The sequence below is a fragment of the Mycobacterium sp. genome, from assembly GCF_052143115.1.
Lineage (GTDB): Bacteria > Actinomycetota > Actinomycetes > Mycobacteriales > Mycobacteriaceae > Mycobacterium.
This window is the reverse complement of the sequence record NZ_JBKQTQ010000235.1, coordinates 1-46,991: the sequence shown is the minus strand read 5'-3', so window position 1 is coordinate 46,991 and position 46,991 is coordinate 1. Positions and strand designations below refer to the sequence as shown.

At 66.0% G+C, this 46,991-nt stretch carries 33 protein-coding genes and 2 pseudogenes; 22 read left to right on the top strand and 13 right to left on the bottom strand.

What is annotated here, in order from left to right:
* On the top strand, nt 1–1,136 hold a 1,136-nt coding region (locus ACLQI9_RS23385), incomplete at its 5' end, for an acyl-CoA dehydrogenase (RefSeq protein WP_442392266.1).
* Nucleotides 1,137–1,401: 265 nt separating this feature from the next.
* Here the strand turns inward: ACLQI9_RS23385 and ACLQI9_RS23380 are convergent.
* Nucleotides 1,402–2,730, bottom strand: a complete 1,329-nt coding sequence (locus ACLQI9_RS23380; protein ID WP_442376312.1) for an acetyl-CoA C-acetyltransferase — start codon at nt 2,728–2,730, stop codon at nt 1,402–1,404.
* Nucleotides 2,731–2,858: 128 nt separating this feature from the next.
* Between ACLQI9_RS23380 and ACLQI9_RS23375 the strand changes: the two genes are divergently transcribed.
* Nucleotides 2,859–4,223 carry a 3-oxoacyl-ACP reductase gene (locus ACLQI9_RS23375; RefSeq protein ID WP_442392265.1) on the top strand — a complete coding sequence of 455 codons (1,365 nt, stop codon included), beginning with the start codon at nt 2,859–2,861 and terminating at the stop codon, nt 4,221–4,223.
* Nucleotides 4,224–4,239: 16 nt separating this feature from the next.
* On the top strand, nt 4,240–5,082 hold the full coding sequence (locus tag ACLQI9_RS23370; RefSeq protein ID WP_442376316.1) for a MaoC/PaaZ C-terminal domain-containing protein: 843 nt from the start codon (nt 4,240–4,242) through the stop codon (nt 5,080–5,082).
* Here the strand turns inward: ACLQI9_RS23370 and ACLQI9_RS23365 are convergent.
* The 3 genes from ACLQI9_RS23365 to ACLQI9_RS23355 all read right to left on the bottom strand — a co-directional run bounded on the left by ACLQI9_RS23365 (nt 5,079) and on the right by ACLQI9_RS23355 (nt 8,194).
* Nucleotides 5,079–6,305: a chloride channel protein gene (locus ACLQI9_RS23365; protein ID WP_442376318.1), complete on the bottom strand. Its 1,227-nt coding sequence runs from the start codon at nt 6,303–6,305 to the stop codon at nt 5,079–5,081. The two genes, ACLQI9_RS23370 and ACLQI9_RS23365, sit on opposite strands and share 4 nt — an antisense overlap.
* A 23-nt stretch (nt 6,306–6,328) precedes the next feature.
* Nucleotides 6,329–6,958 carry a TetR/AcrR family transcriptional regulator gene (locus ACLQI9_RS23360; protein WP_442376320.1) on the bottom strand — a complete coding sequence of 210 codons (630 nt, stop codon included), beginning with the start codon at nt 6,956–6,958 and terminating at the stop codon, nt 6,329–6,331.
* Nucleotides 6,959–7,036: 78 nt separating this feature from the next.
* Complete coding sequence (locus ACLQI9_RS23355) at nt 7,037–8,194, bottom strand: glycoside hydrolase family 3 N-terminal domain-containing protein (RefSeq protein WP_442376322.1); 1,158 nt, start codon at nt 8,192–8,194, stop codon at nt 7,037–7,039.
* A gap of 152 nt (nt 8,195–8,346) precedes the next feature.
* Here ACLQI9_RS23355 and ACLQI9_RS23350 point away from each other — a divergent pair, with 152 nt between their 5' ends.
* The 5 genes from ACLQI9_RS23350 to ACLQI9_RS23330 all read left to right on the top strand — a co-directional run bounded on the left by ACLQI9_RS23350 (nt 8,347) and on the right by ACLQI9_RS23330 (nt 16,736).
* A complete protein-coding gene (locus tag ACLQI9_RS23350; RefSeq protein WP_067342410.1) occupies nt 8,347–8,520 on the top strand; it encodes a DUF2613 domain-containing protein in 174 nt (57 codons plus the stop codon).
* A gap of 109 nt (nt 8,521–8,629) precedes the next feature.
* On the top strand, nt 8,630–12,856 hold the full coding sequence (locus ACLQI9_RS23345) for an alpha-(1->3)-arabinofuranosyltransferase domain-containing protein (protein WP_442376362.1): 4,227 nt from the start codon (nt 8,630–8,632) through the stop codon (nt 12,854–12,856).
* Nucleotides 12,857–13,022: 166 nt separating this feature from the next.
* The gene (locus ACLQI9_RS23340; RefSeq protein ID WP_442376324.1) at nt 13,023–14,633 is read left to right on the top strand and encodes an alpha/beta hydrolase; all 1,611 of its coding nucleotides are present in this window, start codon (nt 13,023–13,025) and stop codon (nt 14,631–14,633) included.
* Nucleotides 14,634–14,731: 98 nt separating this feature from the next.
* The gene (locus ACLQI9_RS23335) at nt 14,732–15,217 is read left to right on the top strand and encodes a hypothetical protein (protein ID WP_442392264.1); all 486 of its coding nucleotides are present in this window, start codon (nt 14,732–14,734) and stop codon (nt 15,215–15,217) included.
* A 76-nt stretch (nt 15,218–15,293) separates the two neighbouring features.
* Complete coding sequence (locus tag ACLQI9_RS23330) at nt 15,294–16,736, top strand: lipase maturation factor family protein (RefSeq protein ID WP_442392263.1); 1,443 nt, start codon at nt 15,294–15,296, stop codon at nt 16,734–16,736.
* 13 nt (nt 16,737–16,749) lie between these two features.
* On the opposite strand, the gene ACLQI9_RS23325 is transcribed toward ACLQI9_RS23330, so the two are convergent.
* Nucleotides 16,750–18,408, bottom strand: a complete 1,659-nt coding sequence (locus ACLQI9_RS23325) for an acetolactate synthase large subunit (protein WP_442392262.1) — start codon at nt 18,406–18,408, stop codon at nt 16,750–16,752.
* 77 nt (nt 18,409–18,485) lie between these two features.
* Between ACLQI9_RS23325 and ACLQI9_RS23320 the strand changes: the two genes are divergently transcribed.
* Entirely contained in the window at nt 18,486–19,862 is a 1,377-nt protein-coding gene (locus ACLQI9_RS23320; protein WP_442376331.1) for an NADP-dependent succinic semialdehyde dehydrogenase, read from the top strand.
* Nucleotides 19,863–19,923: 61 nt separating this feature from the next.
* On the opposite strand, the gene ACLQI9_RS23315 is transcribed toward ACLQI9_RS23320, so the two are convergent.
* On the bottom strand, nt 19,924–20,865 hold the full coding sequence (locus tag ACLQI9_RS23315; protein WP_442376333.1) for a R2-like ligand-binding oxidase: 942 nt from the start codon (nt 20,863–20,865) through the stop codon (nt 19,924–19,926).
* On the bottom strand, nt 20,862–21,545 hold the full coding sequence (locus ACLQI9_RS23310) for a TetR/AcrR family transcriptional regulator (protein WP_442376335.1): 684 nt from the start codon (nt 21,543–21,545) through the stop codon (nt 20,862–20,864). The genes ACLQI9_RS23315 and ACLQI9_RS23310 overlap by 4 nt, the downstream gene beginning before the upstream one ends.
* A gap of 306 nt (nt 21,546–21,851) precedes the next feature.
* On the opposite strand from ACLQI9_RS23310, the gene ACLQI9_RS23305 reads away from it, so the two are divergent.
* The 5 genes from ACLQI9_RS23305 (at nt 21,852) to ACLQI9_RS23285 (ending at nt 28,047) form a co-directional block, all read left to right on the top strand.
* Nucleotides 21,852–23,687, top strand: coding sequence for an acyl-CoA dehydrogenase (locus tag ACLQI9_RS23305; protein WP_442392261.1), 1,836 nt, complete (start codon nt 21,852–21,854; stop codon nt 23,685–23,687).
* 13 nt (nt 23,688–23,700) lie between these two features.
* The gene (locus ACLQI9_RS23300) at nt 23,701–24,471 is read left to right on the top strand and encodes a class I SAM-dependent methyltransferase (protein ID WP_442376364.1); all 771 of its coding nucleotides are present in this window, start codon (nt 23,701–23,703) and stop codon (nt 24,469–24,471) included.
* Between the two features lie 10 nt (nt 24,472–24,481).
* Nucleotides 24,482–25,534, top strand: a complete 1,053-nt coding sequence (locus ACLQI9_RS23295; RefSeq protein WP_442392260.1) for a Gfo/Idh/MocA family protein — start codon at nt 24,482–24,484, stop codon at nt 25,532–25,534.
* A 63-nt stretch (nt 25,535–25,597) separates the two neighbouring features.
* Nucleotides 25,598–26,578, top strand: coding sequence for a phosphotriesterase-related protein (locus tag ACLQI9_RS23290; RefSeq protein WP_442376340.1), 981 nt, complete (start codon nt 25,598–25,600; stop codon nt 26,576–26,578).
* Nucleotides 26,575–28,047, top strand: a complete 1,473-nt coding sequence (locus tag ACLQI9_RS23285; protein WP_442376342.1) for an AMP-binding protein — start codon at nt 26,575–26,577, stop codon at nt 28,045–28,047. The genes ACLQI9_RS23290 and ACLQI9_RS23285 overlap by 4 nt, the downstream gene beginning before the upstream one ends.
* Here ACLQI9_RS23285 and ACLQI9_RS23280 read toward each other — a convergent pair.
* Nucleotides 28,013–29,197: an acyltransferase family protein gene (locus tag ACLQI9_RS23280; protein ID WP_442376344.1), complete on the bottom strand. Its 1,185-nt coding sequence runs from the start codon at nt 29,195–29,197 to the stop codon at nt 28,013–28,015. The two genes, ACLQI9_RS23285 and ACLQI9_RS23280, sit on opposite strands and share 35 nt — an antisense overlap.
* A gap of 252 nt (nt 29,198–29,449) precedes the next feature.
* Here ACLQI9_RS23280 and ACLQI9_RS23275 point away from each other — a divergent pair, with 252 nt between their 5' ends.
* Together ACLQI9_RS23275 and ACLQI9_RS23270 are read left to right on the top strand one after the other, a co-directional pair.
* Nucleotides 29,450–30,712, top strand: a complete 1,263-nt coding sequence (locus ACLQI9_RS23275) for a DUF3068 domain-containing protein (RefSeq protein WP_442376346.1) — start codon at nt 29,450–29,452, stop codon at nt 30,710–30,712.
* Between the two features lie 195 nt (nt 30,713–30,907).
* A pseudogene (locus ACLQI9_RS23270) lies at nt 30,908–32,563 on the top strand (hypothetical protein); the annotation flags it as partial.
* A gap of 436 nt (nt 32,564–32,999) precedes the next feature.
* On the opposite strand, the pseudogene ACLQI9_RS23265 reads toward ACLQI9_RS23270, so the two are convergent.
* Nucleotides 33,000–33,335 (bottom strand): annotated as a pseudogene (locus ACLQI9_RS23265) (acetyl-coenzyme A synthetase N-terminal domain-containing protein); the annotation flags it as partial.
* A 154-nt stretch (nt 33,336–33,489) separates the two neighbouring features.
* Between ACLQI9_RS23265 and ACLQI9_RS23260 the strand changes: the two are divergent.
* The 3 genes from ACLQI9_RS23260 to mmsB are packed head-to-tail and all read left to right on the top strand — an operon-like array spanning nt 33,490 to nt 37,104.
* Nucleotides 33,490–35,010 carry a CoA-acylating methylmalonate-semialdehyde dehydrogenase gene (locus ACLQI9_RS23260; RefSeq protein WP_442376348.1) on the top strand — a complete coding sequence of 507 codons (1,521 nt, stop codon included), beginning with the start codon at nt 33,490–33,492 and terminating at the stop codon, nt 35,008–35,010.
* A 12-nt stretch (nt 35,011–35,022) separates the two neighbouring features.
* Nucleotides 35,023–36,198 carry an acyl-CoA dehydrogenase family protein gene (locus tag ACLQI9_RS23255; RefSeq protein ID WP_442376350.1) on the top strand — a complete coding sequence of 392 codons (1,176 nt, stop codon included), beginning with the start codon at nt 35,023–35,025 and terminating at the stop codon, nt 36,196–36,198.
* Between the two features lie 21 nt (nt 36,199–36,219).
* Complete coding sequence (gene mmsB, locus ACLQI9_RS23250; RefSeq protein WP_442392259.1) at nt 36,220–37,104, top strand: 3-hydroxyisobutyrate dehydrogenase; 885 nt, start codon at nt 36,220–36,222, stop codon at nt 37,102–37,104.
* A 1-nt stretch (nt 37,105) separates the two neighbouring features.
* Here mmsB and ACLQI9_RS23245 read toward each other — a convergent pair whose 3' ends face one another.
* Together ACLQI9_RS23245 and ACLQI9_RS23240 are read right to left on the bottom strand one after the other, a co-directional pair.
* Complete coding sequence (locus ACLQI9_RS23245; RefSeq protein WP_442376354.1) at nt 37,106–37,636, bottom strand: MarR family transcriptional regulator; 531 nt, start codon at nt 37,634–37,636, stop codon at nt 37,106–37,108.
* Between the two features lie 272 nt (nt 37,637–37,908).
* Complete coding sequence (locus ACLQI9_RS23240) at nt 37,909–39,063, bottom strand: glycosyltransferase family 4 protein (RefSeq protein WP_442376356.1); 1,155 nt, start codon at nt 39,061–39,063, stop codon at nt 37,909–37,911.
* Between the two features lie 34 nt (nt 39,064–39,097).
* On the opposite strand from ACLQI9_RS23240, the gene ACLQI9_RS23235 reads away from it, so the two are divergent.
* From ACLQI9_RS23235 to ACLQI9_RS23225, 3 genes are all read left to right on the top strand, one after another.
* Nucleotides 39,098–39,865, top strand: coding sequence for a class I SAM-dependent methyltransferase (locus ACLQI9_RS23235; protein WP_442392258.1), 768 nt, complete (start codon nt 39,098–39,100; stop codon nt 39,863–39,865).
* A 114-nt stretch (nt 39,866–39,979) separates the two neighbouring features.
* The gene (locus tag ACLQI9_RS23230) at nt 39,980–41,449 is read left to right on the top strand and encodes an aldehyde dehydrogenase (protein WP_442392257.1); all 1,470 of its coding nucleotides are present in this window, start codon (nt 39,980–39,982) and stop codon (nt 41,447–41,449) included.
* 104 nt (nt 41,450–41,553) lie between these two features.
* On the top strand, nt 41,554–43,818 hold the full coding sequence (locus tag ACLQI9_RS23225) for an MMPL family transporter (protein WP_442392256.1): 2,265 nt from the start codon (nt 41,554–41,556) through the stop codon (nt 43,816–43,818).
* A 73-nt stretch (nt 43,819–43,891) separates the two neighbouring features.
* On the opposite strand, the gene ACLQI9_RS23220 is transcribed toward ACLQI9_RS23225, so the two are convergent.
* Nucleotides 43,892–46,588 carry an NAD-dependent epimerase/dehydratase family protein gene (locus ACLQI9_RS23220; RefSeq protein WP_442379816.1) on the bottom strand — a complete coding sequence of 899 codons (2,697 nt, stop codon included), beginning with the start codon at nt 46,586–46,588 and terminating at the stop codon, nt 43,892–43,894.
* Nucleotides 46,589–46,603: 15 nt separating this feature from the next.
* Nucleotides 46,604–46,991, bottom strand: a 388-nt coding sequence (locus tag ACLQI9_RS23215) for an acyl carrier protein (protein ID WP_442379814.1), incomplete at its 5' end; no start/stop codon positions are given.

The window sequence follows — 46,991 nt, the reverse complement described above, 5'->3', positions numbered from 1 at the left end:
AGGTGTTGTTCGACTTCGAGACCGGCGAGCTGGGCGAGCGCAACGGCGTCTTCGTCACCAACGTCGAGCACAAAATGGGCCTGAAGGCCTCGGCGACCTGCGAGCTGACCTTCGGCCAGCACGGCGTCCCCGCCAAGGGCTGGCTGGTCGGCGAGGTGCACAACGGCATCGCGCAGATGTTCGAGGTGATTGAGCAGGCCCGCATGATGGTCGGCACCAAGGCCATCGCGACGCTGTCCACCGGCTACCTCAACGCCCTGGACTACGCGAAGAACCGGGTGCAGGGCGCCGACCTGACCCAGATGACCGACAAGACCGCGCCGCGGGTGACCATCACCCACCACCCGGACGTGCGTCGCAGCCTGATGACCCAGAAGTCCTACGCCGAGGGTCTGCGTGCGCTGTACACCTACACCGCGACCTACCAGGACCCGGCGGTGGCCAAGGCCGTGCACGATGTGGACGCCGATTTGGCGGTCAAGGTCAACGACTTGATGCTGCCGGTGGTCAAGGGTGTCGGCTCCGAGCAGGCCTACGCCAAGCTCACCGAGAGCCTGCAGACCTTCGGAGGGTCGGGCTTTTTGCAGGACTACCCGATCGAGCAGTACATCCGCGACGCCAAGATCGACTCGCTCTACGAGGGCACCACGGCCATCCAGGCGCAGGACTTCTTCTTCCGGAAGATCGTCCGCGACAAGGGTGTGGCGCTGGCCCACGTGTCGGGGCAGATCGAGGAATTCGTCAAGAGCGAGTCCGGCAACGGCCGGCTGAAGGCCGAGCGTGCGCTGCTGGCCACCGCCCTGGCCGATGTGCAGGCGATGGCAGCGACGCTGACCGGCTACTTGATGGCCGCGCAGGAAGACATTTCCAGCATCTACAAGGTGGGACTGGGTTCGGTGCGCTTCCTGATGAGCGTCGGCGACCTGGTGATCGGCTGGCTGCTGCAGCGTCAGGCCGCGGTGGCGCTGGAGGCGCTCGACGCCGGTGTCAGCGATGCCGACCGGGCCTTCTACGAAGGCAAGATCGCGGTGGCGTCGTTCTTCGCCAAGAGCTTCCTGCCGTTGTTGACCAGCACCCGCCAGGTGCTGGAGACGATCGACAACGACATCATGGAGCTCGACGAAGCCGCCTTCTGATCTCAGGCACTAGCAAAAGCCCCCGTTCTCAGTGCGAGACGGGGGCTTTTGCTTTGGTGTGACGCTGACGAGTTGGAGGGGCCGCCGCGGATCCCCTCATTCCGTCGGCGGCCCCGGCTCAAGGACGCTCCGCATTGCCATCGGGTCGGGGGGTCGGACGACAACACGGAGCTATCCGAGCCATCGGCTACCCGAGGGGTCTCGTTACTAAACGGCGCGGACCCATACCTGAGCCATATCCGGATCGGGCGTCCGGATGGTTGGATCAGGCTTCCAGAATGGCGGCAACGCCCTGGCCGCCGGCGGCACAGATCGAGATCAGCCCCCGCAACGGCTTGTCTGTCGCCCCTTGCTTCGCCCTGGCCTCGGAGAGCTGCTTGGCCAGCTGCGCGAGGATCCGCCCGCCGGTGGCCGCGAACGGGTGACCCGCGGCCAGCGACGAGCCGTTCACGTTGAGCTTGGCCCGGTCGATGGACCCCAACGCGGAGTCCAGGCCCAGCCGCTCCTTGCAGTACTCCTCGGACTCCCAGGCCTGCAGGTGCGCCAGCACCACCGAGGCGAACGCTTCATGGATCTCGTAGAAGTCGAAGTCCTGCAGGCTGAGCCCATTGCGCGCCAGCAGGCGTGGCACCGCGTAGGTCGGCGCCATCAGCAGGCCATCGGCGCCGGTGACGTAATCCACCGACGCCGTCTCGGCGTCGACGAAGTAAGCCAACGGCGTCAGCGAGTGCTCGGCGGCCCAATCCTCGCTGGCCAGCAACGCCACCGAAGCGCCGTCAGTCAGCGGTGTCGAGTTGCCGGCCGTCATGGTGGCGTCGCCGGCCTTCGCCCCGAACACCGGCTTCAGCTTGGCCAGCTTCTCCACCGACGAATCCGGCCGTAGGTTGTCGTCCCGGTAGAGACCCAGGAACGGTGTCACCAGGTCGTCGAAGAAGCCGCGGTCGTAGGCCGCCGCCATGTTGCGGTGGCTGGCGGCGGCCAGCTCGTCCTGGTCGACGCGCTTGATCCCCATCTGCTTGGCGGTGATGGCGGCGTGCTCACCCATCGACAGCCCGGTGCGCGGCTCGCTGTTCACCGGAATCTCCACCCCGAGGCTGGCCGGAAGCTTGCCGACCAGCTTCAGCCGCTGGACGTTGGACTTTGACCGGCGCAGTTCCAGCAACGTGCGACGCAGGTTGTCGCCCAAGCCAATCGGCGCATCCGAGGTGGTGTCCACCCCGCCGGCGGCGGCGACCTCGTAGCGGCCGGAGGCGATGCCGTCAGCCGCGGCAATCGCCGCCTGCAGGCCGGTCCCGCAGGCCTGCTGCAGGTCGAACGCCGGGGTGTAGGACGACAGCGCGGAGCCGAGCACGCATTCGCGCATCAGGTTGAAGTCGCGGCTGTGCTTGAGCACCGCGCCGCCGATCACCGCGCCCAAACGCTCGCCGGCAAGGCCGAACCGGTCGACCAGCCCACCCAGAGCGGCGGTGAACATGTCCTGGTTGGACGCTTCGGCGTAGGCGCGGTCCGAGCGCGCGAACGGGATCCGATTGCCACCGAGCACAGCGACGCGGCGCATGGAGTGGGTCTTCGCCGGGGAACTTGCAGAAGTCACGCTTATCTCCGTCAGTTGGGGGTTATCCACGGTTAGGGGTCATACTACCTACTGTTCTTACTCTGGAGTAAGTTCGGTACTCGATACGCTAGTCGACAGATGACACGCTCGATATGGAAGGCAACTCAGTGGCCCCGAAGGTTTCACCTGATCTATTCTCCCAAGTCGTCAACTCCGGGCCTGGCTCGTTTCTCGCCAAGCAACTCGGCGTTCCACAGCCCGAGAAACTGCGGCGTTACCGGGTCGGTGACCCGCCGCTGGCCGGATCGCTGCTGATCGGCGGTGAGGGCCGGGTTGTCGAGCCGCTGCGTGCGGCGCTGGACAAGGATTACGACGTGGTGGGCGCCAATCTGGGCGGTCGCTGGGCCGATTCGTTCGGCGGGCTGGTTTTCGACGCCACCGGTATCACCACGCCGGCCGGGTTGACGGCGCTGCACGACTTCTTCACTCCGCTGTTGCGCAACGTCGGCCCCTCCGGCCGCATCGTCGTCGTCGGAACGACTCCCGACCGGGCCGGGAGCGTGGGCGAGCGGATCGCGCAGCGCGCGCTGGAAGGATTCACCCGCTCGCTGGGCAAGGAGCTGCGCCGGGGTGCCACGGTCGCGCTGGTCTATCTGTCGCCTGACGCCAAACCAGCCGCTACCGGCGCGGAATCCACCCTGCGGTTCATCCTGTCGGCCAAATCGGCGTACGTGGACGGCCAGGTGTTCTACGTGAGCGCGGCCGACTCGACTCCGCCGGCCGACTGGGACCGGCCGCTGGACGGCAAAGTGGGCATCGTGACCGGTGCCGCACGGGGTATCGGTGCGACGATCGCAGAAGTGTTCGCCCGTGACGGGGCCCGAGTCGTTGTCATCGACGTGGAGGCCGCAGCCGAGGCCCTGGCCGAGACCGCCAGCCGCATCGGTGGGACGGCCCTGACCCTCGACGTCACCGCAGACGACGCCGTCGACCGGATCACCGAGCATCTGCGCGATCACTACAACGGCCGGGCCGACATCTTGGTCAACAACGCCGGCATCACCCGCGACAAGCTGCTGGCCAACATGGATGACGCACGTTGGAACGCGGTGCTTGCGGTCAACCTGCTCGCGCCACAAAGACTTACCGAAGGACTGATCGGCAACGGCAGCATCGGCGACGGTGGTCGGGTGATCGGGCTGTCGTCGATGGCCGGCATCGCGGGCAACCGTGGGCAGACCAACTACGCCACCACCAAGGCGGGCATGATCGGGCTGACCCAGGCACTGGCTCCGGGGCTCGCCGAGAAGGGCATCACGATCAACGCCGTCGCGCCGGGATTCATCGAAACCCAGATGACCGCGGCCATCCCGCTGGCCACCCGCGAGGTAGGCCGTCGATTGAACTCGCTGTATCAGGGCGGGCAACCGGTGGACGTCGCCGAGACCATCGCCTACTTCGCCAGCCCGGCATCAAACGCGGTGACGGGCAACGTCATTCGTGTCTGCGGCCAGGCTATGCTGGGCGCCTAGCGGAGAGGGGAACGCAGTGACGCAACCAAGCGGCCTGAAAAACCTGCTGCGCGCAGCGGCCGGGGCGCTGCCGTTCGTGCCACGCAGTGACCATCTGCCCAGCAGGACGCTGACCGTCAACGACGTACCCATCGACCGCGGGAACGTGGCCGGCTACGCGGCAGTCACCGGACTGCGTTACGGCGATACCGTGCCGTTGACGTACCCGTTCGCGTTGACCTTCCCGACGGTGATGTCACTGGTAACCGGGTTCGACTTCCCGTTCGCCGCAATGGGATCCGTCCATACCGAAAACCACATCACCCAACACCGGCCGATCAAGGTGACCGATACGGTCAATATCGCCGTGCACGCCGAGAACCTGCGTGAACACCGCAAGGGCCTGCTGGTGGACCTGGTGACCGATGTCAGCGTCGGCAACGAGGTGGCGTGGCACCAGGTGACGACCTTCCTGCATCTACAACGCACCAGCCTGTCCGGGGAACCCAAGCCGCCGCCGCAGAAACAACCCAAGCCGCCCCCGCCGAAAGCAATCCTGCGGATAACGCCGGGCCAGATTCGCCGATACGCTGCCATCGGCGGTGATCACAACCCGATCCACACCAACCCCATCGGGGCCAAGTTGTTCGGCTTTCCGAGCGTCATCGCACACGGAATGTTCAGCGCCGCGGCAGTATTGGCAAATTTGGAGGCTGGGCTCCCCGACGCTGTGACATATTCGGTGCGGTTCGGCAAACCGGTGGTGCTGCCCGCCAGTGCCGGACTCTACGTCGATCAGGTTCAGGATGGGTGGGACATCAGCTTGCGCAACATCGCCAAGGGGTATCCGCATCTGACTGGCACGCTGCGGACGCGCTAGCCGGGATCGCGTTCGACGAGTAACCCGACACCGTACGCGCTGAGGGCGGCGACAAGAAAGACCAGCAACAACCAAATCGGAGGTCGGGCCAACTCCCAAACGAAGAACGCGGCCCAAAACGGCGTGCGCTGAGTGACCGCGAGTACACCGGCTGCACCGGCCAACGAGATTGCCTGAACCTGAAAGTGGGTCCCTGCCGCCGCGTTGATGGTCAGCACCAACAGCGTCCCGGCCGCTGCGCCGGTGGCCAGCGCGGGGGTGATCAATCCGCCCGTCGCGCCGGCCCGCAGAAACACTGCCGTCAGGAGCGGTTTCAGAACCAAGACTGCCGCCGCCGTTGCCAAGGTCATCCCGCCGGCGAGCGTCGAGGACAGGATCGATCTGCCGTTGCCGGGCAGTTCGGGCCACCAGTGTGAGCAGACACCGGTCAGCAACCCCGCGCAGGCGATTGCCGGGATCAACAGCCAGGATCGCCTCAGCGCGGCCCGATGTGCCGCCGCCATGGCGCGATTGAACACTAGGCCCACCACAAAGGTCAGCGGGCCCAACACCAGCGCGTAACCGATCAAACGGTAGGAAAAGTGGAGGTTGGGCCAGGTCAGAATCGGCTGATTATGGGTGAGCACTGAGGCAACCGAGACGGCCAGGCTCGAGGTGATCAACGCGGCACCTACTGCTCGGAGCTGCCATGTTCTCAACATGATGCGCAGCGCGAACAGCGCACCACCGAGCGGCACGGCATAAACCGCACCGAGCCCGGCGCCGGCCGCACACCCCAGCAGAATCTCACGGTCGCGGGGCGACAGGCGTTTCAGCCATCCGATGCCCAAATCGCCGAGGGCCGCGGCGAATTGGCGTGGAGCTCCTTCCCGACCCAGCGATGCACCAGAGCCAACCACCAGCACCTGCAGCGCCGCGTCGACGCCGAAAGGCAGCATGCGTATCGGCTCGCCGCGCGCGATGGCCCCAGACAGTTCCGGGACATCAGTTCTGGACCGCAATATCCACCAGCCCAGCCCGGCAAGCGCTCCGCCGACCATCGGCCCCAGGGCTCGACGGAGTGGGCTGCTACCGGTGACCCCCTGTAGCAGCGATCCGAATGTGTAGTGGTAGGTGAGGTGCTGGGTAAATCGCAGCAGCAACGTCGTCGACAACCCGGCAACCCCGGCCAGCAGCCCGACAATGACCACCGCGCACAGAAATTCAACATCGCGGCGGCTCATGGGGTGAATGGCGAGGCCGCCGACTAGCCCGGTTCGGCGGCGACTTCGGCCGCGTCCCGATCGGACGGCACGCCCTTGAGGCCGCGCCAGAACAGGTTGATCATCAGCTTGGCCGCCTCGTCGACGTCGGTATCGCCGGTACTGAGCCGGGTCGCCACCGCCTCGCCGGCCCCCACCAGCGCCACGGCCATCATGTCGAAGTCGGCGTCCGGTTCGGGATTCCGGGTGCCCGCCTGCAGCAGCCGGGCAACCATGGCGATGATCCGCTCGCGTCCCTCGCGCACGGTGTGGGCGAATGCCTGCGAATTGGTGGCCTGGGCGTACATCACGATCCACGATGCGCGGTTGGCGTCGATGTAGCGCATAAACGCCACGATGGTGTTGCGCAACAAGTCTTTCGGGCTCTGCTCGAGATTGATCTCTTCACGTACGCCGTCGATGAATCGCGTCAACTCGCGATCAAGACAAGCGCCGAACAGCTCCTCCTTGGAGCCGTAATACAGGTACAGCATCGGCTTGGAAATCTCCGCCTTGGCTGCGATCACGTCCATCGACGTCTCGTGGTATCCGTTGACGGAGAACATCTGGACAGCAGCATCCAGCATCTGCTGTTCTCGCACAGCACGGGGTAACCGCTTGGTACCACCTGCCATGCTGTCCCCTTCTAGCCAACCTCCGCATGCCTGCGGGTCTGACTTCAGAGTAAGCAATGGATATGGCTGCCGCCGCGATTACGGCCCGCAGTCTGGCTTCGGCCCTTTCATCTTCGCGACCCGCAGTACGGAGGCATCGACCGCAGACATCGTCAACTCCCCTGCGGCCAATGCCTTCTCCAGCCGATCCAGCACGGCGGGCACCTCGTCGGTAGTAACCCACAGCGCGATGTCGGTGCCCGCCTGCAGGGTGCGCAAGACCGCGTCGGGAACGCTGAAGCGCTCGTTGATCGCGGCCATGCTGGACAGGTCGTCGCTGAACACCGGGCCGTCGAAGGCCGGGGCTTTGTACCCGGTGCCGGTGCGCAACAACTGCACGGCGGCGCGGCTGAGGCTGGCCGGCTGATCGCCGGTCAGGCCGGGCACCTGCAGGTGGCCGATCATCACGCCGACTGGGGCGGCGGACACCAGCGTCCGGTACGGCACCAGATCGTCGTTCTGCAACTGGTCGAGCGGCGGCGTGGTGACCCCGCCGGTGTGCGAGTCGCCGGAGCCGTGCCCATGGCCGGGGAAATGCTTGAGCACCGGCAGCAGCCCGGCGTCACGCAGACCTCGGTCGTATGCGCCGGCGTACTGGGTGACGACCGCCGGATCCGAGCTGAACGACCGGTCGCCGATCACGGTGTCATCGGGAGCGTCGGAGACATCGACCACGGGAGCGAAGTCGATGGTGATGCCCAGGCCACGCATCCGATGGCCCCGGTCCAGCGCGATGCCGTAGACCTCGTCGGCGGTGTGCGTCTTGGCCAGCGCCCGTGCCGAGGGTGCCGGCCCGATCAGCGACGACAGCCGCGCGACCCGGCCGCCCTCCTCGTCGACGCTGATCGCCACCGGCAGCGCCGTGCTTGCGGACAGATTCTTCACCGTGCCGTTTATCAGCATCGACAGGTCAGTCCAGCTACCGATGAAGATGCCGCCGACGTGATGGTCTGCCACGACGGCTTTGGCATCGTCGCCATTGCGCACCCCCACCATCAGCAGCTGAGCCAGCTTGTCGCCGGTCGACATTGCCGCCAATATCGCCGCCGGATCCCCACACGCGGGTCGGGCCGGGGGGATCGGCTTGGCCGCAGAGGACGTCGCCGGTGCCGACTTGGGTCGCTCGGAGGTGTGGCCGCACGCGACCACCAGCGCCAGAACCGCGGCGAGCACAGCCAGTGTGCGCGGGAAAGCCATTCGCCCATGCTGTCATGGGATCGATCCGCGGCACCGCCACCCCGCCTCGTCCGAGCCCGGCGAACGGTCCACCGGCCGCGACCTTGCCTTCTGCTAGGTTTGGCGACGAGGCTTGCCGAAAAATCCAGCCCGCACGTCCAAGGAGCTGCCCGATGAACCGGTTTGTTGCGCCCGCCGCCGCCAGCGTCGTGGTCGGTCTGCTGCTGGGCGCAGCCGCGATCTTCGGGATCACGTTGATGGTGCAACAGGACACCAAGCCGCCGCTTCCCGGCGGCGATCCGCAGTCGTCGGTGCTCAACCGGGTCGAGTACGGCAACCGCAGTTAACCGCGCGGCGACGATGCGGGCCGGCGGACGGCCAGTTGAGGAGCCGGGCAATCGGACTCAGTCGGCGACTGCGGTCGCCCGCGCGACAGCCGCTTCTGCTGCGCCGCCGCTGTCGCGACGCTGGTTGTGGTTGGTCGCGACGGTCGCGCTAACGCTGAGCATCGCTGCGTCGCCAGGGCAGATCTCCCCCGATACCAAACTCGACCTCACCGCCAACCCGCTGCGCTTCCTGGCCCGGGCAACCAACTTGTGGAACAGCGAACTGCCGTTCGGACAAGCGCAAAACCAGGCCTACGGCTACCTGTTTCCGCACGGGGCGTTCTTCCTGGCCGGTCATCTGCTGGGACTGCCGGGCTGGGTGACCCAGCGGCTGTGGTGGGCGCTGCTGCTGACCGTCGGCTTCTGGGGGTTACTGCGGGTCGCCGAGGCACTGGGTATCGGCAGCCCGACATCGCGCGTGATCGCCGCGGCGGCGTTCGCGCTTTCACCTCGGGTATTGACCACCTTGGGGTCGATCTCGTCGGAAACTTTGCCGATCATGCTGGCGCCCTGGGTGCTGCTGCCCACCATCGTGGCGCTGCGCGGCGAGGCCGACCGGTCGGTGCGCCGGCTCGCCGGGCAGGCCGGAGTCGCCGTGGCACTGATGGGAGCGGTCAACGCGATCGCGACGCTGGCCGGCTGCCTGCCCGCCGTGATCTGGTGGGCCTGCCACCGGCCCAACCGCCGATGGTTGCGCTATACCGCGTGGTGGTTACTGGCCCTGGCATTGGCGATGTCGTGGTGGTTGGTGGCGCTGATCTTGATGGCTCGGATCAGCCCGCCATTTCTGGACTTCATCGAATCGTCCGGCGTGACCACGCAATGGTCGTCGCTGGTCGAAGTGCTGCGTGGCACCGACATTTGGACCCCGTTCGTGGCGCCCGACGCCACCGCAGGCGCACCTCTGGTCACCGGATCGGTCGCCATCCTGGCCACCTGCCTGGTGGCAGCCGGCGGGTTGGCCGGGCTCGCGTTGGGGGGCATGCCGGCGCGCGGCCGGTTGGTGACCATGCTGCTGATCGGCGTGGTGCTGCTCGGCGCCGGGTACAGCGGCGGGTTGGGCTCACCGCTGGCGCATCACGTGCAAGCTTTCCTGGACGCCCGCGGAGCGCCGCTGCGGAACGTGCACAAGCTGGAGTCGGTGATCCGGATTCCGATCGTGCTGGGCCTGGCGCAGGTGCTGGGCCGGATCCCGCTACCGGGGAGCGCGCCGAAAGCCGTGTGGATTCACGCCTTTGCTCACCCGGAGCGCGACAAGCGGGTCGCGGCCGCGATCGTGATGCTGACCGCCCTGATGGCCAGCACTTCGCTGGCATGGAGCGGTCGGATCACCCCGCCAGGAACGTTCAGCGCGATACCCCGGTATTGGCATGATGCCGCCGACTGGCTATCCGACCACAACACCGGCGCACCTACTCCGGGCCGAGTGCTGGTGGTTCCCGGTGCGCCGTTCGCCACCCAGCTGTGGGGCACCAGCCACGACGAACCACTGCAGGTTCTCGGCAACAGTCCGTGGGGCGTGCGCGACTCCATCCCGTTGACCCCACCGCAAACCATCCGGGCACTCGACTCCGTGCAACGTCTCTTCGCGGCCGGCAGACCCTCCGCGGGCCTGGCCGATACGCTTGCCCGCCAAGGCATTTCGTATGTCGTCTTACGCAACGACCTGGACCCCGACACGTCGCGCTCGGCACGCCCGATTCTGGTGCACCGAGCCATCGCGGGATCCCCGCGACTGCAGAAAGTCGCCGAGTTCGGCGCGCCGGTCGGGCCCGGCCCGGTGTCGGGCTTCGTCACCGACAGCGGATTGCGACCCCGCTATCCCGCCGTGGAGATCTACCGAGTCGCCACAGACGTCGCCGCCACCGCTAATCCCGCCGCGCCCTACCTGACCGACACCGACCAACTGGCCCGCGTCGACGGCGGGCCGGAGGTGCTGTTGCGCCTTGACGAACGCCGGCGGCTGTCAGGTCAGCCTCCGCTGGGTCCGGTGCTGATGACCGCGGACGCCGAGCGCGCAAGCCTGCCAATACCCGGTGGGGTAGGGGTGACCGTCAGCGATACGCCGGTGGCGCGGGAAACCGACTACGGCCGCGTCGACGACCACTCGTCGGCAACCCGGGCTGTCGGCGACGCCCGGTACACCTTCAACCGGGTGCCCGACTACCCGACCCCGGGCGCTGAGACCGTCTACGGCGCCTGGACCGGCGGTCGGCTCACGGTATCCAGCTCGTCATCGGATGCCACCGCGCTGCCCGACGTCGCCCCGGCGACCTCGCCCGTCGCCGCGATTGACGGCGACTCGGCCACCGCATGGGTGTCCAACGGGCTGCAGTCCGCCGTCGGCCAATGGCTGCAGGTGGACTTCGACCATCCGGTGACCAACAGCGTCATCACGATCACACCCAGCGCGACAGCCGTCGGCGCCCAGGTCCGCAGGATCGAGGTGTCCACCGTCAACGGCACCACGACACTGCGGTTCGACGAGGCCGGCAAACCGATCACCGCGGCGCTGCCGGTCGGTGAAACCCCGTGGGTGCGGATCACCGCGATCGCCACCGATAACGGTTCGGCCGGAGTGCAATTCGCGATCACCGACTTGTCGATCACCCAGTACGACGCGTCGGGGTTCGCCCACCCGGTCGGCCTGCGGCACACCGTGCTGGTTCCCGGTCCCCCGCCGAACGCGGCCGTCGCGCGGTGGGACCTGGGTTCCGAGCTGTTCGGCCGACCGGGCTGCGCCATGGGGCCGAAGAACATGCAGTGTGCGGCCTCGATGGCGCTGGCACCCGAAACACCGGTGACGTTCAGCCGCACGCTGAGCGTGCCCCGACCGATGCCGGTGCTTCCCGCGGTCTGGGTGCGCGCGCGGCCGGGACCCATGCTGGCCGATCTGGTCGCCGAACCGGACACCACCCGCGCCCGCGGCGACGCCGATCTGGTCGACGTTCTCGGCTCCGCTTATGCCGCCACCGACGGTGATCCGGCCACCGCATGGACAGCACCGCAGCGGGTGGTGCAGCACAAGACGCCCCCGACGCTCACCCTCACCCTGCCCCGGCCAACCGAGGTGACCGGACTTCGGCTGCTCCCCAGCCGGTCGTCAGTGCCCGCACACCCGACCATGGTCGCCGTCGACCTCGGGGACGGTCCGCAGGTTCGTGAATTGAGATCCTCCGAAGAAGGACCAGCCGGGCCCGCCGCGCCGCAAACCCTGCCCCTGAAATCCCGCGTCACCGACACCGTCACGATCAGCCTGCTCGACTGGGCAGACGTCATCGACCGCACCGCGCTGGGCTTCGACCAGCTGAAGCCCCCAGGGTTGGCCGAGATCGCGGCACTCGGCGCCGACGGCAGACCGATCGCCGCCGCCGACGCCGCCCGCAACCGCGCGCGCGAGGTCACCGTCGACTGCGCGCATGGGCCGGTCATCGCGATCGCCGGCCGATTTGTGCACACCACGATCCAGACCACCGTGGGCGCGCTGCTGGACGGCGCGCCGGTGGCCGCCCAAGCGTGCGACCGTCAGCCGATCCTGTTGCCGACCGGTCAGCAGGAGTTATTGATCAGCCCCGGAACGGAATTCGTCGTCGAGGGTGCCCAATTGTCCGGGCCGCTCGCGGCCGAGTCGACCGCCGCATCCGTAACGCCCGCTTCCACCGGGACATGGGGTCCGGCCCGCCGCGAGGTGCGCATACCGGATTCGGCGACGTCGCGAGTAGTGGTCGTGCCGGAAAGCATCAACCCCGGTTGGGTCGCACACACCAGCGCCGGAACTCGGCTCACACCGGTCGCCGTCAACGGCTGGCAGCAGGGCTGGGTGGTGCCGCCGGGAACGTCGGGCACCGTCACGCTGACCTTTGCGCCCAACTCGCTCTATCGCGTCGGCCTGGCCGGCGGGCTGGCGCTGCTGCCGCTGCTGGCGCTGATGGCCTGGTGGCCGCAGCGACGCCAGCCCCGCGACGACCCCCCTGCCCGCCCGTGGGCGCCCGGACCCTGGGCGGGCGTCGCTGTGCTGGCGGCGGGGGCGGTGATCGCCGGAGCGGTGGGCGCCCTGGTGTTCGGCGCGGCGCTCGGCCTGCAGTGGGCGCTACGCGACAATCCCCGACGGCGTGACGTCGTCGCGGTGGGGTTGAGCGCCGGTGGACTGATTCTGGCCGGCGCGGCACTGTCCCGGCATCCATGGCGTTCGGTCGACGGTTACGCCGGGCATTCCGCCGGCGTGCAACTGCTGGCGCTGATTTCCCTCGCCGCACTCGCGGCCTCGGTGACGTCGTGGCGCAAATCCGTCCGGTAAGCAAGTCGAGCAGCCGGTGACTTGCGCCTGATCGTCGAGGCTGTTACGGCATAGTCAGCACGTCTTCCTGCGAGGTGGTGGCCATGTCGGCTGGGAAAAATTTTCGGGCGCCGGAGCTCAACAACGACGGAATCAACTCCTGCGGCCGTGACTCATGACGTTGCCGGTGGCCGATATTGATCGGTGGAGCGCCGAGGCTGTGCGAGAGGTGTTCCACGCGGCCGGTGCACGCGGGCAGGCCACATTGGAGACCTCGGGTCAGCTCAGCTCGCTGGCGGTGTTCGACTCCTGGGACGGTGCCACCGCCGAGGCCAGGAAGCACACGAATGCCTCGATCCGCCAGGACCTCGACGCTCATGGCAACGAGTCGCTGGCGGTGGCCCGCGCAGCCGACAAGGCGGCCGACGATATCGAGCGTGTGCAGTCCGAGTTGCGCACGCTGCGTCAGGATGCCGCCGAGTTACACATGACGATCGATCCGCTGACCAACACCGTGGTGCCGAATTCGACGTTCAACGGTCCGCCGATGGAAGCCCTCATCGCCGAAGTGCAGCTACAACCACGGCTCGACGCGATCCTGGCCAAGGCCACCACAGTCGACGCGGAGCTGGCGATGGCGATCAACATGGCCGATGGGGATGTGCCGATCCCGGCGGGACCGCACGATGATCGGCCGCAGATCCAGGATGCGTTGTCCGAGCCGCTGCCCGAAGACCCGAAGAAGTTCAACGAGTTGTGGAATCAGCTCACCCCAGACGAAAAGGACTGGCTTTACCGCCAAGACCACAACATCGGCAACCACGCCGGCATGCCCTGGGACCCAACAGATCATCTGGGGAAGGACCACTACAACCGGTTGCACCTGCAGGAACTTCAGCAGCAGACGGAAGCTGACGTCGACCGAATGCAGCACAGCGTTGACGAGATGATGGTCGGCCACAATGTCGACGACAGCGCGCTGTATGCGTTGCAATCACACCTGACGGCGGCCCGACGCAGGCTGGCGGGATACCAGGCCGTTCGCGCCGATTTGGACCGCACGGATGGGGTGCATCGCTATGTGGGATTCCTCGATGACACCGGCCGCGGCGCGGTGGCTATCGGGAACCCGGACCATGCCAAACGCAATGGCATATTCGTGCCCGGCACCGGCGAGGACCTGCCCCGTCTGCGGTTCAGCGACGCGAAAGCAGTGGCGTTGTACAACGCCGCGCGCGCCGCAGACAAGGCTCTTGGCCCGGAGGATGTGTCGATTACGACGTGGATGGGTTATGACCGTCCCATGGACTTGAGCCACGCGGCCCTCCCTGACCCCGCTCGCGGGGGCGCCGGCGGGTTGGACGCGTTCGTGGGCGGGCTGCGCGCCTCGCACATCGGGCCGGCGTCGATCGACACCGTCATCGGCCACAGCTACGGCTCGACCCTGATAGGCGCGGCCGCTTCGGGTGGACATCACCTCGACGCCGACAACGTCATCGCGGTTGGCAGCCCCGGCATGCTGGTGGACCGTGCCGGCGGGCTCACACTGGAGCCGAGCGCCCAGGTGTACGTGATGAGGGCAGCCAACGACATCATCGGCATCAGCGGCGTGGTGACCGAGTGGACACTGGGATCCGATCCGACCGCGCCGAAATTCGGTGCCCGGCGTTTGGCGGCCGATCCGGGACCCGCCGGACCCTTGGGGCTACCGAGCGTCGACGCTCACAGCAGCTACTGGGATCAACGCAACATTGCGCTGGCCAATATGGGCGCCGTCATCGCCGGCGTTGCGCCATGAATGCCGCCGCCCCACGAGCCGGTATCGCCGGCGTGGTTCTGGCCATCGCGCTCGCCACAGCCTGTGGCCACCACAGCCCGATCCTTGGAGGACCATCCATGTCATCCGCCCCGCCGCCGGGTTGGAAGGTGCGACCCGTCATCCCCACCAGCCAGCAACAGGCCCAAGACACCGTGATCGGCTACCTGAAGAAGACCCTCCACGCATTGCCGGCAGGAATGGTTTTCGACCGCTCGCGGTACGCGGGCTCGGGCAATACGCCATGCAATGACGAGCCGACCGGCGTGCCGCCGAACGAATTTTCCGATGTGCGCGACGCGGTCTTTCCGCCCGGAACCGATCTGGACGCGATGATCGCGAAGACCGGTGAAATCTGGAAAGGCTGGGGCTGGTACGTCCTTGAACGCGACGGGTTCCGGAAACCGAACCGATTCGGTTACGCGCCGGATGGGTACAGTCTCCAAATCGTCGCGGCTAATCCCGCGGGATATCCACCGACGATTACCGGCGTGTCCCCGTGCTTTCCAGGTGAGCTCGCCCGAGACGACCTACCCGTTCCGGTGGTCCTCAAAGCCGACTCCTGAGGGGCCGTTTTCACCCGCGCCGGCTGTACACGCGGGAGGATGAGTCCAGACGTCCGCCGTCCGAGGAGCTACGGACATGGGATGGTTTAACGCACCCGAGTATTGGTTGAGCAGGCTGATACTCGAGCGTGGCATCGCGGTCGTTTATGTCTTCGCGTTCGTCGCGGCCGCACGACAGTTCAGGGCGCTGATCGGGGAGCACGGGCTGCTGCCGGTGCCGCGCTATCTGGCCCGGCAATCATTCCGGCGAGCGCCAAGCATCTTCCACGCACACTATTCCGATCGGTTCTTTGCGACGCTCGCCTGGCTGGGTGCGGTGTTATCGGCGGCGATGGCGCTGGGCTTGGCCGCCGTTGTGCCGCTGTGGGTCGCGGTGTTGGTGTGGCTGCTGCTCTGGATGCTTTACCTGTCGATCGTCAATGTTGGCCAGACGTGGTACTCGTTTGGCTGGGAGTCGCTACTGCTGGAGACCGGTTTCCTGGCCATCTTCCTCGGCAATGACCGGGTGGCGCCACCGGTGCTGGCGATGTGGCTGGCGCGCCTGCTGCTGTTCCGGCTCGAGTTCGGTGCGGGACTGATCAAGCTCCGTGGTGACTCGTGCTGGCGCGATCTGACCTGCCTGTACTACCACCACGAGACTCAGCCGATGCCGGGGCCGCTGAGCTGGTTCTTCCATCACCTCCCCAAGCCCCTGCATCGGGTGGAAGTCGTCGGCAACCATTTCGCGCAGCTCATCGTCCCGTTCGGATTGTTCGCCCCGCAGCCGGTGGCCAGCATCGCCGGCGCGATCGTCGTCATCACCCAGCTGTGGCTGGTGATCTCCGGTAACTTCGCCTGGCTGAACTGGTTGACGATCCTGTTGGGCTGCAGCGCGATTGACGCGTCGACGGCCGCGGCGGTACTGCCCATTCCCGAGCAGCCGGCGCTGGCCGCGGCTCCGCCGTGGTTCGCCGGCCTGGTGATCATCTTCACGGTAATGACCGCGATGCTGACCTACTGGCCGGTGCGCAACATGATCTCCCGCCGGCAGCGGATGAACATGTCGTTCAATCCCTTCCACCTGATCAACACGTACGGCGCGTTCGGCACCATCGGCCGAACCCGCCGGGAGGTAGTGATCGAAGGCACCGACGAGACGGAGGTCACCGATCAGACGGTGTGGCAGGAATACGAATTCAAAGGCAAACCCGGAGCGGTGCGCCGAGCGCCGTCGCAATGGGCGCCGTATCACCTGCGGCTGGATTGGCTGATGTGGTTTGCGGCCATCTCGCCGCAGTACGCCTACCCCTGGCTTCGACCATTTATCTTGCGGCTCTTGCAGAACGATCCGGCGACGCTGCGCCTGCTCCGCCACAATCCCTTCCCGAAGTCCCCACCGCGATACGTGCGCGCCCAGCTCTACCGATACCGCTACACCACCGCGGCTGAATTGCGGCGTGATCACGCCTGGTGGCATCGCACGCTGGAAGGCGACTACGTGCAGCCCATTTCACTGACCGAAGCGGCGCCCAATAAGTAACGACGGCGGACGGCTACAGCGTCTCGTCGAGCTCGCCGAGCCGGTCGGTTAACCGCAGATTTTCCGAGTAGTCGACCGGACAGCAGATCAGCGAGACGCCGTCGTCGTCCAGCGCAGCCTTCAGCGTCGGCAACAGCTCGTCGGCGCTCTTGATCCGGTAGCCTTTGGCGCCGAAGCTTTCCGCGTAACTCACGATGTGCGGGTTGCCGAACTTCACGTAGTAATGATCGCCGAGCTCGAGATCCATCTTCCACTCGATAAGGCCGTAACCGCCGTCTTCCCAGATCAATACGACCAGTGGTATCCGCTCCCGGACGGCGGTCTCGATCTCCTGCGAGTTCATCAAGAACGCTCCGTCGCCGACCACGGCCAACACCTTCGACTCCGGCCGTGCCAACTTGACCCCAAGTGCACCGGGAAGTGCAAACCCCATGGTGGACAGACCATTTGAGATCAAGCACGTGTTTCGTTCATACGTGGGATAAAGCCGGGCCATCCACATCTTGGTAGCACCGGTGTCGACCAGCACGACGTCGCTACGGCCGAGCGCTTCGCGGGTATCGGCGACGACCCGCGCCGGCGCCAACGGGTAGCGCGAATCCTGTTGTCCCCGAGCGAATTCTTCGGCGAGCAGGCCGGAACCTGGAACCTCTTCGCAACCATCGAAGTGGTGGTCGCCGACTGCTTCTTTGAGGGCCTGCCTGAGGTCGTCCAACGATTCACTGATGTCACCGATAATCCCGACCGCGACCGGGTAATGCGCGTCGACCTCGGCCGGGAACCGGTGAACATGGATGATCTTCTTGTCGGCTTGCGGGTTGATGCGGACGGGGTCGAATTCCTGCAGCTCGTAGCCGACCGCGACGATGACGTCGGCATTGTCGAACCCGAAGTTGACGTAGTCATGCCGCATGAACCCGAGGGTCCCGATGCTGTTGGGGTGGTCGTCAGGCATCACACCCTTCCCGTGGAAGGTGTTGGCGACCTGAATACCGAACTCCTCGGAGAACCGGACCAGGGCTGCGGTCGCGTCGGCGCGGGCGGCGCCGTGCCCAGCCAGCACCACCGGTCGCTTGGCCTCGCGGAGAATGTGGACCGCGCGGGCCACCTGGCGAACGGCTGGCGCGTCGGCGCGGACGACGTTGCGCGGCAACGGTTTCAGGTCGTAATCCGCTTCATCGGCGTCGATGTGTTCAGGCACAGCCAGGTAGACCGCGGCCGGGCGTTCGGCCTCGGCGAGCTTGTACGCTTTGCGGACCATCTCCGGTATGGCATGCGCGGTCGGGACACCGGCAGACCACCGGGTGATCGGCGCGAACATCGACACCAGGTCGACGTACTGATGCGACTCCTTGTACTCACGGTCCTGGCCGACCTGCGCGGAGATCGCGACCATCGGCGTGCTGTTGGTGGTGGCGTCGGCGACGCCGAGCTGCATGTTGATCGCGCCCGGACCCAAGGTCGCCGAAACCACCGCCGCGCGCCCGGTGACCCGGCCGTACATTTCGGCCATGAACGCCGCAGCCTGCTCATGCCGAGTGAGCACATAGCGGATATCCGACGCCGCCAACGCCTGTATGAAGCGGATGTTCTCCTCCCCCGGTATCCCGAATACGACGGCGACGCCCTCGTTTTCCAGGCATTTAACGATTAGTTGCGCAGCTGTAGTCATCCGCCACCTCCGCGGGCCAGGATAGTGGCAGGCTGGAGACCTGACGTTTCCAAACCCACCCACCGAAGGATGTCAGCGTGTCCATCGCCACGATCAACCCGGCCACCGGCGAGACGGTCAAAACCTTCACCCCGGCAACAGACGATGAAGTTGAGGCCGCAATCGCACGTGCCCACGACCGGTTCCTCGACTACCGCCACTCCACCACCTTCGCTCAGCGCGCCAAGTGGGCGAACGCCACCGCCGACCTGCTGGAGAAGGAAGCCGACGAGGTCGGGGCCATGATGACTCTCGAAATGGGCAAGACCCTGAAATCAGCCAAGGGCGAAGCGCTCAAGTGCGCCAAGGGCTTTCGCTACTACGCCGAGAACGCCGAGAAACTGCTGGCCGACGAGCCGGCGGAAGCGTCGAAGGTTGGCGCGAAGCGCGCCTACATCCGGTACCAACCGCTCGGGGTGGTGCTGGCCGTGATGCCGTGGAACTTCCCGCTCTGGCAGGCGGTCCGGTTTGCCGCACCGGCACTGATGGCCGGCAACGTCGGCATCCTCAAGCACGCCTCGAACGTGCCGCAATCGGCGCTCTATCTCTCCGATGTCATCGCCCGCGGCGGATTCCCGGACGGCTGCTTCCAGACGCTGCTCATCTCGTCCAGCGCAGTCGAGGGCATCCTGCGCGATCCCAGGGTCAAGGCGGCCACCCTCACCGGCAGCGAGCCGGCCGGTCAATCGGTCGCCGCCATCTGTGGCGACGAGATCAAACCCACCGTGATGGAACTCGGTGGCAGCGACCCGTTCATCGTGATGCCGTCCGTCGACCTCGACGAGGCCGTCAAGACCGCGGTCACCGCCCGGGTGCAGAACAACGGGCAGTCCTGCATCGCCGCCAAGCGGTTCATCGTCCACACCGACATTTACGACGCGTTCGTCGACAAGTTCGTCGAGCGGATGGAGGCGTTGAAGGTCGGGGATCCGACGGACCCCGACACCGACGTGGGTCCGCTGGCCACCGAGTCTGGCCGCGACGAAATCGCGAAGCAGGTCGAAGACGCCGTCGCGGCCGGCGCCAAAATCCGCTGTGGCGGCACGCGCCTCGACCGGCCGGGGTGGTTCTACCCGCCGACGGTGGTCACCGAGATCACCAAAGACATGGCGCTCTACACCGAAGAGGTCTTCGGCCCGGTCGCCTCGATGTATCGAGCCTCGGGCATCGATGAAGCCATCGAGATCGCCAACGCCACGACCTTCGGGCTGGGGTCCAACGCCTGGACCAATGACGAAGCCGAACAACGGCGCTTCATCGACGACATCGAGGCAGGCCAGGTCTTCATCAACGGGATGACGGTGTCTTACCCGGAGTTGGGGTTCGGCGGTGTCAAACGGTCGGGCTACGGTCGTGAGCTCGCCGGCCTTGGGATCCGCGCGTTCTGCAACGCCAAGACGGTGTGGGTCGGGTAGTGGCGATCGCAAGCGCGGCGTAGCCGGGCGCAGCGGGTCGCCACCATCGGGCTGGGGCCGGTCACGCAGACGCAGCCGCCAGTGCCTTCTCGTCCTCGTCGGCGAAGGTGTCCTCCAGCTGCACCGGCGAGTAGTCGAGGTCGATCTCGCCGACCGGACGCCCGCGGGCGCTGCTGATCGTGCCGAGCCGCCGCATCCCCTTGTCGGCGGCATACTGCATGAACTCGTCCACCGAAATGTCGAATGGCATCGGGTCATAAAGGGCGAAGCCTTCTTCGATGAGGCGCAGCCCGAGCGGCATGAGCTCGTTCATGCGCGTTTCGAAGACGTCCCAATTGGCATCGTCGGCGGCGACGTGGCGCCGGCAGGTGAAGGTGCCCCATGCCATGTGGCGTCGCTCGTCGTCACCGATCCGCCGGACCAGCTCCTGCATGCCGGGAAGAATGCCGTGTTCCACGCAAATCTTGTGCCAGGCGTAGTAGCCGGTCAGCGCCAGCATGCCTTCGACCATGTGGTTGTACGTTACGGACGCCCGGATCTGGGCAGCCGGAGAGGGATCAATCGATAACGTGTTGAGGCAGTCGGGCAATTCCTCGTAGAAAATTGTGCGGTAGGTGGGGATGTCGTCGAGATACTCGTGCAGGTCGCCGGTGATGCCCACGGCGTCGAGCCACATGCGGAACACCTGGACGTGCTTGGCTTCCTCGAACGCGAACTGCGTCAGGTACATCTCGTCGCCTAGCCGGCCCTCGACCCGCATCGCGGACATGAACGGCTGGATGTCCTCGGTCACCGCTTCTTCGCCGGCGATGAACTCGGCGCACAGTCGGGTGGCGTAGTGGCGTTCGTCGTCCGAAAGTCGCTCCCAGTCGGCGCGGTCACGGGAGAAGTCGATGTCGGCCGGGTTCCAGAACTTGGCATTGCCGCCGGCGAATAGCTTGAGCGGCAAGCTGTCCCAGTTCAGGCCGCCCGCAACCATCGAGCCGGTATGCGTCCGTGTCATGTAATGACCTCCTTTATCTCCATTTGGTGAGCTTGCGGCAACGCGGCAAATGCCGCCGCCAGTACCGCAACGAGTCGGCGCACCGCCAGTGCCGGTTGCTCCGGCGAGGGCTCGTCGAGCCCGAGAATCGGATCCAAGCCGCGCACATAGGGCGCCAGCGCCAGGTGCGGAAAGATCATCAGCAGCAGGGACATCAGCGCGTCGGTGTCGGAATCCGCACGCAGGTCACCGCGGGCGCGCGCGTCGCGGACGAGCGGCCGCAGCACTTCCAGGTAGTGGCGGTGAATGACGTTCTGGACGCTGACGCGGGCTTCGGTGTCGACTTCCAAAGTGGCCGCGGCGTGCAGCGCGCGTTCATGCGGATGGTCTGCGAAGTAGGCCACCCACGCGTCGAGCCAGTCGGTCAGAAAGTCGAAGAACGGTCGGCTGGGGTCGAGCTCGCGGATGCGGTCCTCCATGTAGGCACGCACCCGCTGGCTGGCGACGTCGGTGATGAACGCATACAGGTCGCGCTTGTCGGCGAAGTACTGGAACAGGCTGCCCTTGGCGACTCCGGCACGCCGGGCGATCACGTTCAGGCTGCCGCGCGAGAACCCGTGCGCCCCGAACTCGGCCTCTGCGGCGGCCACGACGGCCGCCCGGCGCGCCGGGTCGACGCGGGCCCAAGTCACCGTCGGCATCCGGTCCTCCTCGCGTCGATGACCACTGGTCACTCTACTGTGAGCCAGGTCACTCCTCAAGGTCGAAGTTCGGCGAGCTGTTCGGCCCAGCCATCGTCGACTGGGGCCTTTACGTTCAGCCCACCGAAATATTCACGTGCAATCGAACAGCGCCGCGTGACCGCTGAGTAACAGCACCGGGCGCTCGATCTTGAAGCGCTCGCCCGTCTCGACCGCTTCGGCACGGCGGAGGGCACGACGCCTGAAACATCGGAAATAGCCTCAGAAAACGGGAACGGCCCGACATACTTCACCGAGGAGGGATTCATGGGGCATTACAAGGCAAATCTGCGCGACATCGAGTTCAACTTGTTCGAAGCGCTGGAGCTGGGACCCGTGCTGGATTCGGGATCGGTCGGTGAGCTCGACAGCGCCACCACGCGTGAGATCCTGGCCGAAGTTGCGCGCTTCGCCCAAGGTCCGGTCGCCGAGTCGTTCGTCGCCGCCGACCGCACGCCCCCGGTGTTTCTGCCGGACCAGCACACCATCACCGTGCCGGACCCGATCCGTGCAACGGTGCAAGCGATCTGGGATGCGGAGTGGTGGCGCCTCGGTGTCGCGCCCGAGATCGGCGGCACCGCGGTGTCCAGGACGATGGTGTGGGCGGTTCTGGAGATGGTCATCTGCGCCAACCCGGCGCTGTTTTTCTACTACGCCGGCCCGGCGATGGCCGACATCCTCTTCGCGCTCGGCAACGACAAGCAGCGCGCGTTAGCCAACGCGGCGGTCGAGCGCCGATGGGGCGCAACGATGGTGCTGACCGAGCCCGATGCAGGCTCCGATGTGGGAGCCGGGCGCACCAAAGCCAGCGAGCAGCCAGACGGCTCGTGGCACATCGAAGGTGTCAAGAGGTTCATTTCCGGTGGCGATCTCGGCGACACCACCGAGAACATCCTGCACTTGGTCCTCGCGCGCCCCGCGGGTGCCGGGCCCGGCACCAAAGGGCTGAGCCTGTTTGTCGTGCCGAAATACCTGTTCGACTGGGACACCTTCGAGATCGTGGGCCGCAACGGGGTTTTCGCGACCGGTCTCGAGCACAAGATGGGATACAAGGCCTCCCCGACGTGCGAGTTGACGTTCGGCGCTCACGGCATCCCGGCCAAGGGCTGGCTGGTCGGCGACAACCACAGCGGCATCGCGCAGATGTTCAAAGTCATCGAGAACGCGCGCATGCTGGTAGGCATCAAATCGTCGGGAACGCTGTCGACGGGCTACCTCAACGCCCTCGACTACGCCAAGACGCGCATCCAGGGCGCCGACATGACGCAGATGCTCGACAAGAGCGCCCCGCGGGTCCCTATCATGCACCACCCCGACGTGCGTCGCTCCTTGATCATGCAGAAGGCCTACGCCGAGGGATTGCGAGCGATCTACCTCTACACCGCCGCACACCAGGATCCCGTTGTCGCCGAGGCAGTTTCGGGTGCCGACGCGGACATGGCAAACCGCGTCAATGATCTGCTGCTGCCCATCATCAAGGGGGTGGGCTCCGAGCGGGCGTACCAGTACCTGACCGAATCGCTGCAAACCCTGGGCGGTTCGGGCTTCCTGCAGGACTACCCGATCGAGCAGTACATCCGCGACGCCAAGATCGACTCGCTGTATGAGGGCACCACCGCGATCCAGGCGCAGGACTTTTTCTTCCGAAAGATCGCGCGTGACAAGGGCGGCGCACTGATGCACGTCGCTGGGCAGATCCACTCCTTCATCGACAACGACGCCGCTGACCAACGGCTGAAGGTGGAGCGCGACTACCTGCGCACCGCCTTGGAGGACGTGCAGGCGATCACGGCCACCCTGACCGGTTATCTGATGGGATCGGCCGAAGCCCCGGCCGAGCTGTACAAAATCGGGCTCGGCTCGGTGCGGTATCTGCTGGCCGTCGGCGATCTGTTCATCGGCTGGCAGTTGCTGTTCCACGCTGAAATCGCGCTGCGGGCACTGGATTCCGGCGCAACGGGCAAAGAGCGGGCGTTCTACGAGGGTAAGATCGCGGTGGCGCAGTTTTTTGCCGCCAATGTATTGCCCGAGATCACCGCGACGCGCGGCATCTTGGCTCGCACCTCGACCGCCTTGATGGACCTCGACGACGCCGCTTTCTGACGTGGACACCCAGATGCCACGAACGTTCGACGAACTGGTCGCGGAGGCCGATTCGGTATCGGTCGCGGGGTGGGACTTCTCCTGGCTGGACGGTAGGGCCACCGAGCAGCGCCCGACGTGGGGATACCAACGGCTGCTGCGTGGACGCCTGGCGGAGGCGACTTCTGGGCTGGACCTCTACACCGGCGGCGGTGAGGTCTTAGCGGGGGCCGGTCCCTTTCCGCCGACGATGGCCGCCACCGAGCCGTGGCCGCCGAACATCACCCTGGCCACCCGGCTGCTGCATCCCCTGGGCGTGGTGGTGGTCGCCACCGGTGACGAGCCGCCGCTACCGTTCGCCGACGCCGCATTCGATCTGGTTACCAGCCGGCATCCGTCGGCAGTGTGGTGGGACGAGATCGCCCGGGTGCTCATACCCGGCGGCAGCTACTTTGCCCAGCACGTCGGCGTCATCTACCTCCGCACACTGATTGAATCCTTTGTGGGGGCGCAGCCTCGAAAGCCTCGAAGCCCGATCCGTGGACAGCTGAACCCAGATACCGTCAGCGCCGAGGTCGCCGCGGCCGGACTGGACGTGGTCGACCTTCGACACGAACGGATACGGCTCGAGTTCTTCGATGTCGGCGCAGTGATCTACTTCCTGCGTAAGTTGAGTTGGGTGGTCCCAGGCTTCACTGTCGCCAAATACCGCGACGAGCTGCTGAAATTGCACCGGCAGATCGAGGCGGAGGGTGCCCTCGTTACCCACTCCTCGCGGGTACTGATCGAGGCTCGCAAGCCCTAAGCTTTACCAGTTGACCGAACAGGAGCATTCAGTAGTGGCCGCGACTCGCACGCCGGTCCGGCTGGCCATGTTCGGGCTGGGAGCCATGGGACTGCATCATCTGAAGATCTTTGAACGCCTGGCCCCGTGGGCGCAGCTCATCGCGGTGGCGGATAGCCACCTGCCGTTTGCCGAACGTGCCGCCGCTGTTGTGCCGGCTGCCAAGGTTTTTCACGATCCGCTGGACTGCCTGAGCAACGTCGATATCGACGCTGTCGTCGTGGCCACCGCTGATCCCACCCACTACGGGATCGTCGACGCGTGCATCGCACGTGGCATTTATGTGCTGTGCGAAAAGCCACTGACCCTCTCGGCGCAAGAATCTTTGCAGCTGGTCAAGGCGGAACGAGCCAGCGGCCGCCGGCTCGTCCAAGTCGGCTACATGCGCCGATACGACAGCGACTACCGGCATATCCACGACACCATCCGGTCCGGTCGAGTCGGCCAACCCATCCTGATCAGACAGCGGCATCACAATCCGCTGACTTTCAACAACTTTCAAGCTCAGCAGCTCATCGCCAGTTCAGCCGCACACGATATCGATCTGTTCCGCTGGCTTACCGGTGAGGAGATCAGCGTCGTCACCTGCGCAGCCAAAAGCAGCGACGATGGGTCGACGGTGACTATCCTGCTCACGCTGATGTCGAAAACCGGCATCCTCGGTGTTGTCGAAGTCGGTCGCGGACCGGGAATGCAATACGACATCGGGCTCGACCTCGTTGCCGGCCACGGCAGTCTCACCCTGGGATCGCCGTCGCTGACGACAAGCGCCGTCGCCGATGGGGTGGCAGCCCGGCGCCTGCCGGACTCCTGGATCGAACGGTTCGACGGCGCCTATCGGACTCAGAACGCCACGTGGATGGCGGGGGTAGCGAACGACTCGATCGACGGGCCGTCGACGTACGACGGCTATGCCACCAACGCCGTCGCGGATGCCGCGCTGGCGGCGTTGCGTACCGGAGGCGCTCAGGCCGTGCACCAGATCCGGCCGGGTGACCTCGGGCAGGAAGGCGCGGCATGCTGATCGAGCCCACCGGTCCGCCGAAGCCCGTCATGCGCGAGCAGTAGACCACTTAACATCGGCCCCATGTCGCTACTGAATACCGCCCACGGACCGATCAATACCGCTGACATCGGCGTCACTCTCATGCACGAGCACGTGTTCATCATGACCACCGAGATTGCCCAGAACTACCCGGAAGCGTGGGGCGATGAAGACGCACGGGTGGCTGACGCCGTCACCCGGCTCAACGAGCTCAAGTCGCGCGGAGTGGACACCATCGTCGACCTCACCGTGATCGGGCTGGGCCGCTACATCCCGCGCATCGCCCGCGTGGCCGCGGAGACGGAACTGAACATTGTTGTCGCGACCGGCTTGTACACCTACAACGATGTCCCGTTCTGTTTCCACTACATTGGCCCGGGCGCGCAGCTGGGCGGGCCGGAGATCATGACCGACATGTTCGTCCGCGACATCGAGCAGGGCATCGCCGACACCGGCATCAAGGCGGGGATCCTCAAATGCGCCACCGACGAGCCCGGCATCACCCCCGGAGTCGAGCGGGTGCTGCGCGCGGTCGCCCAAGCGCATAAGCGCACCGGCGTACCGATCTCCACGCACACCCACGCGGGCCTGCGGCGCGGGCTCGAGCAACAACGCATCTTCGAAGAAGAAGGTGTTGACCTGAGCCGGGTGATCATCGGCCACTCCGGCGACAGCACCGACATCGGCTACCTCGAAGAGCTCATCGCCGGCGGTTCCTATCTGGGAATGGACCGGTTCGGCATCGACGTGATCCTGCCGTTCGAGGACCGAGTGAACATCGTGGCGCAAATGTGTGAACGCGGCCATGCCGACAAGATGGTGCTCTCCCACGACGCCAACTGCTATTTCGATGCGCTGCCCGAGGATCTGCTGCCGGTGGCCGCCCCCAATTGGCACTATCTACACATCCACAACGACGTCATCCCCGCGTTGAAGGAACGCGGGGTCACCGACGAACAGCTGCACACCATGCTCGTCGACAACCCGCGCCGCATCTTCGAGCGACAGGGCGCCTACTCGTGACCCAGAGTGAGCCGGTCCCGCCGATCGGCACCCAGATTTCGGCGCTGGCCGCGCTCGCCCCCGACGAGCCGGCGGTTACCTGCGACGGACGCACGCTGACCCGCGGCGAACTCGACCGTTCGACCAGCCGGCTGGCGCGCGCCTATGCGGAGCGCGGCGTCGGCGTCGGCGACTACGTGACCATCGTGCTGCCCAACTGCGTCGAGTGCGTAGAGGCCATGGTGGCGTGCTGGAAGCTGGGCGCGGTGCCGCAGCCGCTGTCCCCGCGGCTGCCGGACGCGGAGTTCGAGGGCCTGCTGGAACTGCGGCCACGCGCGCTGCTCGTGGGGCGAACGCACCCCGGAATACCAAGTCTTCCTAGAGGTTTCGTGCCCGACCAGGCGTTGTCGGACGACCCGCTGCCGGAAGCGGTGTCACCGTGCTGGCGGTCGATCGCGTCAGGCGGCAGCACCGGCCGGCCGAAGCTCATCGAGGCGGGCGGCGACAGCCGGCTCGGGCCGGCACTGGGATACGTCGTGGGTGGCCAGGAGGGCGATACCGCGCTGGTGCCGGTGCCGCTGACCCACACCACGGGCTTCACCGCCGCGGCGGTCGCGTTGATCATGCGGAGCCACCTGGTGCTGATGGGCCGGTTCGACCCGCACGAGTTCCTGCGGCTGATCACCGAGCATCGCCCCCAGCTCGTCACGACGGTGCCGACGATGATGCAGCGGGCGCTGCCGGTCTACCGCGCCGACCCGTCGTCGTATGACCTGTCGTCGATCCGGCGGTTCTGGCACCTCGCGGCGCCGTGCCCGCCGGCCATCAAGCAGGCGTGGATCGACCTGCTCGGCCCCGAAAGGGTCTGGGAACTTTACGGCGGTACAGAATTTCAGGCGATGACCTTCATCTCCGGCGACCAATGGGTCACGCATCCCGGATCGGTTGGTGTGGTGGTCATGGGCGAGATGAAGGTGCTCGACGACGACGGCAACCCGTGCCCGCCCGGCGTGGTCGGCGAGATCTACATGCGGCCCAACCCCGGCAGCGCACCGAGCTACCGGTACATCGGCACCACGGCGAAATCCCGCGACGGCTGGGACTCGTTGGGCGACTTGGGCTGTTTCGACGAGGACGGGTTCTTGTTCCTGTCCGATCGCCGGGTCGACATGTTCACGGTCGGCGGCCGCAACGTCTACCCGGCCGAGATCGAGAACGCCCTGTCGGGGCACCCGGATGTGCTGTCCTGCCTGGTTGTTGGTGTGCCCCATGAGGATCTGGGCCAAGTGCCCTATGCCCTGGTTCAGGCGGGGTCGGCGCTGGATGAGCAGGCGGTGCAGGCGTTTCTGCGCGACCGTATCGCCGGATACAAGGTGCCGGCCACCGTCGAGTTCGTCGACACCCCGCTGCGCGACGACGCCGGCAAGGCGCGCCGCTCGGCGGTCCGCGCCGAGGTCATGGCGCGATTGCGTCCTCTTGGCGCGGGCTGACGGCGCTGTCGAGCGTCAGCGTGCGCTGTTGCCTTCTACGAGATTCCCAGCCCCGCAATGCTTCTCGGCATGGTGATTCGACGAGCGCATAGCTCACCGCGGCGATGGCAATAGCGAAGATCAGCGTCAGCACCAGCACCTCGGGCATGTGGCCCCTGAAGGAGAACTCCCCGATCACCGGGAACACCATGGTCAGCGCCGCTAGATGCCAGATGAAGATTCCGTACGACCAGCGTCCCAGCGTCACCATCGGCCTGGTACCCAAAAGCCGATGGCCGGTGTCCGGCCGGTCGAGCACCAACGGTGCCACCAGGCCCGCCGCCACCAGCGCACCCATCACGGTCTTCACCGTGAACTGCGTGGCGCTGCTCGGGACCAACCCCGCGGGCCCGGCCAGCGGTGAGGCGGCCACCAGATAAGCCGCCAACACGACGACGGCCATCAGCACCCGGCGTCGGGCGAGCCGATGCGCCCATCCGAGCGGGCTGTGCACCCACTCCGCGAGCAGCATCCCCGCAGCGAACCAGGAGAAGAATGCCGGCGGCCAGTTCAGCGGATTGAGCCCGGCCGGCGCCGCGAAAGGAATCCAGCCCCAAAACCAGCTGGCGACACCGAGAGCGGCGATCGCGGGCACCCGGCCGCGGACCGGCAGCCGAGCCGCCAGCAGTGCAAGGATCGGCAATGCCAGATAGAAAGTGACCTCCACCGAAAGGCTCCACATCTGGGTGAGCCCGTGTGTCAACGTCAGCGGCACATACGCCTGAGTGAGCGAGAGATTCGCCAGCCACACCGTCAGGCTCGGGTGATCGGCGTCCGGCAGCAGGGTCAGGATCACCACGACGGCCACCAGGTACGCCGGCATGATGCGCACCACCCGCGATCGCAGGTAATGACCGGTCGACGGGCGGGACCCCAGACCGCGCGCCGCCGCCGCATGTCCGCGCCACAACAAAAATCCCGACAACGCGAAGAACACCGCGACCGCCAGATCGAAGCGACCGAACAGCCGACCGTCGACCCCACCGGAGTGCCCCGTCTGAAATGCGACGTGGGTGACGACGACGCCGATGGCCGCGCATGCCCGCATTCCTTCCACGGCGGGCAGGAAATTACGAGTTCCCCCCACCTGCTGGGTACCGGCTGCAGTCATCGGCGCCGCTCCTCCTCATCGCTTCGCTCTGCATCGTCGCCGGCGCGGCTCATGCTGACAGTCTGCCCGTGACGGTGTACCCGGCAAATCGGGTACACCCCGTTTGCCCACCTTGGGGACCTAAAACGCAACCTTAAATATTGCTGTTAGGGTCGAACAAGTTTTGCTTCGCTGGCCCCAGGTCGGGCCGGTCGCGACGGGCGGGTGTTTGGTGTCCCGAACCGAGTCAGACCAGAAGGAGGTCGCGGCAACGTGAACCGAGCAGTCATGTTGCGGATGGCCGCGTGCGGGATCATGGGACTCGGAGCCGCCTTGCTCGTCGCCGCCCTGTTGCTGTGGACGTACACCAGCAGCAGGATCACCAAGATCCCGCTCAATCTGGATGTCACGTTGATCAGTGACGGCACCGGCACCGCGTTGGACCCAGCGTCCTTGAACAGTCAGAAGCTCGTCGTCGATCACAACGTGCCGCTGGTATCCCAAGAGCAGATCGACGTCGAATCCCCCGCCAACGCCGACGTCGTCACACTGCAAGTGGGTAGCTCGGTTCGACGCAGCGACAAGCAAAAAGACACCGGCCTGCTGCTCGCACTCGTCGACACCGTCACCCTCAACCGCAAAACCGCGATGGCGGTTTCCGATGACACCCATCCCGGCGGGGCCGTCCAGAAACCGCGCGGCTTCCACGAGGAAAACCCACCCACCAATATCGCGTTGCCGCACGACGGACTGTCCTACCGATTCCCCTTCCACACCGAGAAGAGGACGTATCCGTATTTCGACCCGATCGCGCAGAAGGCGTTCGACGCCAACTACAGCGGAGAGGAAGACGTCAACGGCTTGACCACCTATCGGTTCACCCAAGACGTCGGCTACGACGCCGACGGCAAACTGGCCGAGCCGATCAAGTACCCGTCGCTGTATGCCAACGACGAGGACAGCAAAGTGACCGCCACCGCGGCGACGTGGGACGTGCCCGGAGACCCGGACGACAAGATCACCATGACCCGCTACTACGCGGCGCAGCGAACCTTCTGGGTGGACCCGGAGTCGGGGACCATCGTCAAAGAAGACGACCACGCCAATCACTACTTTGCCCGCGACCCGCTGAAACCAGAGGTGACGATGGTCGACTACAAAGTCACCTCCAACGAGGAGACCATTGAGTCGCAGGTGAATGCCGCGCGTAACGAGCGCGACCGACTGGCGTTGTGGTCCCGGGTCCTGCCGATCAGCTTCACCGCGTCCGGCGTGATCGCACTGATCGGCGGCCTGCTGCTCGGCTCATTTAGCTTGCGGACCGAAGCGGCGCTGCTCGACCCCGGGCTAGACACCGCGGATCACGGGTTCTTCGGCCGCGGCGAACCGCCGGTCGAACGAGTGCCCGGCGCCGAGGCCGAGACCGAGAAGCTGCCGACCCCGCCGAGCGACCTGCAGCGGGAGTCGGGGCCACCGGGCGCGGGTCCGCCGAGTTCGGGAAGCCCGCCGACTTCGGGTCCGCCCGATCGGTCCTAGCCGGGCGACGATGCAGCCGGAACGGCTGAGGAGAAGCCCGGCCATCAAACCGAGCCGGGCGACGATGCAGCCGGAACGGCTGAGGAGAAGCCCGGCCATCAAACCGAGCCGGGCGACGATGCAGCCGGAACGGCTGAGGAGAAGCCCGGCCATCAAACCGAGCCAGGTGACGTGACGGCGGTACGCCACTGGGCTCTGCAGTGGTCCCGTCCCGGGTACGCACTGGCGTTGGCGCTGCTGGTGACTGCGCCGCTGATCAGCCCCGGATACCTGCTGCTACGCGATGCGGTGTCCACGCCGCGGTCGTATCTGTCCGATAGCGCGCTCGGGCTGATGTCGCCTCCGCGGGCGACGCCGCAGGATTTCGCCATTGCGTTGGCATCGCACTGCGTCGACGGCGGCATTGTGGTGAAGGCGTTGCTCGTCGCGGGGCTGTGGCTGGCGGGTTGGGGCGCGGCCCGGCTGGTCGCCATGGTGTTGCCGGAAGCCGGTGCCAGCGGCCAGTTTGTCGCGATCACGCTGGCGATTTGGAATCCGTATGTCGGTGAACGGCTGCTACAGGGGCATTGGAGCCTGCTGCTCGGCTATGGCTGCCTGCCCTGGGTGGCGACGACCGTGCTGGCGCTGCGATCGACCGACCGGCCTGTCTGGTCAGAACTTTTCGGGCTGGTGTTCTGGATCGCGCTGGCCGGGCTGACCCCGACCGGGTTGATCCTTGCGGCCGTGATCGGACTGGTTTGCGTCGCTGTCCCTGTTGGGGGCCCGGGGGGGCCCAGGCCGCGCTGGATGTGCGCCGCCGTCATGTTGGGCGCGGCCCAGGTGGCGGCACTGCCGTGGTTGACGGCCGCGGCACTGGGCTTGTCATCGGCCGACCGCATTTGGGCGCGGACCCCGGACGTTGCCGCGTTCGCCGCCCGCGCCGAGCCCGGTCTGGGGACGCTCGGCAGCTTGGCCAGCCTGGGTGGGATCTGGAACGGCGAGGCCGTACCGGCTTCGCGGGCAACACTTTTCGCAGTGGTGTCAGCCGGGGTGCTGTTTGCCGTTGTGGTCTTCGGGCTACCGGCGCTGGTGCGTTGCCGGGCGGCGGTGCCACTGGTGTTGCTGGCAGCGGTGTCCGTGGTGGTACCCGCCGCACTGGCCACCGGGCCGGGCCTATCCGTGCTGCACGCGGTGGTCGAGGCCGCGCCCGGCCTGGGCGTGCTGCGCGACGGGCAGAAGTGGGTGGCGCTGGCGATGCCCGGATACGCGCTGGCCGGTGCCGGCGCGGTGCTGACGTTGCGGCGTTGGCTGCGGCCCACGGTGACCGCGCTCGTGTGCTGTGCGGCGCTGCTGCTCGCACTTCCCGACTTGGCATGGGGCGTAGCAGGAAAAGTCGAGCCGGTGCACTACCCGACCGACTGGACAACCGTCGCGGCGCTAATCAACCGTGATCCCGGGGAGGTCGCGGTGTTGCCGGCCGACACCATGCGGCAGTTCGCCTGGTCCGGGCGGGCGCCGGTCCTGGATCCGCTGCCGCGCTGGGTGCGCGCCGACGTGCTGATGACCGGCGACCTGATCATTTCGGGTGTGACGATTCCCGGTGAGGGAGACCGGGCGCACCGGGTACAGCGGCTGCTGTTGACCGGCGCCGACCCGGTTGCGCTTCGCCGTGATGGCGTGGGATGGCTAATGGTCGAAGTGGGCACACCCGGCGATATAGGCTCGGCCGCAAGGACATTCGAGCGTCTTCCGGTGGCCTATCGCGGGCAAGACCTGGTGCTGTATCGGGTCGGCGGCACCGCAGCAGGCGTACCCGCCGATCGTCGACTGCTCGCGGTGATCGCACACCTGGTGTGGTTGGCGACGCTAATCGGCGCCCTCATCGGGACGACGGTGGCCTTCGGTCGATTTCGCGGGCCTGCCGGCGACGATCCCGCCGCAGAGGACAAAGGCAACCCAAACGAACGCACCGCCGATTCCGACGAGAAAGACGGCCTTCATCGAGGCACGCCGGACTTGACCGACGGCCCAACCTGGCTATCTGTAATGGGTCGAGGAGTTGTAGCACTGTCACCCACGCGGGTTTGGGGCAGGTTTCGTGGGTGACAGTGTTATCTGTAACCGTGTTACCCACGTTGGCTAGCGGATTACGATCCGCTTCTGGCCGATCCGATGATGGTCCCGCGCTAGAGATCCGCGGGTGACACCGGCGGTCGTTCTGTGCCTTTGTGGCCTAGGACCCCGGTTTGCTTGAGGAGTCCGCCCTTCATTGTTGCCGCCGTTGCTATTTGGTCGAGCACGCGGATTAGGTGATCGTGCGGCTGTCGCCGACCCGTTCGCCTTCCCAGTAGATCGCCACCCGACCCCCGTTTCCGGCTTCGACGTGGCGATCAACACAGTTGTAGGCGACGTTGAGCTTGCCTCCGATGAACCACCTGGCGAACGGGGCCCCAGACCAGTCCAGCACCTCGGTGAACGGTGTGTCCCAGGACAGCCGATTGGCCTGCTCGGCCCAAAAAGACAGTCGATCCTGCTCGGCCTGGCGGTAGAGGTCTTCGGTGGCGTTGGCTTGCGCGGCGAACTCCGAAGACGGCGGGTAGGCCGACGGGACCGCGGCGTGCGTCTCAGACACAGTCTCGGACATAGAAGTGGGCCTTTCAGCTCGACTACTGTTCAGGTTTCCTGCGCGGGTGCCGGAGCCAGGCGTGCTCCGGCTAACCCGACTTGCCAGCATCACCGGCAGATACTAGGATATCCTAGTAACCAAGTCGCTCCTTCTTGTGCATTCGAGGACACCCATGACCACACAGATCGCGCACTTCATCGATGGGAAGCGCGCCGCAGGCCAGTCCACCCGTACCGCTGATGTCTTCAACCCGAGCACCGGTCAGGTGCAGGCGAAAGTTCCGATGGCCTCGTCGGCTGACGTCGACGCTGCGGTGGCCTCGGCCGTCGAGGCCCAAAAGGACTGGGCCGCATGGAATCCGCAGCGGCGCGCGCGAGTAATGATGCGATTCATCGAGCTGGTCAACGACCACAACGACGAGCTGGCCGAGTTGCTGTCCCTTGAGCACGGCAAGACGGTGGCCGACGCGCGCGGCGACATCCAGCGCGGCATCGAGGTGATCGAGTTCTGCATGGGGATCCCGCACCTGCTCAAAGGCGAGTACAGCGAAGGCGCCGGTCCGGGCATCGACGTGTACTCGTTGCGCCAGCCCCTGGGCGTGGTCGCCGGCATCACCCCGTTCAACTTCCCGGCGATGATCCCGCTGTGGAAGGCCGGTCCCGCCCTCGCTTGTGGAAATGCATTCGTGCTCAAGCCTTCTGAGCGTGACCCGTCGGTCCCGGTGCGGCTGGCCGAGCTGTTCATCGAGGCCGGTCTGCCGGCCGGCCTGTTCCAGGTCGTGCACGGTGACAAGGAGGCCGTCGACGCTATCTTGAACCACCCCGACATCAAAGCGGTCGGCTTCGTCGGCAGCTCCGACATCGCCCACTACATCTACTCGAATGCCACAGCCACCGGCAAGCGCGCGCAATGCTTCGGCGGCGCCAAGAACCACATGATCGTGATGCCCGACGCGGACCTCGACCAGGCCGTCGACGCGCTGATCGGCGCCGGCTACGGCAGCGCCGGCGAACGCTGCATGGCGATATCCGTCGCGGTGCCGGTCGGCGAGCAGACCGCGGAACGGTTGCGCGCCAGGCTCGTTGAGCGGATCAACAACCTGCGGGTAGGCCACAGTCTTGATCCCAAGGCCGACTACGGCCCCTTGGTCACCGAGGCCGCGCTAACCCGGGTGCGCGATTACATCGACCAGGGTGTGGCCGCGGGCGCAGACATTGTCATCGACGGCCGCGACCGGGCCAGCGACGACCTGGCATATGGCGACGCGAGTTTGGAAGGCGGCTTCTTCATTGGACCGACCCTGTTCGACCACGTCACTCCCGACATGTCGATCTACACCGACGAGATCTTCGGACCCGTGCTGTGCATGGTGCGGGCCCATGACTACGAGGAGGCGTTGCGGCTGCCGTCGGAGCACGAGTACGGCAATGGAGTGGCGGTCTTCACCCGCGACGGCGACACCGCCCGCGATTTCGTCTCACGGGTGCAGGTGGGCATGGTCGGTGTCAACGTGCCGATCCCGGTCCCGGTGGCCTATCACACCTTCGGCGGCTGGAAGCGCTCCGGCTTCGGTGACCTCAACCAACACGGCCCGGCGTCAATCCAGTTCTACACCAAGACCAAGACCGTCACGTCGCGGTGGCCATCCGGCATCAAGGACGGTGCCGAATTCGTCATCCCGACCATGAATTAGGGCCGGGGCTTTATGCAGTTTCTTACCCTGAACGACGACGAACGGGTCATCACCGAGACGGCAGCCGCGTTCGCCGCCAAACGCCTTGCCCCGTACGCCCTGGAATGGGATGCCACCAAGCATTTTCCGACAGACGTGTTGCGTGAGGCCGCCGAGCTCGGCATGGCGGCAATCTACTGCCGCGATGACGTCGGCGGCAGCGGGCTGCGTCGACTTGACGGGGTCCGGATTTTCGAGCAGTTGGCCATCGCCGACCCGACGACCGCCGCATTCCTATCCATCCACAACATGTGCGCGTGGATGATCGACAGCTTCGGCACCGACGAGCAACGCAAGGAATGGATTCCGCGGTTGGCGCCGATGGATGCCATCGCCAGCTACTGTCTGACCGAGCCCGGCGCCGGATCCGACGCCAGCGCATTGAGCACCCGCGCCGTCAAGCAAGGCGGCGATTACGTGCTCGACGGTGTCAAGCAGTTCATTTCGGGCGCCGGAGCCTCGGATGTCTACGTGGTGCTGGCACGAACGGGAGGCCCAGAAAAACCGGGCCCACGCGGCATATCAGCCTTCATCATCGAAAAGGGCACTCCGGGACTGAGTTTCGGCGCGCTGGAAGATAAGATGGGCTGGCATGCGCAACCGACCGCGCAGGTGATCCTGGAGGGGGTGCGGATACCCGCCGACGCGATGTTGGGCGGCGCGGACGGCGAGGGTGGCGGCTTCGGCATCGCGATGAACGGCCTCAACGGGGGGCGGCTCAATATCGCGGCGTGCTCGCTCGGCGGCGCGCAGGCAGCCTTCGACAAAGCGGGAGCCTATGTGCGCGAGCGGCAGGCATTCGGTTCTCCCCTGCTCGACGAGCCCACCATCCGGTTCACCCTGGCCGACATGGCCACTGGGCTTGAGGCATCGCGAATGTTGTTGTGGCGGGCCGCGAGTGCGTTAGACGACGGCGATGCCGACAAGGTCGAGCTGTGCGCGATGGCCAAACGCTATGTCACCGACACGTGCTTTGACGTCGCGGACAAGGCGTTACAACTGCACGGGGGCTATGGCTACCTGCGCGAGTACGGTCTGGAGAAGATCGTCCGCGATCTTCGGGTGCATCGGATCCTGGAAGGGACCAACGAAATCATGCGGGTGGTCATCGGCCGGGCTGAGGCCGCGCGGTTTCGCGCCACCACTTAGAAAGGCTGTCTGAGGTCCGAGATGAGTGAGCTTTTCACGATCGCCTTCCTAGGTTTGGGCAACATGGGCGGGCCGATGTCGGCGAATCTGATCAGCGCCGGGCACACCGTGCGCGGGTTCGACCCGGTTCCCGCGGCGGCGGCCGCCGCGGCCGCCAACGGCGCCACCGTATTCGACAGCACTGCCGACGCCGTCACCGAGGCCGACGTGGTCATCACCATGCTGCCGAACGGAGACATCGTCAGGCGCTGCTATGCCGAGGTGCTACCTGCCGCGCGGGCCGGTGCGCTGTTCATCGACAGTTCCACCATCTCGGTCAACGACGCCCGCGAGGTGCACGCGCAGGCGGAGTCGCACGGGTTTTCCCAGCTGGACGCGCCGGTTTCGGGCGGGGTGAAGGGCGCCGTCGCCGGGACGCTGGCGTTTATGCTGGGCGGCGATGAGTCCGCGGTGCAGCGAGCACGACCGGTGCTGGAACCGATGGCGGGCAAGATCATTCACTGCGGCGCCGCCGGGGCCGGTCAGGCCGCCAAGGTGTGCAACAACATGGTGCTGGCGGTGCAACAGATCGCGATCGGCGAGGCGTTCGTACTGGCCGAAAAGCTCGGGCTAACGGCGCAGTCATTGTTCGACGTCATCACCGGTGCAACCGGCAATTGCTGGGCGGTGCACACCAATTGCCCGGTGCCGGGCCCGGTGCCGACGTCACCGGCCAACAACGACTTCAAGCCGGGCTTCGCGACCGCCCTGATGAACAAAGACCTGGGTCTGGCGATGGATGCGGTAACGTCAACCGGCTCGGTGGCGCCGCTGGGCAGCCACGCCGCAGAAATCTACGCCAAGTTCGCCGCCGACCACGCCGATAAGGACTTCAGCGCGGTGATAGAGGCGCTGCGCGGCAACTGAATCAGAAGTCGCCGGCGTTGCGCCGCAATGCGTCGATCGACAACACCAGGGCCTGGGATTCGCCAGCAGCCATTCCGATGTCGGCGAACACCTGCTCGTTGAGCGTGACGGTGGCGTCCTCGACCGTGGAGCGGCCGAGGTCGGTGATCTGCACCAGCGTCGTGCGTCTGTCGGTGGGGTGCGCAACCCGCAGCACGAGCCCGTCGGCCTCCAGCCGGCGGATCGCATGGGTCACGCTGGTGACGTGAACCTGCAGCCGGTCGGACGCCTTGGTGATCGGCAACGCGCCGCTGCGGCTGAACGCCAGCAGCCGCAGCAACTCGAAGCGGGAAAAACTCAAGTCGTAGGGACGCAGCGCAGTCTCGACGCGAGCGAGCAGGATCTGATGCGCACGCATCACCGATGTCACCGCGACCATGCCCTGCGAAACATCGCCCCACCCGGCACGCTCCCAGTTGGCCCGGGCCGCGGCGATCGGGTCGCGTTTGGCGGGGCGCGCGTCGGATCGCTTGTCCGGAGTAGAGGCAGCCACGCCTTTTCTTACCGCACTTGCGGCCAAAGCGTGTCAAGCCGGCTCGGTACGCGGGCGCCCGCGTGGTCGGCGTTGTGATGCGGCGCTTGTCCTGGCCATGCGATCCTCCGGTGCGCGATGACGGCTCGCGAGGGCCGTCGTATTCGTGGCGAGGATAAGCCGACAAATAGTTATTTGGTACGCCTCAGGTCCGCCGATCAGCTCGCGTCGACGGGCAGCCCCTTGTTCTCCGCTTGCCGCGCCCGCTAGCAGCGAAACCGCGAGGGCCAGCGTCAGACCACTCCGCTAACGCGATCGCCGTCCATCACCGACTCGAGCACGGTGCGCATCGCGTCAGCGCTTTGCGGCCAAGAGAATTCGGCGCTGCGCGCTTGCGCCTTGGCGCCGAGCTGATCACGCAGCACCGGATCGTCCAGTAGCTGCTGAAGCCGATTCACCAACTCCGTGCGGCTGTCGACCAGCACCCCGGTAACCCCATCGATGATCGAATCGGCCAGTCCACCGGATGATCGGTATCCGATTGTGGGCACCGCATGCTGCGCCGCCTCGACCACGGCCAAACCCCAACCTTCTTTGCGGGAGGGCAGCAGGTGCACCCAAGACTGTTGCATCACTTGGTGTTTGGCGACGTCGCCAATATGCCCGTGGAATGTCACCGCGTCGCTGATGCCGAGCGACGCCGCGTGGTCGACCAAGCGCCGCCACCACCATCCGCCGCCGACGATGTCGAGATGCAGCCCGGGTATCGATGGCCGCAACCGGGCCACCGCAGCGAGCGCGTCCTCGATCTGCTTGTGCGGTACCAGACGGGACAACACCAACACCCGCGGGGTGGCCGCCCGCGGGCCACCCAAGGACGCCTCGGGCACCTCGTCAAGTCCGTTGCGCACCAGCGCGATTCGCTCGTTACCGACACCCAGGCCGACCAGGTCACGGGCCGACGGCAGCGACACCGTGACGTACTGATTACGGCGGTGCAGCCTCGGCGACACCCGCGACTCGACGAACCAGCCCAGCCGACCCAGCGCCCGCCCGGCCACCGGCCATTGTTCACGATGGCAGTGATGCACCAAGATCGCGACCCGCCGCCCGTAGACCAACCGCGCCAGAAACGGCAAACCATTCTGGGTGTCGACCACCACATCCGGGCGGACCCGCCGCAGCGGCCCCACCCCCAAACGCGCCGACGCCATCGCCAGCAGCGCCCACACGTAGACCGAATACCGCCCGCCTGCGCGGCTGATCCGCACGCCGTCGATCACATCCCGCCGCGCCGCGCCGGCGTAGCGGGCGGTGCGCAGTGTGACGCTGACGCCGGACGCGGCCAGCTGGGCGCCGATGCGCTGCAGGTAGGTTTCACTGCCCCCGCCCTGCGGGTGCCCGGTGTCGCGCCAGCTCAGCAGCAAGACGGAGCGAAGGTCAGACATGGTTTGCCAGCCTAGCGGGCCGTAGGGTTGGCCGGTGGCCGTGACTGATCTGTTCGCGCGCCGAGCGACCCTGGCCCGATCGGTGCGGCTGCTGTCAGAGTTCCGCTACGAGCAGCCGGATCCGGTCCGGTTCTACCGCATGCTGGCAACCGATACCGCGGCCATGGTGAGCGATCTGTGGCGGTCTGCGCATGGCGAGTCTGCGTCTGGTCGCACGCTGCTCGATGTCGGCGGCGGCCCCGGTTATTTCGCCGCTGCATTCGCCGATGCCGGTGTCCGCTACATCGGCGTGGAACCGGACCCAAGCGAAATGCATTCGGCCGGAACGTCTTTGTCGGGCGCAACCGACACATTCGTCCGAGCGTCCGGCATGGCGCTGCCGTTCGCCGATGACTCGGTGGATATCTGCCTGTCGTCCAATGTTGCCGAGCACGTACCGCGGCCCTGGCAGCTCGGCGGCGAAATGCTGCGGGTAACCAAGCCAGGCGGCCTCGCGGTGCTGTCCTACACGGTCTGGCTCGGACCGTTCGGCGGCCACGAAATGGGCCTCACGCACTACCTGGGCGGAGCCCGGGCCGCTGCGCGTTATGCCCGCAAGCGCGGCCATCCGGCCAAAAACAACTATGGCTCGTCGTTGTTCGCGGTGTCGGTGGCCGACGGCCTGAACTGGGCGGCGAGCACCGGCGCGCTGGTTTCCGCGTTCCCGCGCTACCACCCCAGATGGGCGTGGTGGCTAACGACGATACCGTTGATACGTGAGTTCCTGGTGAGCAATCTGGTGCTGGTGCTGCGACCGCAATGAGGCCGCCGCGCCTCTTGACTGAAACGTGTTCTCGTTTTGCGATCCGCTGGGTAGGGTGGCGCTCAGGCCGCCGGCGACGATGCAGAGCCGGAGCGATGAGGAGGAACGGCGCAAATGACCGACTTTAAGACGGAATACGACAAGCTTTTCATCGGCGGCAAATGGACCGAGCCGTCGACCTCCGAGGTCATCGAGGTGCATTGCCCGGCCACCGGCGAATACGTCGGCAAGGTGCCGATGGCGGCGGCGGCCGACGTGGACGCCGCGGTCGCAGCGGCCCGCGCGGCATTCGACAACGGCCCGTGGCCGAGCACGCCACCGAAAGAGCGCGCGGCCGTCATCGCCAATGCGCTCAAGCTGATGGAGGAGCACAAGGACGGTTTCACCAAGCTGCTCGGCCTCGAGACCGGCCAGCCGCCGACCTCCGTCGAGACGATGCAGTGGATGAGTGGGATCGGGGCGCTGAACTTCTTCGCCGGCCCCGCCGTCGACCAGGTCAAGTGGCAGGAGACCCGCAACGGCGGCTACGGGCAGACCATCGTCCACCGTGAGCCGATCGGCGTGGTGGGCGCGATCGTGGCGTGGAACGTGCCGCTGTTCCTGGCGATCAACAAGCTCGGTCCGGCGTTGCTGGCCGGGTGCACGGTGGTGCTCAAGCCGGCCGCTGAAACCCCGTTGAGCACAAACGCTTTGGCGGAAGTGTTCGCCGAGGCCGGACTGCCCGAGGGCGTGCTGTCGGTGGTGCCCGGCGGCATCGAGACCGGCCAGGCGCTGACGTCCAATCGCGACGTCGACATCTTCTCCTTCACCGGCAGCTCGGGCGTCGGCAAGGAAATCGGCCGCCGCGCCGCGGAGATGCTCAAGCCGTGCACGCTGGAACTCGGCGGCAAATCGGCGGCCATCGTCCTCGACGACGTCGACCTGGCCGCCTCGATCCCGATGTTGGTGTTCTCCGGAATCATGAACACCGGACAGGCCTGCGTGGCCCAGACCCGCATCCTGGCGCCACGCTCGCGATACGACGAAATCGTGGACGCGGTTGGCGCTTTCGTGCAGGCGCTGCCGGTCGGGACGCCGTCTGACCCGGCGGCCCAGATCGGATCGCTGATCTCGGAGAAGCAACGTGCCCGGGTCGAGGGCTACATCGCCAAGGGCGTCGAGGAGGGCGCGCGGCTGGTGTGTGGCGGCGGCCGCCCCGAAGGCCTGGACAGCGGTTTCTTCGTCGAACCGACGGTGTTTGCCGACGTCGACAACAAGATGACGATCGCCCAGGAGGAGATCTTCGGGCCGGTACTGAGCATCATCCCCTACGACACCGAGGAGGACGCGATCAAGATCGCCAACGACTCGGCGTACGGACTGGCCGGCAGCGTGTGGACAACCAATGTGCCGCGGGGTATTGAGATCTCGGAGAAGATCCGCACCGGGACGTACGCGATCAACTGGTACGCGTTCGACCCGTGCTGCCCGTTCGGCGGCTACAAGAACTCCGGCATCGGCCGCGAGAACGGCCCGGAAGGCGTCGAACACTTCACCCAGCAGAAGAGCGTGCTGATGCCGATGGGCTACACCATCGACAGCTAGGAGGCCAGCCCCCGTCGGCGGGCACGGGGTGGCGCGGCACATTTCTTCGAGCCGACGTGTTACTTAAAGGGTCGGAACCGTTGATCGCTTAAGTAGGGAATGCCGTGCTGCACCGTTTAGCGCGTCTGGCCATCGCTGCGCCAGGCTGGATTGTCGCGGTGGCGGTGCTCGTCGCCGTAGCCGCCGGCTGGTACGGCTATTCGGCCACGCAAAGCCTGTCGGCCGGCGGTTTTCAGGACCCGGCGGCCGAGTCATCGCGCGCCGGTCGGCTCGTGGCCGACAAGTTCGGTCAGGGCGACCTGCAGCTGATCTTCATGATCACCGCTGAAGGGGGTGTCCACAGCGCCGTGGCGCGATCCACCGCGACCGATATCGTCGAGCAGCTGCAGAACTCGCCGTTCGTCGGTGCGATGAGTTCGACCTGGACCGCCACACCAACCGGTGCGGCGGCGCTGACCAGCAGGGATGGTAAATCCGGGCTCATAATCGCCGCCATTTCCGGCGGTGGCAGCGAGGGACAGGAGCACGCCAAAACGTTGCTTCGGCAGCTGGCTGTGCCCCACGAGGGTGCCACCGTCCGCGTCGGCGGTCCCGCAATGGCCTACGCGCAGATCAACACGCAAACCAAGCGGGATCTGGTGGTGATGGAATCCATCGCGATCCCGCTGAGCTTCCTGGTGCTGGTGTGGGTGTTTGGTGGGCTGTTGGCGGCCGCCTTGCCGGTGGCGGTGGGCCTGCTGGCGATCGTGGGCACGATGGCGGTGCTCCGCGTCGTGGCATTGGCCACCGAGGTTTCGACCTTCGCGCTCAACCTCACGGTCGCTCTCGGCTTGGCATTGGCGCTCGACTACACACTGCTGATCATTAGCCGGTTCCGCGACGAGCGGGCCGACGGTACGGGCCCTGATGAGGCGCTGGACCGCACCATGGCGACCGCTGGCCGCACAGTGTTGTTCTCGGCGTTGACCGTCGCTTTCTCGATGGGCGCGCTGGCGCTGTTCCCCATGTACTTCCTGAAATCGTTCGCCTTCGCAGGCGCTGCGGTGGTCACGCTGGCGGCGGTTGCGGCGCTGTTGGTGGCGCCGGCCGCCATCGTGCTGCTCGGCGACCGCATTGATGCGTTGGACGTGCGACGGTTGGGCCGCCGTCTGCTGCGCCGCCCAGACCCGCCGCGCCGGGCGTTGCGGCAACTCTTCTGGTACCGATCGACGAAGTTCGTGATGCGCCGGGCTATCTTGGTCGGGCTTGCGGTAATCACACTGCTGGTGGTGCTCGGTGCGCCCTTCCTCGGCGTGCGGTGGGGATTCCCCGACGATCGCGTCTTACCCGGTTCGGCCTCCGCACGCCAAATAGGTGACCAGCTGCGCGACAACTTCCCGAGCAACCCGGCCTCCGCGGTGACCGTGGTCATCCCGCATAGCACTGATGTCAGCACAACCGAGTTGGCGCGCTACGCTGCGGAGCTGTCCCGGGTCGCTGACGTATCCTTCGTGTCGGCACCCGCCGGCTGCTACGTCGGCGGCGTGCGGGTGGGCCCGCCCACCGCCCCCACCGCGAAGGCCGATGGCAGCGCCTTTCTGACCGTGGGCAGCAGAGCGCCGTTGTTCTCGGCGGCTTCGCAGACCCAACTCGACAGGTTGCACGCCGTGCCGGGACCTTCCCGTGAGCGTGTCCAGCTGACCGGGACTGCTCAAATCACCCATGACAGCGCGGCGGCGATCAACGCTCGCCTGCCGCGAGTGCTGGGGGTGATCGCGGTTGTCACCTTTGTGCAATTGTTTCTGCTGACCCGCAGCGTCGTGCTGCCGTTGAAGGCGTTGCTGCTCAACGTCTTATCGCTGACCGCCGCATTCGGTGCGCTGGTCTGGGTCTTCCAGGACGGCCACCTCGGCGGACTGGGCACCACTGTCACCGGCACGCTGGTGCCGAATATCCCGGTGTTGCTGTTCTGCATCGCGTTCGGGCTATCGATGGATTACGAGGTGTTTCTGATCTCCCGCATCCACGAGTACTGGCTGCAAAGCAGTCAAACCCGCGCCGACAACGACGAGAGCGTCGCCCTGGGCCTGGCTCGCGTCGGCCGCGTGGTGACGGCCGCGGCCATGGTGATGTCGATTTCGTTCGCGGCGCTGATCGCCGGCCAAGTGTCCATCGTGCGGATGTTTGGCCTCGGTCTCACATTGGCGGTGCTGATGGACGCCACTCTGGTGCGCATGCTGCTGGTTCCTGCATTCATGCATGTGCTGGGCCGTGTGAATTGGTGGGCCCCGCATCCTGTGGCCTGGTTGCGTGGTCATTCAGGATCAGCAAGGCAGCGCGGACCGGCAGTGAGTGGTTTGCTGAAGGCAGGAAGTCAAACGGATAACTGAAGGCCTCCGCGCGCCGAGCGCCATGTTCGCGGCTTGTGGGCCGTGCCCTCACCGTCTGGCTACGAGTTTGACGTCAGGTCGCGATTGCGGGACCGTCGCCTCTTGGTGTGCCAACTGCGCGCAACTTCGGGCTAACCCCGGAAGTCCCGGTTGGGTCGGACGCCGATCGGCGTTGAGAACCAAGTTCGACGACGCGGATCTCGCCGGTGGCGCCGTCCACTTCGACAACCGATCCACCCGCAAGACGCCTCGAGGCGCCGTTAGCGTCGACAATGCACGGAACGCCGAATTCTCTTGCCACCAAAGCCGCGTGTGACATTGGACCACCGAGATCGGTCACTACAGCGGCGGCATATGCGAAGGCAGGCGTATACCCAACGTCGGTAACCTCGGCGACGAGAATCTCACCTGGCTGCAGGTCGTCGATCGTCTCCGGACGCACGATGCGCACGCGACCACGAACTCGTCCGCCGCAGATGCCGCGGCCGTATATGGTCTCGCCGACAGTGAGCGCCGTCACCGATGTGTCCGCCGGCGACCAGCTCCCAGAAAAAGCTAGCGGCGGGAACACCGCAGCCAGCGAACACTGTTCGGCCCGACGGCGCGCCACAACGTCAGAGACGTTGGGCGGCAACGAGTTCAGCTCATCGACCAGAAGATAGAATACGTCGTCTGCGGTCTCGAAGACGCCGGCGTCGGTGAGCCTGCGCCCGTACTCTCGCAGCATCAGGCGCAACACCCAGATGGCACGAATCACCTTATCGCGACGCACTTCACGGTCTCGTAACTGCGCGGCGGCGAGCATGGCAATCGGACGGGCCGGGATCGGGATCCGCGGATTTTGAGGTGCCGAAGGTGCTGGGGCGCCTAGCGACTTAGCCACCATGCGGAGAAAGAGTTCGGGGTCATCGGCGTAGGTGCTCGACCGCATCTCCGCTTCCGCCGGACCGCGATGGCCGATGGATGCCAACTCTTCCGCGAAAGCGGCATAGAACTCGGGTACCCGCTCACGCAAGGCGTCAAGGTGCTCGCCGGGCTCGCTCAGCAGTCCTGTCATGAGGGGATCGCGTTGGGCCAGAGCCACCAGTCGGCGTACCGCATCCAGCGCTTGCGCACTCACCAGATCCGGCCCCGGCATAGGCGTAATGTCATGTCCTGTCAAACGGCGCAGGAAAAAGCCGTGGGCTGTGCACAACAAGATCGACGCCGAGGCCAAAACCCAGCCGTGAACGACATGGTCGCGCGCCAGAGTGATCTGGCTGAGCAGCCGCTGGTCGCTCATATCGGTGAAGTCTTGGCCAACAGATCGTTCCAGCCGGTCGATATCGGCGACGAAATCCCTGGTGTCGCGGGCCGATCCTGCGCTGATCCCCACGAATTTGGCAACGTATATCAGGATGTCGCGCAGTTGTCCTGTACCGCTGCGGGATTCGCGCGGGGGATGCTCGGCGCCGAACAGCGGAATGGCGTCGATCGTGGGACCGAAGAACTGGCCAAGTATCGTTGATGTGTTAGCGAACGGCACGATTTCGCTCATAAAGTGCACGGAGGTCACTCCGCCATACAGTCGGTGCGCGAATACTCCGATGGTTCGCGACGCCATCTCGCGCTGCACCACGCCGCCGGGCCGCAGCGTGGCGGCGATCCTGACGCCGCCAGCGCGCACGCCCCGTACTGTTACCGACGCGGCCGACGGTGAGAATGGTCCGGGGAGAGCCTCGGCCAGATTCGTCGCGACGAATGTCGGAAAGCGCAGGTCGATCGGGGTATCGAACTCACCGTTGCGACCCTCGGGGCCGGCCGCTACTGGCATGACTCCGTCGACTGCGGCGCCCTCGACCGCCGGGATGCCGTCGACACGGCCCACTCGCCATGGCACCGATATCGTTCTTCCGGCAAAAGATACCCGCCCGCGCACCGCGAGCCCGAGATCAGCTGCGCATTCCTCTGCACTCCAAACCGGCTCGAATCCCCACGCATTTTTCAGCCGCGTGGTGTCCATCAGTGCAAAATTCGATGGCAGAACCCATTCAGGCCCCGCCAATACGGAGAGCGCACGACCTAGCATCCCTAGGCGAAGTCGCACCAACGGACGTCCGATGGTCGCCGCCAGCTTCTTAAGCGTCAGAACAGCGGGTGCGGCAAGGTTGACGGCGCCACTTTCGACGTCGTCGTCCAGGACCGCGCGGACCAGCAGTCTTTGTATGTCGTCGGTGTGCACGACCTGTAGGGGGCGATCCCCGGAGCCCGCAACGTCGAGCAGCATCGGGGTGGCCAACAATCGGAGCAGGGCATCGTCTACGTCGCGACCAAGCACCAAAGCCGAACGGACCGCGACCCATTCGACACCGGCTTCGGCGATCATCGCCTCGACAGCCGGGGCCGGCACCTCGTCCTCAGTCAATGGAGCGGTCGGGTCCGGATGCGTGCCGTAGACGTGCGCAGACGAGGCAACGACGATCCGCCGACAACCGGAGATCGTCATCGCCTCGAGCAGATTGGCCGAGCCGCCGACATTGACATCGTGGGCCAACTGACGGTCGGAACCGGAGCTCACCGCCCAAGCACAGTGGACGACAGCCTCTGCACCAACGACCGCCCGCCGGAGCGCCGCCGCATCCCGGATATCGGCCTCGACGAAATCCATTGTCAAAGACCAGCTGTCGGGACGTCGACGGGCCAAGCCGACCACGTTATGACCCGCGTTGTGCAGCCTGAGCGCCACTCCACGACCAACGACGCCGCTGGCCCCGGTTACGACGATCTTCATCCGCCGGCCCTCTGCCTAATCACTGCTGGCCGAGTAGTTGTCGGTAACATGTTTAACCAAAGTTTCAACATCCATGCTGTCAATTGAAGCGGGCGTAGTAATTTCGGATTCTGTTGTCGCTGCCGATCCAGGTGAATCGGCCAGAGCTACTAAGGTATCCAGAATCCCGGCTTCGCGCAGCCGTGAAATAGGTATCGACGTCAGGATCTGTCGAACGTCGTCCTCACTAACGCCTGCATCGCTGCTGGTGCCGGCACCTTGAAAGTCGTCCAGTAGGTGTCGGGCTACTGTGGTGGGGGTGGGGTAGTCGAAGATCAGGGTGGGTGACAGGGCGAGCCCGGTCGTGGTTTTCAGACGGTTGCGCAGCTCGACGGCGGTCAGTGAGTCAAACCCGAGGTCTTGG

Bases quoted from the DNA above. Each gene is read 5' to 3' on its own strand.
- ACLQI9_RS23365 (WP_442376318.1), bottom strand. From the start codon at position 6,305: ATGAGCCGCCGCGATGTTGAATTTCTGTGCGCGGTGGTCATTGTCGGG.
- ACLQI9_RS23360 (WP_442376320.1), bottom strand. From the start codon at position 6,958: ATGGCAGGTGGTACCAAGCGGTTACCCCGTGCTGTGCGAGAACAGCAG.
- ACLQI9_RS23355 (WP_442376322.1), bottom strand. From the start codon at position 8,194: ATGGCTTTCCCGCGCACACTGGCTGTGCTCGCCGCGGTTCTGGCGCTG.
- ACLQI9_RS23350 (WP_067342410.1), top strand. From the start codon at position 8,347: ATGAACCGGTTTGTTGCGCCCGCCGCCGCCAGCGTCGTGGTCGGTCTG.
- ACLQI9_RS23335 (WP_442392264.1), top strand. From the start codon at position 14,732: ATGTCATCCGCCCCGCCGCCGGGTTGGAAGGTGCGACCCGTCATCCCC.
- ACLQI9_RS23330 (WP_442392263.1), top strand. From the start codon at position 15,294: ATGGGATGGTTTAACGCACCCGAGTATTGGTTGAGCAGGCTGATACTC.
- ACLQI9_RS23325 (WP_442392262.1), bottom strand. From the start codon at position 18,408: ATGACTACAGCTGCGCAACTAATCGTTAAATGCCTGGAAAACGAGGGC.
- ACLQI9_RS23315 (WP_442376333.1), bottom strand. From the start codon at position 20,865: ATGACACGGACGCATACCGGCTCGATGGTTGCGGGCGGCCTGAACTGG.
- ACLQI9_RS23310 (WP_442376335.1), bottom strand. From the start codon at position 21,545: ATGCCGACGGTGACTTGGGCCCGCGTCGACCCGGCGCGCCGGGCGGCC.
- ACLQI9_RS23305 (WP_442392261.1), top strand. From the start codon at position 21,852: ATGGGGCATTACAAGGCAAATCTGCGCGACATCGAGTTCAACTTGTTC.
- ACLQI9_RS23300 (WP_442376364.1), top strand. From the start codon at position 23,701: ATGCCACGAACGTTCGACGAACTGGTCGCGGAGGCCGATTCGGTATCG.
- ACLQI9_RS23290 (WP_442376340.1), top strand. From the start codon at position 25,598: ATGTCGCTACTGAATACCGCCCACGGACCGATCAATACCGCTGACATC.
- ACLQI9_RS23280 (WP_442376344.1), bottom strand. From the start codon at position 29,197: ATGACTGCAGCCGGTACCCAGCAGGTGGGGGGAACTCGTAATTTCCTG.
- ACLQI9_RS23260 (WP_442376348.1), top strand. From the start codon at position 33,490: ATGACCACACAGATCGCGCACTTCATCGATGGGAAGCGCGCCGCAGGC.
- ACLQI9_RS23255 (WP_442376350.1), top strand. From the start codon at position 35,023: ATGCAGTTTCTTACCCTGAACGACGACGAACGGGTCATCACCGAGACG.
- mmsB (WP_442392259.1), top strand. From the start codon at position 36,220: ATGAGTGAGCTTTTCACGATCGCCTTCCTAGGTTTGGGCAACATGGGC.
- ACLQI9_RS23240 (WP_442376356.1), bottom strand. From the start codon at position 39,063: ATGTCTGACCTTCGCTCCGTCTTGCTGCTGAGCTGGCGCGACACCGGG.
- ACLQI9_RS23230 (WP_442392257.1), top strand. From the start codon at position 39,980: ATGACCGACTTTAAGACGGAATACGACAAGCTTTTCATCGGCGGCAAA.
- ACLQI9_RS23220 (WP_442379816.1), bottom strand. From the start codon at position 46,588: ATGAAGATCGTCGTAACCGGGGCCAGCGGCGTCGTTGGTCGTGGAGTG.